The organism is Deinococcus aquiradiocola, from assembly GCF_014646915.1.
GTDB lineage: Bacteria > Deinococcota > Deinococci > Deinococcales > Deinococcaceae > Deinococcus > Deinococcus aquiradiocola.
The window spans coordinates 1-55001 of record NZ_BMOE01000015.1; the positions used below are offsets into that span (position 1 = coordinate 1).

A 55001-nucleotide genomic window follows, 5' to 3' on the forward strand; every position below is an offset into this window, starting at 1 on the left:
ACGACTTCGACGAGGTCGGCTTTGGCTTCGTCGGCGCCGGCGACGTCCGCGAAGCTGACCTTCACCTGCCCTTCCGAGTGCACTGTCGCCTTGCTCCGCCCGAACTGGGCGGCGCCGCCGCCCTGCTGCGCGCCGCGCATGCTGCGCCACAGGACGGCCAGGATGAGGCCCGCCAGGATGAGGGGCAGCACGGAGTTCAGCCAGTCGAAGGTGCTGCCACTCCCGATGACGCGCACGGGAACGCCCGCCGCGCGCAGGGACGTGAGCGTCTGCGCGTCGGGCGGGAGGACCACGAAGCGGTGCTGGCCGTCCTGCAGGGTGACGTTGGCGCTCCCGTCGCCCTGCAGGGTGAGGCCCGTGACCTTCCCGGCCTTGACGTCCTCGAAGAAGGTGCTGGCAGCGTACGTGCCGGGCGCGAGCGTGCCCTGCTGCTGCTGCGCCTGGGCCTGCGCGGTCTTGGCGGGCGTGGGCTGCAGGCTCGCGCCGGACGCTCCGCCCAGGGTGAGGGTCAGACCGAGCAGCAGGCCGGGAAGTCGTCGGCGATGCGGAGCTGAGACGGGCGCTGGACGCATGGGTCATGCTACCTCCCGTCGTGCCGGACTGTGGCGCCGGGCGTACCATTTCACGCCCGCGTGCCGGGGGAACGGGGGCACTCATGGGTGCGGGATGGGAGGCGGCGCAAGACGGCAGGGAGCGCGGTTCAGGTTTGCGTCAGATGCCTGAGGCTATTGTGTGGGCATGCGTACTGCACTCCTGATCGGAAGTCTCGCCCTCGGGCTGAGCGCCTGCACCGTCTCCGTGCGCCCCAACCTGGCGCTCAGCTCCTCCGGGTCGAACCTGATCACGGCCCTGCAGCCGGACCGTGGCGAGGGCGCCACCTACGCGGTCGGCAGCACCATCCGCTTCCAGCTGACCACGCGGACCGCCGGGTACGTGACGCTCGTGAGCCTCGACCCGAACGGGAACAGCAACGTCATCGTGCGCAGCGCGTACGTGAACGCCGGGACGACGGTGTTCCCGCGCGCTCAGGACGGTGCGGGCAGCTTCAGTGTCGCGCCGCCGCGCGGGCTGCAGCGCGTGCGTGCCCTGTTCACGCGCGCTCAGCCGGGCACGGACCTGTACTTCCAGGGCAGTTACGACCAGAACCGCTGGAACGACGCGACGAGCGCGTACGTGCAGGGCTACTCGCCCGCCGACCGTGACGTGCAGGAGACCTTCTTCTACATTCGCTGACCGCGACATGGGAAGGCCGGGCCGCCCTCCTGCTGGGCGGCCCGGCCTTCCCATGTCGCCGCGCGCCCGTGTAGAGCACTGCGACGGGACCGACCTTCTCCGGGCGGACGGGACGGTATTCTGGACGCATGAGCAAACCCGCTGCCCCCAAGTTACCCACCCTGGTCGCGCAGGCCAGAGGTGGCCGGGTCGTGCGGACCGCGTTCGTCGACGCCGAAACCCTCGACCGTCGTCAGCTGCAGGACGACGAGGTCCGCCACCACATCGCCGGAGGGTACCCGGACGCGCGCCGCGTCGTCCTGACCCTCTACCCCGCGCACATCCCGGACGTGGACGCGGGCGTCACCGTGTTCCGCGTGCTGCCGCAGACGGCCGGGTGGGACGCGCAGGACTTCGCCGTGGCCCTGCGGTCCCTGAACCTGCCGGAAGAGACGCTCGGCGAGGTGCGCGAGGAGCGCGGCGCGTTCCTGATCGCCGCGACCGGCAGGGCCGTCAAGGCGCTCGCGGACGTGACGACCCTCGCGGGCCGCGAGGTGGACGTTGAGGAGATCGGCGCGGCCGCCGGGAAGGGCAGCAAGACGCGCGAGGTGGTCGTGCCGAGCATGCGGGCCGACGTGGTGGGCGCCAAGGGCTTCGGCGTGAGCCGCGCGTACTTCCAGCAGGGTGTCGAGGCGGGCAAGGTGCGCCTCAACGGTCAGCCCGCACGGGCGAGCAGCGACATCCGGGAGGGGGACAGCCTGTCCGCCGAGGGCCTGGGCCGCATCGATTTCAAACGCGTCCTGAACGAGACGCGGCGCGGGAACTTCAAGGTGGAACTCGAGGTGCACCGGTGAGCGCCCGCCCGGACCGCGAGTGACGGTCACGTCCGCCGCGCCCGGCATCGACCTGACCGCCCGCCACCCGGAACTCGATCCGGGCAGCCTGATGTCGGCCCTCACGCCCGGACGCCGCTTCCGAGACGTGAGGTTCGGCAGTTACCTCCCGAACCCCGAGTACCCGCCACAGGCGGAAGCGCAGGTGACGCTGCGGGACTTCGTGGAGGGCCTGCAGGTCGCGCCGGACGCGCCGAGCGGCCTGAAGCGCCTCTTCGGACGGCGTGCCGTGCCTGCCGAGGGCCGGGGCGTGTACCTCGACGGGGGCTTCGGGGTCGGCAAGACGCACCTGCTCGCCTCCGCGTACCATGCGGCGAGTGGGCGCGGCCTGAGCGCGGCGTTCATGAGCTTCCAGGACCTGATGTACCTGATCGGCGCGCTCGGCATGCCGCGCGCGCTGGACGCCATGCGCGGCGTGAACCTGCTGTGCGTGGACGAGTTCGAGCTGGACGACCCCGGCAACACGCACATGGCGAACACCTTCCTGGGCGAGCTGATGCCGGGCGGCCTGAACGTCATCGCGACGTCCAACACCGAACCCGGACGGCTCGGCGAGGGGCGCTTCAATGCCCGCGATTTCGAACGGCAGATTCAGGCCATCGCGGGACGATTCCGGAACCTGCGCCTGGACGGCCCCGACTACCGGCAGCGTGGCAGCACGCCCGAGCAGAACCTCACGGACGCCGAGTACGGCGCGTGGCGTGCCCGTCAGGAGGCGGGGACGCTCGCGGAACTGCCGTACCCGGCGCTGCAGGGCGTGCTGCTCAGCGTGCACCCTGCCCGCTTCGGGCAGCTGCTGGAGGGCGTGGAGGCGGTGGGGCTGCGTGGCCTGACGCCCATGCCGAGCCAGAACGACGCGCTGCGCTTCGTGCATTTCGTGGACAAGGTGTATGACCTGGGCGGGCACGCGGCCTTCACGGGCGCGCCGCTGGAGTCGCTGTTCGACGAGACGTACCGGCACGGGGCCTTCGCGAAGAAGTACGCGCGCTGCCTGTCGCGCCTGTCGGAACTGCTGCGCGAGGCCCGCGCCGCGTAGGCAGGTCAGGCCGGAACGAACGCAGGGGCGCCGCGGCCGGATGACCGCTGGCGCCCCTGTGTGTTCCCGGCGTGTCCTACGGCAGGTCGGCCGGTTCCGCGTGGACGCGCACCCGCTGGCGTTGCCGCAGGCCCGCCACGGCGAAGTTCAGTTCCACGTCCACCGGCACGCGCAGCACGGCGGCCGCTTCCAGCGCGACCGTCTGCGCGAGCAGTTCGTTGTCCCGGACGACGCTGTGCGCCACGAAGCCCGGCAGGTACGCGTCCAGCGCGAACAGTTCCAGGAACCACGCTCCGGCGGTGTACGTGATGCTCAGGGTGCTGCCGGGGCCGGGGTTGTGGCTGTACGGGCAGAGTTCCGGCACGTCCAGCAGGTGTTCCTGCCACGTCCGCAGCTGCGGGTACGGGTTCGCGATGACCTTCAGGGCAGGCCGGGCCGCGCCGTGGCCGGGGTGGGCGGCGGGGTCAGTCATGCACGGCGGTCGGGACGATGCGGTCGTGGCCGCGCATCCGGAAGGCCAGCAGGGCCGCGATGAGGTACTTGACGACGATGTCCGCGAAGATGATCTGGAAGATCATGTTCCAGCTCATGTCGCCCAGGAACGCGAGGAGCGTGAATACCACGCTGTCGAGCGGCACGCTGACGGCGTTGCTGCTCAGCACGCGCACCCACCACGAGCGGTGCAGGAGCCGCTGGTACACGCCGGTGTCCGCGAGTTCCCCCACCAGGACCGCCAGGAACGACGCGCCGATGAAGCGCCACGGCGTGCCGGTGAAGTACGCGGCGAGGGTATTTACCAGCAGCGCGAGCGCGATGGCGACGTACACGGCGCGCAGGCCGTGGCGGTGGATGCGGTCGCGGAGCGTGAACACGGCCGCGAAGAAGATCGTGCCGACGCTCAGCTGCCCGTACAGCGGCAGCGCGATGAAGCGGTTGAGGGTCAGGTTGGCGAGCAGGATGCTCAGGACGTACAGGGCGGTCAAGACGTAGCGGGCCGTGTCGTGGGACGCGGCAGTCCGGACCGGCTGAGGGCCGGTGGGTGCGTTCATGGTGCCTCCAGCGCCGCGACAGGACAGGTCACGGGCGATCGAGGTTCCAGGGTAGCATTCCCGGCCCCGTCCCGTCAGTGTGACGCCGCTCTTCCCGGCGGGGGTCAGCGGCCCCAGCGGAGGATGCCGCGCCCCTGCTGCTGCGTGCTGGCGCGGGCGGCCATCTGCTCCTGGTACGTGCGGATGGCGGTCATGAGCCAGTCGGGCGCGTCTCCCCCGGCGGCGAGTTCGTCGAGGCTGATCCAGTTCATGGCCTGAATGATGCCCGCCTGCGGGTTGGGGACGCCGGAGTTGTACGTCGTGCCGAAGATGAGGTTCAGGACGACGCCGCCGTCCGTGAGGCGCAGGGTGTGGCTCCCCACCAGCACGAGTTCCCCGACGGACAGGCCCATCTGGGAGAGGAGTTTGCGGCGCAGGTGCAGTTCGGCGACGCCGCCGCCCACCTCGCCGACCAGCGCGGCGCCCGGCAGGCCGTAGGGGCCGCTCGGCAGCGTGGACGTCGCCTGCCGGACCACCAGGTAGGTGCCGTGATGCTGGACCAGCGCGTAGAAGCCGATGTGGTAGGGCGTGGACATGCTCGGCCCATGGTAACGCAGGGGGCGGGTGTGAGATATCCGTTTTTCTACACCCCCCCCAGCAGGGCGAAGCGCACCGGCGGGCGGGCGGCCCGGCCCGGTGGTCGCCGGACAGCCCGGCGGGTCAGGGGCGGGCGCTGCGGTCGATGGGCGGCGTGCCGAGCGGGGCGGCGTTCAGGGTGCGCGCGAGGTCCAGAAAGGACCGGTCGTGCGCGGGGCTGCTCCACGAGGGGCTCTGCACCAGCAGGACCGCTTCCACGTCACGGGCGGGCGGCAGGTCGGGGCGGCGCTCCAGCCGGACGCGGTCGTGCAGGGGGGCGGGCAGGGCGGCATGCACCTCGGCGCGCGTGCGGTCCAGGTCGTGCCCTTCCGTGACGAGCAGCCCCTCGTGCCATTCGGGGTAGCGGGCCGTGTACGTCCCGATCAGGTCGGCGTGCAGCGCGAGGCCCGCCCAGTTGCCGGGCCGCCAGCGGGCGGGGTCGCCACTGCTGCTGTACAGGTCGTGGTGACTGTCGACGTTCAGGACGTCGCGGCCCGGGTACAGGTGCAGCCACTCGCGCGCCTGCGCGTGACTGAGCGTCACGAAGGCCGGGACGCCCGCGTACGCGCGCAGGGCCTCCCAGCCGGGGTACAGCGGGTAGTCGTCCTGCAGCGCGTCCCAGCCCGCACCGGGACCGCCGCGCCGCTCGGCGCGCTCCTGCCAGCGGCGAACGCGGTCGTGCTCACGGTCCGGCGTGCCCCAGATGGGCGCGTCGAACACGTACTCCGCGCAGCCGCTCCACGCGTCCCAGTCGACGGACAGCAGCATTCAGCGCGGGTACAGGTCACGGAAGGACGCTCCGGCGGGGTTCGCGAGGGCGCGGAGCTTCGCGTACGGCACGGTGACGACCTCGGCGCAGACGAGCGCGACGTGCGGCAGGAAGTTCGGCCACACGGCCAGCCCGGCCCGCGTGAGGTACAGCTCGTACGGGAGGGGGTCGCCCGCGCGGCCCTCGGCGGACGCGAGCAGGTCGCGGCAGTCGGCGGTGTCCCCGCCGGAGGGGTACGCGGCGAGGTACAGCGCCTGGAGTTTCGGGGCGTTCAGGGCGGGCCAGACCGCGCCGGGCTGCGCGGCGAGCGCGACGGGCCTGCCGGTGCGGGCGGAGAGCGTCACGCCGCTCGTGTAGGCGTCCGGGTGCGCGCCGCCACAGAAGTACTGCGCGTCCTCGTGCAGCGACACCAGCGACGCGCTCTGCCACGACAGCGTCCCGCTGCCCGTGAAGTCCGTGCCGTTCTGCAGGTTCGTGCCGTACCCGCCGCGGCAGTCGAAGGCCGACGTGACGAGCTTCAGCTGCAGGTCCTGCAGCGCGGCGTTCAGCGCGGCACTTCCGCCCTGGACGCGCGGGTACGTGACGCCCGTCAGGGGTTCCTTCAGGCCGCCCGTCACCTTCTGCCACGGCCGGTCGAGTTTCAGGAAGGTGTACGGGTCGCCGGAACGGAGGTTCAGCAGGCCCGGCGAGGACGGCAGCGCGAGCGGCACGCGCGCCGCGTCCACGCGGTTCAGGGTGACGGGCAGGCGCGTGCGGCCGTCCGGGCTGCGCCACTGCCCACGCAGGCCCGTGCCGTCCGCCGAGAGGTCCAGACAGCCGCGCGCCACCTGCCCGTCCCCGGTGAACACGGCCTCCACCGCCGCCAGCGCGTACACGGCCGTGCGGTTGGTGGGGCGTCCGCGCGTGAGGGCGATGTCCAGCCCATACCGGTCGTAACTGTAGCGGTCCGGGTGCTCGCTCAGCTGCTCTCCCCCGCCGCGCGTGAGTTCCAGCGTGACGCGCTGCGTGCCGAGCGTGCCGCGGTACACGCCGACCGTCACGCCCTGCGGGAGGGCCGTGGCTTCCACCGCGCCGCACTGCGCGTACAGGGCGCGCCGGGCCGCGGCGTCCGCGTCACCGTCCGGGCCAGTGGTCTGGGCTTGGGCGGACAGCAGGGCGGTGAGGCCCAGCAGGGCCAGCAGGGAGGGAAGGCGCATACCCCGAGTGTAGATCAGGGAAACGGGAGCGGGCAGGTGAGGCCTGCGCCGTCACCCGCCCGCTCCGTCCCGGCAGGTCATACGGTTTTGATCCGGTTCCAGGGATGCCGGAAACAGCACCGACATCCCTTCTTGGGCAGAACGGACGCCCTACAGGACGCCTGCCCGCTTCTTGGGCAAAACAGCGCCCATGACTGGGACAGCTCCGCAGGAGAGGACGCCTGCCCGCTTCCACCTCCTCAAAACCGTACTTGTTGGTGCTTGCTTCGCTCGGCTGAACTTCCAAAGTTCAGCTCAAAACCGTATCAGTGGTGGCTGAAGTGCCCGAGCTGCGGGACGCGCGTCTGCCAGGGGTCGAGCGCGACGACCTCGCCGAACAGGTCGTACTCGTCGCTGTCCTCGATGATGGCCTGCACGCGGTCCCCGATCTTGACCTTCCCGGCGAAGTCCGCGGCGTACAGGTACACCTGCCCGTCGATGCCGGGGGCATCACCGGCGGTCCGGCCGATGAGGCGCGTGCCGGGCACGGTGTCGTCCTCGTCGTCGTTGTACTCGTCGATGATGACCTGCACGGTGCGGCCCACCTTGCGGGCGAGGCGTTCGGTGCTGATGCGCTGCGCGACCTCCATGAAGCGCGCGAGGCGTTCCTGCTTCACGTCCTCCGGCACGGCGCCGTCCAGGGCGTTCGCGTCCGCTTCGGGCACGTCGCTGTACGTGAAAGCACCCACGCGGTCGAGCTGCGCGGCCTCCAGGAAGTCCAGCAGTTCCTGGAATTCGGTTTCGGTCTCGCCGGGGAAGCCGACGATGAAGGTGCTGCGGATGGTGAGGTCCGGGCAGATCTCGCGCCAGCGGCGGATGGTGTCGAGCTGCTTGCCCGCGCCGGGGCGACGCATGAGCTTCAGGATGCGCGGCGACGCGTGCTGCAGCGGCACGTCCAGGTACGGGAGGATCTTGCCGTCCCGCATGAGTTCCACGACCCGGTCGACGTGCGGGTACGGGTACACGTAGTGCATGCGGACCCACACGCCCAGCTCGCCGAGTTCACGGGCGAGGTCGGTGAGGTGCGCGGCCACCTGGCGCTCCTGGAATTCGGAGTCGCGGTGCCGGATGTCCACGCCGTACGCGGAGGTGTCCTGCGAGATCACCATGAGTTCGCGCGTGCCGCCCGCCACGAGCCGGAACGCCTCGTACAGGACGCTGCCCGCATCGCGGGACACCTGCAGGCCGCGCAGTTTCGGGATGATGCAGAAGGCGCAGCGGTGGTTGCAGCCTTCCGCGATCTTCAGGTACGCGTAGTGGCGGGGCGTGAGCTTGACCTGCGCGGTGTCGCCCAGGCCGGGAATGAGGGCCGTGAAGGGGTTCTCGTCGCGCGGGAGCAGTTCGTGCACGGCGGCCATCACGTCGTCCACGGCTTCGCTGCCGGTGATGGCGGCGACCTTGGGGTGGCGGGCGCGGATCGTTTCGGGCCGCTCGCCGAGGCAGCCGGTCACGATGACGCGGCCCGTCGCGTCGAGCGCCTCTCCGATGGCGCTGAGGGATTCCTCCACGGCGGGCGTGATGAAGCCGCAGGTGTTCACGATGACGGTGTCGGCGTCCTCGTAGCTGTCGGCCACCTGGTAGCCCTCGGCGCGCAGCTGGGTGAGGATGCGTTCGCTGTCCACCAGGGCCTTGGGGCAGCCCAGGCTGATGAATCCGACCTTCTTGATGTCCGCGCCCGCATGTTCCTGCGGCGTCAGTTGCTGTGTCATGCCGTTCTCCCTGTGGTGTTGCTGGGCGTCGCCGCGAGTTCGGGGGCCGCCCTCAGCACGCGCCGCTCAGGTGCCCTGAGCAGTGTCGCGTCTCAACCGCGCATGTTAGCGCGTGAAGGCGTGATGAAGGGTGGCCCGGCAACAAAGTGAAGGGGCAGGAAGTTCGTGCGGATGCCCGGCGCTTCGTGCTCGTCCCACCCGGATTGAACGTGTGCAGGGTTCGACCGGGATCAGGATCAGTTGCGGTGGTCGCGCGGCGCGGCGTGGCAGCCGATCTCGTGCGGGCCAGGCAGCAAGCCGCGCGCCGCGAGTTCCTGCAGCACGTCCCGGCAGTAGGCACGCAGCACGTCCGGGTCGGCGTCTTCGACGGTCGTGGCGTCAAGGGCATACAGGCGGGCCTGCCGGGCCAGCCAGACGTCCAGGGCCGCGTCGCTCGTCATGCTGTCCAGTCTGCCACACCCCGGCCGGGCGCGGTCCGGTCCGGCACAACGAAACAGGGCAGCCGGAGCTGCCCTGCGGGAGTAATGGGTGTGGCGTTCAGTCGTCGGCGGCGGCGGCGTGCGACACGTCGCGCTCGTCGGCGGCCTTGAAGGCCTTGATGCCGCGCACGATGGCGATCGTCACGAAGTACGCCACGAGCGGCCCGACGAAGGTCATGATCCAGAAGGGCGCGACGGGCCACTGGAAGTCGTTCTTGTACCCGGCGACGCTCCAGACGATCAGCAGCGTGAAGAAGGCGATGCCGCCAGCGAGACGCTTGGGGTGGTCGGTGGGGTTCTCGCTGTAGTACAGGTTGTCCTTGCTCTTGTCGAAGACCGGGACGGCCAGCATGACGAGCAGGGTGAGGGTGGCGATCACGATACCGCCGATGAATTCCGGCCCGATCTCACCGCCGAACAGCGTGAACTTGGCGCTGGCGGGGATCATTTCGAGCACGCCGAAGATCCACAGCAGGTACCAGTCGGGCTTGATGTTCGCGACGGGGTTGTCGGACGCCGGGCCGAACACTTCGACCGGGTGCACGGGGATGAACGCGGCGAACAGGATCACGATGCCGGCCATCAGGAAGGCGAGCATGAGCGCGATGGGGGTCTGCTGGGTGCTGAGCGGCACGCCGACGATCTTCTTGTAGGCGATGCGCTTGGCGTACTGCGGCTGCGTGTGCTTCTGCTTGATCATGATCAGCATGTGCGCGCCGGTCAGGCCGAGCAGGATGGCGGGCAGCAGCATGATGTGGTAGCCGTACACGCGGGGGATCATGTAGGCGTTGTCGAGCGCGAACTTGCCGCCGAAGGCCGCCTGCGCGAGCCAGTCGCCGACCCAGGGGACGCTCTGCACGATGCCGACGACCACGCCGAGCGTCGTCTTGGCGAAGTTGTCGTAGGGGAGGCTGTAGCCGGTCACGGCGGTGATGATCGTGAAGACCAGCAGCAGCATGCCGATCCACCAGTTGATCTCGCGGGGCTTCTTGAAGCTGCCCGTGAAGTAGATGCGCATCATGTGCAGGATGCTGGCGGCGACCATCAGGTTCGCGGACCAGTGGTGGATGCGGCGCAGCATGTCGCCGAACGGCATCCAGTTGATGCGCAGGATGCTGCTGTACGCGGCGGGCACCATCTGGGTCTTGTCGAGGAAGCTGGGGACCATGCGGGTGCTCGGCTCGTACGACAGCGCCAGGAACACGCCGGTGAGGAGCAGCACGATCAGCGAGAACAGCGTGATCTCACCCAGGAAGTAGGTGTGATGCACCGGGAAGGCCTTGCGCAGGAACTTGTCGTTCAGGCGCGAGATGTTCAGACGTTCGTCGAGCCACTGGTTCATGCTTTCTCAAGCTCCTTCTTCTGCGTCTCGAACTCGGCTTCGGTGATGTCGTACGGCAGGGACTGGAAGAAGTCCTGCACGACGACCTGCCCACCGACGACCTTGATCGGCAACTGGGGGAGGCCCGCCGGGGGCGGACCGTCGGCCACTCGGCCACCTTGCGTCATGTCGTACACACCGCCGTGGCAGGGGCAGACGGCCGCTTCCTTCAGGCCCTTGGAGGGGTAGGCCTTCACTTCGACGGCGCAGCCGAGGTGCATGCACTGGCGGGAGTACACCACGATGCCCTGGTCGGTGCCCTTGATGTCGGTGGGCGCCTTGAGCTGCGCTTCGGGGAACTTGGCGATGATGAGCTGGTTGCGCGCGATGCCGCTCTTGACGACGTCGGTGCCGTTGACCTTGCCTTTCGGGAAGGCGAACACGACCTGCCCTTCCTTGATGTCGGCGAGCGCGACGGGCGCGTTGTTTTTGGCGGGGTCGGCGTACACGAGCACGTCGCCCTTGGCGGGCAGCGTCTTCTCGGGCGTGAGGGTGTTGGCGGGCTTGACGCCGCCGACGATGCTGAGCAGGCTCAGGCCGCCGATGCCGACGGTGGTGCCCATGGCCGCGTTGATGAACTTGCGGCGGGTCATTTCGGGGTCCTGACGTACGTACTTGGTCACAGCGGTCCTCCCTTGCTGTCTGGGGTGCGTTCGGGTGTGGCGGGCCACCTTGCCCGCCACGGGTGGGGGTTTACCAGGGGAATTCGCCGCTGGCGTCCTCGACGACGACCTCGCCGTCCATGAAGTACTTCTTGTAGAGGCCGAGCACGAGCGCGATCAGCAGCACGACCATCGCGGCGTAGAAGCCTTCGGCGGTGACCTGCGGGGCGACGGGCGTGGCGGCGTTCATGCCGGCGATGCTGGTGAGGATCTCGCGGACGAACAGCACGCTGAAGAGGATCACGCCGGCCATCGCAGCGATCATCGCGGTGATGGTCATGGGGGTGCTGCGGACCTTGTGGATGCCGGGGCGCAGTTCGGCGCCTTCCGCCCAGTGGCTGTACAGGCCGATGATGCCGTACGTGAGGAGCAGCATCACGAAGGTCACGAGGAAGATCTCGGGCAGCTTGATCTCTTCGGGCACGAAGCGCGATCGTACGCGGATGACTTCGGGGCTGACCTTGCCGGCGCCCTCGGCGAGCGTGGCGGGCGTGACGAGGTCCTCGCTCTTGTTGCCCCAGCTGTTCAGGACGTAGTTGGCGACGGCGTACACCTCGTTGTCCTTGAGCTTGCCGCCGTTCTCGATCCCGAAGGCGGGCATGGGCGCCTTGCCTTTCAGGATGCGGGTCACGACGAGCGCGTGGTCGCCGGTGATGGCGGTGTTGGCCGCGAGTTTGGGGCCCACGCCGCCCTGACCGGCCGCGCCGTGGCAGCCCGCGCAGTTCGCTTCGTAGATCGCCTTGCCGCTGGTGGGCCACTCCTTGGCGATCACGGCACTCAGGGCCGGATCGACCGCGACCGGCTCCGGCGCGGTCTCGGTGTTGAACATGAAGAGCAAGATGATCCACATGAAGGCGGCCACCACGATGGCCACCGCTGGCATGACTGCGTCGTTTCGTTCCACGTTTCCCCTCTCGTTTGGCCTGCTGCCCCCGGGTCTGGCCCGTTGGGCAGGTGCGCGCCTCACCCGAATGCTGACTTGAACCGAAGGCGGCGACGGGCGAAGCGTGCAGCCCTTCTGATGCGTTCAGCGTACCATGCCCCGGCGGCGTGCCAGAATCCTGCCACACCTGCCCGCAGGCGTTTTACCCGCCCGGTAACCACCCGGACATTCGGACGAGCCGGAAGGCGCAGCTCTGGCCAGTCTGATTCGTCACGTCACACTGTAATCCCGTGTGCCGGGCGGCGTCAGTAAGAATGTCCCCCGAACGGCCCTCCGAGGGCGTGCAGCAGCGGCCAGATTGTAGCGGCGAGCAAGGTCACGTCCCGGTTGTCCGGATGTTCGCGCGGGTCGCTGCCGTCCACGCTCAGCACCGCCACGCTGAGCGGCCTGGGCAGCAGCAGCAGGCCCGCGTCGTGGTGCACGCCCGTCAGTTCGCCGCTCTTGGACAGCACCCGGTACAGCGGCTCGCCGTCCACGCCGCGCGGCACGTGGCGCGCCAGGATGTCCCGGAACTGCTGGCGGCCCAGGATGTCCAGCGCGAGGCGGGTGTGCGCGTCGTCCAGCAGTTCGTGCCGGTACAGGCGCGTCAGGAGCGCCGCAGTGTCGCGGGCGGTGGTGGTGTTGCGTTCCCCGCGCCGCTGCGCGTCGTTGCGCAGCTCCGGCGGAAGCTGCAGGCGGCCCACCAGCCGCGTGTCCGGCAGGGTCTGTGCCAGCCACGCCTGCACCCGCTCCAGGCCCAGCCGGGAGATGACGAGGTTCGTGGCGGTGTTGTCGCTCACGATCACCATCAGGGTCAGCAGGTCCTCCCAGGTGGGCGTCAGGCCCGGCGAGAGTTCGTGCAGCACGCCGCTGCCCGGCACGCGGTCCTCGGCGCGCAGCGGCACGCGCTCCGCGAGCGGCACCTCGCCCTCCTGCGCGGCCAGCAGGCCCCGCACGAGCAGCGCGACCTTCACGATGCTGGCGGCAGGCAGCGCCTCGTCCGGACGTTCGGCGTGCAGCGTCTCCCCCGTCCGGGCGTCCTGTACCACCACTGCCACGCGGCCCGCGAAGCCCTGAGAGGTCAGGGCGCGCTGCACCCCGCCCATCATTCCAGGTCCGGGAGGAGGCCCGCCAGGCCCGCGAAGGGGTGCGGGGCCGCGACCGGCCTCAGGGTGCAGAACGGGACGGCGCCCTCCGGCTCCACGCGGTGCGGGCAGGTCGGGCACTCCGGGAACGCCTGATCGGTGTACGCGAGGTCCGCTTCCCCGGACGCGAGGTCCCAGGTGCGCTCGCAGCCCGCGCGGTACGTCTGGACGCCGGGCGCCGGGCGGGCCTTACGACTGCTCAAGGTTCGCGATGCCTTCGCGCAGGGCGTACAGGGCCGCCTGCGTGCGGTTGTTGAGCTGGAGCTTGTTGAAGATCTCGGACAGGCGGTTGCGGACCGTCTTCTCGGAGATGTCGAGCCGCATGGCGATGTCCTGGTTCGAGAAACCCTGCGCGAGCAGCTTCAGGATGGTCGTCTCGCGTTCGTTCAGGTCGGCGTGCTTCTCGCTGGGCAGCACCTCGCGCTTGTCGCGGAAGTCGTCGAGGACGTTCTGCGCCATTTCCGGGTCGAGGAGCGCCTCGCCGCCCGCGACGCGCCCGATGGCGTCGAGGAGCGTGGCGGCGTCCGCGTCCTTCAGGATGTACCCGCGCGCTCCGGCCTTCACGGCCTCGAACACGTAACGGTCCTGGCGGTACATGGTGATCATGATGACCTTGGCCTGCGGGTCGATCTCCAGGATGCTCTGCGTGGCCTTCACGCCGTCGAGTTCCGGCATCTGGATGTCCATCAGGATCACGTCGGGGTGGGTGTCGGCCGCGTACCGGATCGCTTCGCGGCCGTTGGCGGCCTCGCCGATCACGCGCATCCCTTCCGATTCCAGCAGGCTTCGTAGGCCCTGCCGGAACAGGGCGTGGTCGTCGGCGAGCAGCACACGAATCATGCGGGCAGTGTAGTGCCTGCGCGGGGCGGCGAGTGTCCGTCAGGTTGCCGTCCGGCGGGCGGGCGCATGCAAGGGTCGTGTCAGACCGGGCCTGTTAGACTTTCCTCATGAACATTACCGTCTTCGACGCGCTGCTCGTGAGCCTGTGGGCGGCCGTGACCGCACTGGGCGCCCGGCGCGGCCTGGGCGGAGCCGTGTGGGGCGTGCTGGGGGTCGCCGCGTGCTTCCTCGTGAACCTGCTCGCCCCGAACGGCCTCGTGGGCCTCGTCGCGGCCCTGCTGCTGGGCGTGGGGGCCGTGCTGGCCGCCCGCCGACTCATCCGCGAACCGCTCACCGAGACCTGGCACCTGCTGGCGGGCGGGCTGGGCGGCTTCGCTCTGGGCGCGGTGCTGGTCGGCACGCTCGCCCTGAACTTCCCCATCCAGACGGTCGGGGACGTGCGCCGCTACCCGAGCGACACGCTGCCCGGCCCGGTCTACTACCCGCTGTACAACTCGTACATCCGTCAGTCGCTGAACACGCTGTGGGGCCCGAACGGCAACACGGCGCTGCGGGTGCTGCTCATCCCAGACCAGCAGCACCTGCCTGCCCCCGCCGCCCGCCGCCGCTGACGGACGCGAGGCAGCACACGGGGAGGGCCGCCCGCAGTGAGCGGCCCTCCTCTCCTCATTCCTTCCAGCCGACCCTGGTGTGCGTGCCGTCGCAGTACGGCTTGTTGCTGCTCTGCCCGCAGCGGCAGAGGGTGGCGCGCACGTCCTGCACCTCTCCGGCGGGCGTCACGATCCGCAGGTCGCCGCGAATGCCGAGCGGCCCGTCCGGGTACGGCGTGATGCGGGTCGGCACGTCCGGCTGTTCCGGGGCGGCGCCGTCCAGCAGGACGTGCAGCGCGCCGCTCGGGCAGCGGTGCACCACGGCCTGCACCTCAAGGGCGGGCGCGTGCTGCGGCTGAATCCACGGGCGGGCCGACACGTCGAACACCTGCGGGAGGCCCTGCACGCACACGCGCGCGTGAATGCAGCGGGCCGCGTCGTAACTCACGATCACGCCGGGCGCGGTGTACGCGCGGCCGTAGAGCATCGCCTGATCGGACACCGAACCTGGGGGTGTCGTGCCGCCGGGAGTGTGGGTCATGCCGCAGCATACTCCGCCCCGTCCCGGCCGGGCGGCGGGTCAGCGGTGGTACGGCTCGCCGCGGCTGATGGTGCCCGCCCGGTACAGCGCCTCGACGAGCACCACCATCGCCAGGTCGTGCGGGAGCGTCAGGCTGCCCAGCGACCAGAGGGTGTGCGCGGCGGCGCGCAGTTCGTCGGTGTGCCCGTCCGGCCCACCGATCGCGAAGGCGAGTTCGCCGGTGCCGCCCAAGCCCTGCGCGTCAATGAAGGCGCTGAGCGCCTCGCTCGTCCACTGCCGTCCGCGCGGGTCGAGCGCGATGAGGGGCGCGCGGCCCGCCGCCTTCAGGATCGCCTGGCTTTCCTTCGCGGGCGTACTGCCCGGCACGCGCGTCACCTGCAGCTTGTGGTAGTGGCGCAGGCGGAGGGCGTACTCGTCCCAGCCGGTGCGGGCGTACGCCAGCCTCGGCTCGCCGACGGTGATCAGGTGAAGCCGCATACCGGCCAGCATAGAGCACGCCCGCCCGTGCCGGACGGCCACGTCCCGCGCTGCAGCGTGCGTGCCCGCGCTCGGGCTACACTGTGCCGATGTTCCGGGAACGTGCGGGCGTGGGCAAGGTATGAATTACGCGGCCAGTCTGGCGGTGGTGGTGATCCTGACGTTCTTCTTCCCGCTGGCGGTGAAGGTGGGGCTGTGGTACGACGTGCCCAGGTCGCTGGTGAACACGACGCTCGGCACGCTCGTGATGTTCGTGACGGCCACCCTGGTGATCCGCAGTCAGGTGGGACGGCACCGGCGCGCGGCCGAGCAGCTGGACCTGGCGCGCGCGCAGGTGGGCGCGGACCCCCAGAATCCGCGCGCGTACTTCCTGGGCGGCGAGCACCTCGCGACGCTGCTGCTGCGGCTGGGGCGGCGCCGGGAGGCGGCCGAGGTGATCGACCGGTACGCGAGGCTGGGCGGCGCGCGCGAATCGGAAATCGTGTCGCTGCGCGAACAGCTGCTGCAGGCAGAGCGCAGACAGAAAAGGGGCGGGTAGAATAAGGTATGCGGGCCTACAGGGGAATCATTGAGGACGGCGTGGTGGTGTTGCAGGACGGTGCCCGGCTCCCGGAGGGAACGGTGGTGACCGTCACGGTCGGGGAGGCCGAACTGCTGCGTGCCACCATCAGCAGCGCCTTCCGGGGCCAGCGGAAGGTCCGGGTGCGGCTCAAGCCGACGACGGGTCTGGTGGCGGAACGCCCGCAGCCGGAGCCCGTCTAGGTGCGCGCGGACCGAATCGGCTCCCGGCGGGAGCGCGCGTGACACTGGACGCCTCACCCATTCACGTGTGGCTGGTGCCGACACCGGTCGGGAACCTGGGCGACATCACGCTGCGCGCCATCGAGGTGCTGCGCGGCGCGGACGCCGTCGCGTGCGAGGACACGCGACGCAGCGGGCAGCTGCTCACGCACCTGGGCATCTCGCGGCCACTGGTGCGGCTGGACGCGCACACCATGAAGCGCGCGCCGGGCGTGCTGGAGCAGTACCCCAGGCTGGCGTACGTGTCCGACGCGGGCACGCCCGGCATCTCGGACCCCGGCGCGGAACTGCTGGCACTGGCGCTGGAACTGGGCGGGAAGGCGGAGGTGCTGCCGGGCCCGACGGCGTTCGTCCCGGCGCTGGTGCTGTCCGGCCTGGACGGCGGGCGCTTCACCTTCGAGGGCTTCCTGCCGCGCGGTGGGCGGGAGCGGCGCGAGCGGCTGCAGGCGGTCGCGGGGCGCCCCGAGACGACCCTCATCTACGAGAGTCCCCACCGGCTGCACGCCACGCTGGAGGAACTGGCGGAACTGTGCGGCCCGGAGCGGCGGGCGAGCGTCACGCGGGAACTCAGCAAACGGTTCGAGGAGACGGTGCGCGGCACCCTGCCTAGTCTGGCCGCGCGCTTCGCGGACGGCGTGAAGGGCGAGATCGTGATCGCGCTGCAGGGCGCTCCGGCGCAGGTGCAGGACCCCGCGGACGCGGGCCACGCGGAGGTCGCGGCGGCCCTGGCGGCAGGGGGCGGCAGCGTGCGCGACATCCGGGAGTTGTTACAGGGAAGGGGTTTGCGTAAGAATGACGCTTATGAGCTGGCCCTGCGAGCCGTCCAGGATCACGCCGCCCCCCACGGGGACGGCGCGTGACCCGCGCTGGCACGACACGGTCCAGCGGGGAGCCGCATGACCCACACCGATTCTCAGCCTGACCAGACCGCGAACCCCGAACCCGTCGCCGACCTCTCCACGCTGCCCGGCCCGGATGGAAGCACTCCCACCAACACGGCCGGACTGAAACGCATCGCGGTCCTCACGAGCGGCGGCGACGCGCCCGGCATGAACGCCGCGATCCGCGCCGTGGTGCGCGCCGCGACCTTCCACGGCATCGAGGTCGTCGGCGTGAGACGCGGCTTCCAGGGACTGCACGAAGGCGACATGCGCCTCCTGGGACCCCGCGACGTCGCCAACATCATCCAGCGGGGCGGCACCATCCTGCTCACCGCCCGCTCGCACACGTGGCGCTCCCCGGAAGGCCGCACGCTCGGCGCGAACCACCTCAAGGCGTGGGGCGTGCAGGGCCTCATCGTGATCGGCGGGGACGGCAGCTTCCACGGCGCGCACTACCTGCAGCAGGAGCACGGCATCCCCGTGGTCGGCGTGCCCGGCACCATCGACAACGACCTGTACGGCACGGACCACACCATCGGGTACTTCACGGCCGTCGAGACGGCCCTGGACGCCGTGGACAAACTGCGCGACACGGCCGCCAGCCACGAACGCATCTTCGTGGTGGAAGTCATGGGACGGCACGCGGGCCACATCGCGCTCGACGTGGCCGTCGCGGGCGGCGCCGAGGAAGTGTTCCTGCCGGAAGACGAGAAGCCCGACGAGCACATCGCGGAAGTCGTGCGCCTGAGCGCCTCCAAAGGCAAGGCCAGCAGCATCCTGATCGTCGCGGAAGGCTACCCGGGCGGCGGGGCGGCCGTCACCGCCGCCATCGAAGCGCAGACGGGCCTCGACACGCGGCTCACCATCCTGGGGCACATCCAGCGCGGCGGGAGCCCCGTCAGCAGCGACCGCGTGCTCGCGTCACGGCTCGGCGAGGCCGCCGTGCTGGCCCTGATGGACGGCAAGAGCGACGTGATGGTCGGGCGCGGCAACGGCGGCATGACCTTCACGCCGCTCGCCGACACCTGGGAGAAACGCAAGGACGTGAGCCGCGACCTGTACCGCTGCGCCAGGACGCTCAGCATCTGAACCGAACGATCTGACCGGAGGGCGTGTCTCGCCTCTCCCCTGCCGTGCCGCCCGCGAGAACGTCCGGGCGGCACGCGTCGTGTCGCCGTGCGGCGCGGCCTGCCGCCGGGAGCGGGGCAGGCGAACTGTTCTACACTCGTCTCATGCTCGTTGACCGCATACAGTTGGAGGCGCGTGAGGCGCAGACGCTGGCCCCGTACGCCACGCTCAGCCGCGCCAGCCGGGGCCGCCTGCACCCGGAGCCGGAGTCGGCCACCCGGACCGCCTTTCAGAAGGACCGCGACCGGGTGCTGCACACGGCGGCCTTCCGGCGGCTGGAGTACAAGACGCAGGTGTTCCTGAACTCGCAGGGCGACCATTACCGCACGCGGCTCACGCACACGCTGGAGGTCGCGCAGGTGGCGCGTTCCGTGGCGCTCGCGCTGGGCCTGAACGAGACGCTGTCCGAGACGATCGCGCTCGCGCACGACCTGGGCCACCCGCCGTTCGGGCACGCGGGCGAAGCGATCCTGAACGGCCTGATGGACGGTCACGGCGGCTTCGACCACAACGGGCACACGCTGAGGATCGTGACGCAGCTGGAGGACCGCTACCCGGAATTCCCGGGCCTGAACCTCACGCGGGAGACGCTGGACGGCCTCGCGAAGCACAGTCAGCTGGCGTCGGGGCAGCACAGCCTCGAAGCGCAGCTGGTGAACGTCGCGGACGGCCTGGCGTACAGCGCGCACGACCTCGACGACGGGCTGCGCAGCGGCCTGATCGGGCCGCACGACCTGCGCGGCCTGCCGCTGTGGGAGCACCTGCTCGCGCGACTGAACCTGAACGAGACGGCCCTGACCGAGAAGGACCGCCGGACCCTGCAGCGGGAACTGCTCGGCTGGCTGATCTCGGACCTCGTGGCGGCCAGTCACGCGCGCATCGTGGCGGCGGGCGTGGCGTCGCTGGCGGACGTGGCGGCTCAGCCGTCCAGCCTGATGGGGTTCAGTGACGCGATGAGCAGCGGCCTGAAGGAACTCGGGCAGTTCCTGCGCAGCCGCCTGTACCACCACCCGGTCGTGCTGCGGCAGGTGTCGCAGGCGGAGCACTGCCTGCACGGGCTGTGGCGCGCGTACCTGAAGCGTCCCGGCATGCTCCCGCCGGGCGCGCAGGCGCGGCTCGCGCAGGACGGTCTGGAGCGCACGGTGTGCGATCACCTGGCGGGCATGACGGACCGGTACGCGCTGGAGGAGTTCCGCAGCCTGCACGGCATGGCCTGATCCGGTCCTCGGCTGAACACCCGGAGTTCAGTTCGGCACCGGATCAGTGGCGGGTGCAGTTCAGTGGCGGGCGCAGTTCAGTGGCGGGCGCGGCGCAGGCGGGCGGGCAGGGCGGCGAGCGCCTGCGCGTCGTCGGCGGGCGCGAACACGTCGAGGTAAGGGAGGGCGGCGGCCATGCCGCGCGCGACCGGCAGGTAGCCGGGAATCCCGGCGAGCGGGTTGAGCCACACGAGGCGGCCGCTCTGCCGGGCGAGTTCGCGTACGGCGCGTGTGAGGACCTGCGGTTCGCCGGTGTCGAGGCCGTCGCTGAGGATGAGGGTAATGGTGTCGGGCGTGAGGTGCGCGCGTTCGTCCCGCGTGAGTTTCAGGAGGTTGTCGCCGATGCGGGTGCCGCCGCCCCAGCCTTCGCCGAGGTCGGGGAGGCGCACGGTCCAGAGGGTGCCGCGCGTGAGCGAGTGCCGCAGGGTGGGCGTGAGGCGCGTCAGGCCGGTCGAGAAGCTGTACACCTCGACGCGGCGTGTGCGGAGCATCAGGGCGGCCGCGTAGCGCAGGAGCAGCGTGGCGTGCGGGGCCATGCTGCGGCTGCCGTCCAGCACGATCAGGAAACGGGGGCTTCGGCGCGGGTGCCCCTGGTAGCGGGGGTGGGCGGGGTCGCCGCCGGTGCGGAGCGAGGCGCGCAGCGTGCGCCGGAAGTCGAAGCGCGTGCCGGTGGGGCGGGGCGTCCAGCGGCGACTGCGGCCGAGCTGCACCTCGCGCACGAGGGCGGTCGCGGCGGCGAGCAGGTCGTCGAGGTTGCCCGCGTGGCCCTCGTCCGCGTCCTGCCGCGCGGCGTGCGGGCTGAGCTGGCTGCGCAGCTGCCGTCCGGCGTCCTGGTCGTCCTGGCTGTCGGCGCTGCCGGGCTGCTGGCGGCGCACGGGGGTCTGCTCTCCGCTGCCGTCGCCGTCCCGGGGGTCCGCGTCCTGGCCGCGTTCCTCGGGGGGGCCGGGCGGCTGCGTGCCGGGTTTCTGCACGCCGAGCGGTTGCAGGTCGGCGTCGCCCGCGCCGCGCCGCAGGAAGTGGTCGCGGAAGGCCTCGTCGAAGATGGGGGCCTCGTGGCGGTGAGCGGTGAGCAGGGCGCGCAGGGCGTCCTGCATCTGGACGGGGTCGAGGGTGTCGAGGAGCGTCATGGCGCGCAGGGCGTCGGCGGTCTCGCCCGGCCCGACCTTCAGGCCGAGGGCGCGCAGGGTCCGCACGAACTCGCTCATGCTGGCGCTCAGGTCAGGCACGCGCCTCCCGCCGGGCTGCCGTCACACGCTTCCTTCCCGTTCCGTCCGGACTGAGCCCGCACACCCCGCGGGATTCGACCGGAATCCGGATCAGTGGGCGGGGGCGCGTCCGGGGCGCAGCAGGGCATACAGGCTCACGAGCGCCCACACGCCTTCCAGCAGGATGAAGCCGTAGTTCACCTCGCGCACCGCGACGTAGGCGAGCAGGCCGCTGCCCACGGCGTTCAGGGCGGAGTACGCGCGGCTGCCGCTCTTCATGCGGCCCGCCTGGTTGGCGATGTACGCGGCGAGCACCTGCACGGCGCCCAGCACGGAGAGGATCTGCAGGGGTTCCATGCGGGGTATTCCAGCAGACGGTCGGCGCGGCGCGGTGAGCGGGGTGTAGGGGGGCGCTTACACTCGCACGGCGCATCACATGCCCCGCATGGCGGCCCCCACGAGCGCCTGCACGTTCAGGCTCACGAGCTGCTGGTCCTCGCGGAGCTTCAGGACGCAGCCGAGCGTGTCGCGCACCACGTCGGGCGTGAGGGCGTCCTGGTGCAGCACGGTGAGCGCCTCGGCCCAGTCGAGCGTTTCGGCCACGCCGGGCGCCTTTGAGAGCGGCAGGGCGCGCAGGTACTGCACGGCGGCGCCCACCTGCCGGGCGAGGTCCTCGCGAATGTGCGGGAGGCGCGCGCGGATGATGTCCAGTTCGTCCTCTGGGCTGGGGTAGTCCACCCACAGGTACAGGCAGCGGCGGCGCAGGGCGTCGCTGAGTTCGCGCGCGCGGTTGCTCGTCAGGATGACGTGGGGGCGCGTGACGGCCTGCACCGTGCCGAGTTCGGGGATCGTGATCTGCCACTCGGCGAGCAGTTCGAGCAGGAACGCTTCGAAGGCGTCGTCGGCGCGGTCCACCTCGTCGATCAGGAGGACGGGGGCCGCGTCCTGCATGATGGCGTCCAGCAGGGGGCGGCGCAGCAGGAAGTCCGGGCCGTACAGGTCGGCCTCGTGCGCGTGGCCCTGCGTCTCCCCGAGGCGCAGGCGCAGCAGCTGGCGGGGGTAGTTCCACTCGTACAGGGCGCTCTGCGCGTCGAGGCCCTCGTAGCACTGCAGGCGGATGAGGCGCGTACCGAGCGCCAGGGCGAGCGTCTTGGCGGCCTCGGTCTTGCCGACGCCGGCCGGTCCTTCCAGCAGCAGGGGGCGGCCGAGCGCCGTGACCAGCGTGAGGGCGGTGGCCAGGGGCCCGGACGCGACGTAGCCGCGCGTGCGGAAGGCCCCCTGCAGGTCCGGCAGGGGCAGCTGTGGAGTCATGTGCGGGCAGTGTACCGGGTGAGCGGTTGGAAAAACGTGGGTCGGGGCCACGCTCGGCTCCCGACCCGTTCCGTGCGCGCCGGTTCCGGCGCAGGCGTTCAGCTGAGCTTGTAGCCCTTGACCGCGAAGCGCACGGCGGTGCGTTCCTCGTTCTCGATGTCGAGCTTCACGAAGGCGGGCTGGACATGCATGTCCAGGTTCTCCGGAATGATGTACCCGCGCGCGATGGCGATGGCCTTCACGGCCTGGTTGACGGCGGCTGGCCCGATGGCCTGCACCTCCACCTCGCCCTGCGACCTGAGCAGCGCCGCGATGGCCCCCGCCACCGCGTTCGGCCGCGACTTCCCCGATACCTTCAAGGTTTCCAAGCCTTCCCCCCCAGTTGTGTCCTTCCCGATGTCGATTCAGCGGCGTAGTGCTGCAGCATGATGCTGGGCGGCCCTTCCGGCCACGTCGCCTGCCCCTGCGGGCGGGATTCGTGGTCAGCCTCTGTCCGCTTCCCCAAACGGCAGAGGTTACCTGCCAGCATAAAGGGGGCCTGTCCGGAGGTCAAATGTCCCGCCCGGCAGCTCCCCTGGGGGCCGTGCAGGAGCGGGCCGGACCGACCTGCGGCGCGCCCCTGAGCGCGTGTCTGGACAGGGCCGCGCCCACGGGCCGCCGGAGTCCCACACTGATGGATATTTTCGCAATGGTGTACACCACACACCAATACCGTCCGGCCCACCGGGATAATGACGCGGACGGGAGAAGCGCACAGGCACCGCAGTCCCCGGCCCCGGCGTCGCCTCCCGGTTCGTACGCACCGCCCCACACGCGCGGGTCAGCACCTCCAGGCGCACGCCACGTTCAGATCCGCACGACCGGCCCCGCCGCACCGCGAACGGGTCGGCGCTCCCCACCTCCCAGGAGACTGCCATGACGAACCCCCAACCCCGCACGACCCCACCCACCCTGCGCGGCCAGCTGCGCGAGGACGGTCAGCACGACAGCCTCTACCGTCAGGCGGAACGCGCGCGGCTCGAACCGCGCTTTCCCGGCAGCTTCGACAGCGTCGGGCACGACGCCTGCGGCATCCTCTGCAAGATCCGCAAGACCGGGGAGGCCACGCACGGCAACGTCGTCCGCGCGCTGGAAGAACTGGCGCACATGGCGCACCGCAGCGGCGAGGTGCGCGGCGAGGGCGACGGGGCAGGCATCCAGACGGACATCCCCCGCCGCCTCTGGAAGACGTGGTACGACGAGGCACACCTGCCGAGCGCCACGGTGGACGCACCGGAATTCTTCGTGGCGCACCTGTTCGTGCCGCAGGGCCTGAACGTCCGCGAGATTCAGGACGCGCTGCGGGTCCTCGCGCCACGCTACGGCGTGCAGGTGCAGCTGGAACGCGTGGGGCAGGTGTACAGCAGCGCGCTCGGGCCGGTCGCGCGCCTCACCGAGCCGCAGTTCGTGCAGCTGAGCGGCACGGTGCAGGGCGACACGTCCGGCGACCGTAACCGGCAGCTGTTCCGGCTGGGTCTCGCGCTCGAAGCGCAGCAGCCGGTGCACGTCGTGAGCCTCAGCACGCACAGCGTCGTGTACAAGGTGCGCGGCAGCGCCGAACTCCTCCCCCGCTACTACCCGGACCTGTCGCACCCGGAGTTCGTGTCGGTCTGCACCATCGGGCACAACCGCTACAGCACCAACACCCTCAGCACCTTCGAGCAGGTGCAGCCGTTCACGCTGCTCGCCCACAACGGCGAGATCAACACCATCGACCGCCTCCGCAAGGAAGGCGACCAGCTGGGCCTGCCGCTCACGGGCGGCAGCGACAGCCAGGACCTGAACCGCGTGCTGGCCGGGCACATCCACGTGCAGGGCCTCAGCCTGCTCGAAGCGATCGAGAGCGTGTTCCCGCCGGTCCTGAGCGAAGTCAAGAGCTTCAGCACCAGCCTGCAGAGCGCGTACATCGGCCTGCGGGCCGGGGGCGGGCCGCTCGCGCAGGGTCCGGCCGCCATCATCTCCCGCGATCAGGACGAGTGCGTGTTCTCGGTGGACGCGATGGGCCTGCGGCCCCTGTGGTTCGGCGAGACGGAAAAGGAGTACTTCTGGTCGTCGGAGCGCGGCGTGATCCCGCTCGGCAGCATGGTCGCGGACCCGGCCCCCTTCGCGCCCGGCGAGAAGATGGTCGCGGAACTCGGGGCGGGCACGGTGCGCCTGCACGCCAACGAGCAGGTGCAGCGACTCGTGCTGGAGCGCGTCCACCAGAAGGGCTACAACTTCGACGGCGCGCACGCCCGCGTGCAGGGACCGCACCTGGAACCGCTCGACAGCGACCTCCCGCAGTTCAGCAAGGCCGCCAGAGCGGCGTTCGGCTGGGACCGCTGGGACGAGGAGTACGTCAAGGCCGTCGCGGACCGTGGCGCGGAACCCATCGCGTCGCTCGGCTTCGACGGGCAGATGCCCGCCCTGAAGGCCGACAAGCCGAACCTCGCGGAGTTCTTCCGTGAGACGGTCGCCGTCGTCACGAACCCCGCCATCGACCGGGAACGCGAGATCGAGCACTTCTCGACCCGCGCGCTGCTCGGGCGCCGCCCCCTGCCGGGCAGCAGCGACGGCAACAGCGTGGACCTGCTGACGCCCGTGCTGGCCGTCACGCGCGCCGTGGCCGAACGGCACGGCACCCTGACCGTCGCGGGCCTGAAGGCCGCGCTGAAGGTCCAGACGCTGCCCGTGAACCTGCGGCAGCGCGAGAACATCACGGACGCCCTCACGCGCCTGAAGGTGTCGGCAGTGGAAGCGGTTCAGAACGGTGCGGAAGTCCTGCTGCTCGACGACACCGCCCTGTACGCCGATGGCGACGCCGCTCTCGACATCGTCCTCGCCGTCGGCGCGCTCGAAGGGCACCTGACCGCCACGCGGAACGACGCGGGCGTCAGCCTGCGCCGCCTGACGAGCGTGGTCGTCCGCAGCGCCCAGGTCCGCAACCTGCACGACCTGATGCTGCTCGTCGGACTGGGCGCCGAAGCGGTCGAACCGGCCGCCGCGTACGCCCTGTACCCCAGCCCCGAAGCCGAGAGCAACCTCGTGGCGGGCCTCACCAAAGGCGTCGAGAAGGTCATGAGCACCATGGGCATCCACGAACTGCGCGGCTACGGCCAGATCTTCGCGGCGCTCGGCCTGTCCCGCGACCTGCTCGCCGAACTCGGCGTGCGCGGCTTCTGGGGCGGCGAGGTGAGCGGCCAGCAACGGGGCTACAGCCTCAAGGCGCTCGGCGCGACCCTCCGCCGCCGCCTCGAGAAGTACCAGGCGAACAGCGAGATCATGGACCGCGACCAGCGCTTCAACCCGCGCGTCTTCAAGGCCGCCTTCAGCCTCGCGAACGGCGAGATCGACGCGAGCGACTACCAGGCCCGCATCCGCGCCCTGGAGACCGAGATGCCGCTCGCCGCGCGACAACTGCTGGAATTCCGCACGCCCGGCGACGCCGAGAACATCGACCCGGACAGCGTGGACCTCGCCATCGGCGGGCACAGCCTCCCCTTCGTGATCTCCGCCATGAGCTTCGGCTCGCAGGGCGAGACGGCCTTCCGCAGCTACGTGGAAGCCGCCAAGAAGCTGAACATGATGGCCATGAACGGCGAGGGCGGCGAGATCCCCAGCATGATCGGCCAGTACAACCACTGGCGCGGCCAGCAGGTCGCGTCCGGCCGGTTCGGGGTGAGCAGCACCATGCTGAACAGCTGCCACGTCATCGAGATCAAGGTCGGGCAGGGCGCCAAGCCCGGAGAGGGCGGCCACCTGCCCGGCAAGAAAGTCACCGACAAGGTCGCCGAGGCGCGGCACGCGGTGCGCGGCATCGACCTGATCAGCCCCAGCAACAACCACGACGTGTACTCCATCGAGGACCTCGCGCAGCTCGTCGAGGAACTCAAGACCATCAACCCGAACGCCAAGATCTCCGTCAAGGTGCCCGTCGTGCCCGGCATCGGCACCATCGCCATGGGCGTCGCCAAGGCCGGCGCGCACATCATCACCCTGTCCGGCTTCGAGGGCGGCACCGGCGCGGCCCGCAGCCACGCCCTCAAGTACGCCGGGATGCCCGTCGAGTTCGGCGTGAAACGCGCGCACCGCGCCCTGACGCAGGCGGGCCTGCGCGACAAGGTGGAACTGTGGGCCGACGGCGGCCTGAAAACCGCGCTCGACGTGGCCCGCATGGTCGCGCTCGGCGCGGACCGCGTGGGCTTCGGGACGCTCAGCATGGTCGCCATCGGCTGCACCATCTGCCGCGGCTGCCAGCTCGACACCTGCCACGTCGGCATCGCCACGCAGGTCGAAACGCAGGAACAGGCGACCGCGCACGGCATGAAACGCTTCGTGCCGCGCGAACTGCCCAACGAAGTGCAGCGACTCCACACCTTCTACAGCGCCGTCGCCAGCACCCTGCGCGAGATCGTGGCGGGCCTCGGCCTGAGCAGCCTCTCGGACCTGCGCGGCCGCAGCGACCTCCTCACCGCGCAGACGAGCGCCCTCGACCTGACCGAACTGCTCGAACGCGTCGAGGAACCCGAAGCGTGGAAGGCCATCGGAAGCCGCGTCATCCACAAACCCCTCAACTACATGACGCGCATGGTGAGCGAATGGGTCAGTGACGCCATCGCCGACGAGGGCGAGGACGACGTCGTGTACCGCGACGGTCCCGTCGCCAGCGCCGAACGCGCCCTCGGCACGCACCTCGTCGGCACGCTCGCCCGCGAACGCCGCATGAGCCAGGGCCGCCGCGTGCAGCTGCACTTCGAAGCCGGCTCCATCCCCGGCAACGGCCTGGGCGCCTTCAACAACGCGCCCGTCGACATCCAGGTGGACGGCGGCGCGCAGGACGGCGTCGGCAAGAGTGCCCTGGGCGGCCGCATCGTGATCCTCAAGGGCCGCAACCACCAGGGGAACCGCGTGGACGGCTCGGTCGGCAAGAGCTTCGCGTACGGCGCGATCGGCGGCCGCTTCCTGATCCAGGGCAGCGCCGACAGCCGCTTCTGCGTGCGCCTCAGCGGCGCGGACGTCGTGCTGGGCGGCGACCTCCGCACCCCCGTCGACGACACGCTGGGTGCGCTCGCCACGCGCGCCAACGCCAAAGGCTACGCCTTCGAGTACATGACCGCCGGACGCGCCGTGGTGGTCGGCGACCCCGGCCCGTGGATCTGCTCCGGCATGTCCGGCGGCGTCGTGTACGTCCGCCACGAACCCGCCCACGGCCTCGACGACGCCGCCCTGCACCGCCGCCTCGCCAAGGGCGCCAGCGTCAAGATCCTCCCGCTCGGCGCGCAGGGCGTCTCGGACCTCCGCGAACTGCTCGGCGACTACCATGACGTCCTCCTGCGCAGCGAACAGCCCGTCCCCGCCCGCCGCATCGCGGAACTGCTCGTCGACCCCGCCGCGCACTTCCGCATGATCCTGCCCGCCGCGCAGACCGTCGACCAGAGCGTCGCCACCGAGTAATACGGTCCGCAGCTGAACTCTTGGAGGTCAGCCGGGCGGAAAGCGCATCAGTACCGCGGCACACTCACCCTGCAGGCCCCCGGTCCCACGTGGCCGGGGGCTTCGCCGTGCGTCCGGCGGCGCGCGGCGCCCTGTCCGGTCGGGACCGGTGTGGGCGCGTGCTAACGTACCTGCTGATGAGTGTGCGCACGGCATGAGGAAGGAAGGGAACGCGCAGCCGATGTTCCGCGTGGCGGTGATCGCCGGGGTGGGGTTGATCGGCGGGTCGCTGGCGCTGGGGTTGCGGCAGCGTGGGCTGGCGGAGCACGTGATCGGGTACGACGCGTCCCCGGAGGCGCTGCAGGAGGCGCTGGCGCTCGGCGTGATCGACGAGGCGCGCGCGAGCAGCGGCGAGTGGCTGCGCGGCGCGGACCTCGTGGTGCTGGCCGCGCCCGTCAAGGCGCTCCCGGCACTGGCGCGCGAGCTGGCGCCGTTCCTGGGTGCCAAGGCGACCGTGACGGACGTGGGCAGCGTGAAGGCCAGCATCGCCCGCGAGATGGAGGAGCTGGGCGTGCGGCAGTTCGTGCCGGGGCATCCCATGGCGGGCAGCGAGCGGGGCGGGGTGGGGAACGCCTCGGCGGCGCTGCTGGAGAATGCCGTGTGGGTGCTCACGCCGACCGAGACGACGCCCCTGACGGCATTGAGCCGCGTGCGACGCATGGTGGAGCAGCTGGGGGCGGCGCCTGTCGTGATGCCGCCGGACGCGCACGACAATCTCGTCGCGACGATCAGTCACCTGCCGTACCTCGCGTCGCTCGCGCTGACGCACATGGTCGCGCGGGACGAGCGGCTGTCACTGCTCGCGGCGGGCGGGTTCCGTGACCTGACGCGCGTGGCGAGCGGCGACCCGCGCATGAGCCGCGACATGGTGGTCGAGAACCGGGGCGCGCTGCGGGACGCGACCCGGCGGTTCATCCGGCAGCTGGAGCATCTCGCGGAGACGCTGGACCAGCCGGACGAGCTGCTGGCCGCCGCCACCGAGGGCAAACGCACGCGTGACAGCCTGCCGGTCGTGAAGCGCAGCCTGCTGCCCCCGAAGTTCGATCTGGTGGTGGCCACGCCGGACCGCCCGAACCAGCTGGGCATCATCACGAACGCGCTGGGCCTGGCGGGCGTGAACATCAAGGACATCGAGGTGCTGAGCGTGCGCGAGCAGGGCGGCGCGCTGCGGCTGGGCCTGGAGACGCCGGACGACGTGACGCGCGCCGGGGAGCTGCTGCGCGAACTGGGGTACGAGACGAGAGGACGCGGATGAACGAGGAAACGGCCTCTCCCCCGCCCGGCACGGCGCTGAACGTGATCCTGGGGGCCGGGGAGCAGCGCTGATACGGTTTTGATCCGATTCCAGGGATGCCGGAAACAGCACCGACATCCCTTCCATCTCCTCAAAACCGTACCTGTTGGCACTCGCTCTGCTCGGCTGAACTCTACAAGTTCAGCTCAAAACCGTATGGGAGGGCTGGACGGCCACGCAGCGCGAGGACCTGAACCTGCTGGACCCGGATTCGTTCCGGACGTGGTTCGGGCCGCGCCGCGCGGACGCGTTCCTGTGCGAGCACGTGTGGGAGCACCTGACGGAGGAGGAGGGCGAGCGGGCCGCGCGGCTGTGCTTCGCGTACCTGAAGCCGGGCGGGTTCCTGCGGTGCGCCGTGCCGGACGCGAACTTCCCGGACCCCGAGTACCAGCGGACGGTGCAGGTGGGCGGCCCCGGCCCGCCGGACCACCCGGCGGCGGACCACAGGGTCGTGTATGACGTGCACCGCTTCGTGCGGCTGTTCGAGCGGGCGGGCTTCGAGGTGGAGGTGCTGGAGCACTGCGACGACGCGGGGCACTTCCACGCGCGCGAGTGGGACGTGGCGAGCGGTCCCGTGTACCGGTCGTTGCGGCTCGATCACCGCAACCGGGGTGGGCGCCTGGGGTTCGTGTCGCTGATCGTGGATGCCCGCAGGCCGGGACGCGCCGACCTTTAAGGGGCGGGCAAGGTCCGCCGAGTCCGGCGGGCAGGCCTGGAGCCTAAGCTCGGGGCATGAAGATCGGAATTCTTGGGGCGGGACACATCGGCAAGGCACTCGCGCGGCTGCTCTCGGAGGCGGGACACGAGGTGGGCATCAGCAACTCGCGCGGGCCGGACACGCTGCGCGACCTGACGCACGCGCTGGGGCACGGCGTGAAGGCCTTCACCAGCGAGGACGCCGCGCGCTTCGGTGAGCTGGTCATCGAGACGATCCCGTTCGGGCGGTTCATGGACATCCCGGCCGTGCAGCTGGAAGGCAAGATCGTGATCGACACGGCCAACTACTACCCGGAACGGGACGGGCAGATCGACCTGGGCGGCCTGTCGGAGAGCGCGTTCATCGCGCGGCACCTGCCGAAGGCGCGGGTCGTGAAGGCCTTCAACACCATTCACTTCGAGCACCTGGAGTCGCAGGGCGACACCGGCAAACCGCTGGACGAGCGGCGCGCGATCTTCATCGCGGGCGACGATCAGGACGCCAAGGACGTGGTGACGCGCCTGATCGAGGAGATCGGGTTCGCGGCCGTGGATACGGGCAGCCTGGAGGACAGCAAGGTGCAGCAGCCGGGCACCCCCATCTACGGGCCGGACCTGACGGCCGTGCAGGCCCGCGAGGCACTGAACAAGTAAAGGGCGCAGATAGAGCGGGACGACCCATTCGGCGGTCGTCCCGCTCTTCCCGTTCCCCCGTCCTTTCAGGGCAGGTGCGGGAGGAGCGTGACGGTGGCCGTGACGGTCAAGAGCGCGCCGAGCGTGGTGAGCAGCACGACGCCCGCGACGGTGTCGGCGTCCCCACCGTACTCGCGGGCGAGCAGCAGGGCGTTCACGGCGGTCGGCATGCTGGCCGACAGCACGAGCACCGCGAGCGGCTGGCCGCGCAGGCCGAGCAGCACGCTGATGCCGAGCGCCGCGAGCGGTCCCACAAGCAGCCGCACGCCGCTCGCGAACAGCATGGGCGGCGTGACCCTGATGCGGCCCGCCGCGCCCAGCTGCAGGCCCAGCGACAGCAGCACGAGCGGCAGGGTCGCCTGACTCATGAGGTGCACGCCGCGCGCCACGCCCAGCGGGACGGGCACGCCGCTCACGCGCCACAGCAGGGCCGCCAGGGCCGCCCACAGCACCGGCAGGCGCAGGACGGCGTTCACGCTGCCGCGCCACCCCCCGCCGGAACTGTAGATGGCGGGCCCGAGGACGTACGTGCCGATCACGCCCACCAGGAACACCACCAGCGCCCGCTCCAGGCCCGCCTGACCGAACGCGAACAGCGCGATGGGCAGGCCGAGGTTACCGCTGTTCCAGATGGTGCTGCTCGCCATGACGCTGCGGCGCGTGGCGGGACTCCAGCGTCCGGCGACCGCGCCGCTCACGGTGACCGTGACGGCCCACGTGAGCAGGAACGCCGCGCCGAGCGTGACGGCCTCGCGCGCGGCCACGTGCGCGTTCAGGATGGTGTCGAAGGCCAGGGCGGGCGTCAGGGCGTACAGGCTCAGGCGCGCGACGGTGTTCTGGTCGAGCGTCAGACGACGCCCCAGCACGAACCCCACCAGCGCCACGAGCGCCACCGGGACGATCACGTCGAGCAGGGCGGACAGCAGCGGCGGCACACGGCAGTCTAGAGTGCCACTCCCGGAGCGGGCCGCCACCTGTCCACCCCTCCCGGCGCAGCGGGGTCAGAGTTTCAGTTCGTCGTCCGGTTTCGCGAACCGGTCCTTCAGGAACCGCTGGTGCGACAGCAGGTGCTGCCCGCCCGCCTGCGCCGCGTCCCGCATGATGTCACTCACGCCGCCCAGCAGCAGGTCCAGCTGCTCCCCCAGCAGGTCACGGCCGGTCTTGCCGTCCTGCAGCGGCGCGACGTTCGCGAGGGACGCGGGCAGCTTCAGGTACGCCCGCACCGCCTCCGGCGCGTAATCCCCACGGATCTGCCGCAGCATGAAGCCCCACTCCCCGCCGTCCTGCTCGTGCTCCGCGAGGTACGCGAGCGCCTCCTGCGTCCGGAAGTGCAGCGCACCCAGCCGCGCGCGCGCGTCGGCAGGCAGGCGCGCGTCCTGCGACCACCCCAGCAGGTCCTCCGGCACGCGCTCCGCGACCGGCGTGGCCGCCGCCGCGCGGGCCGCCGTGAACGGCTCCTCCACCCGCACGCCCAGCCGGTCCGCGCGCCGCTCCAGGCGCTCCAGCCGCCTGCGCCTGCGGCGCTCCACGCGCTCCGGCAGCTGCGGCAGGCTCACGCCCAGAAACACGTCCGCCCGGCCCGGTTCCGGCAACGCCGCCGGGGACGGAACCCCCCCCAGCTCGCCTGCCAGAGCAGGCCGCGCGTCCGGCAGGCGGAACAGTTCGCCCGTGAACACCACCTTCATCAGCCACATCATGCCGAGCACGACCAGCGGCACCATCACCCACTCCGCCCCCAGCATCATGAAGGCCACCAGCGACACCAGCGCGAACACCACCGTGCCGCGCTCCTGCCGCCACGCCCGGAACGACAGGGACGCCAGCAGCGCCAGCGTCATCGCGGCTGCAGGATGCACCAGCCACCCCGCGCCCAGCACCGTCAACAGCAGCAGCGCACCCACCGCGAGACGCACGCGCGGCGACTGCCGACGCTGCCGCGAGAACACACTCGACGCCAGGAACGCCAGCACCACCCCGCCCAGCGGGTGCACCACCCACGCGAACGGACCCAGCACGTGCAACAGGCCGAACAACCCGAACACTTCCAACACCGTACGCTCCTCAGGAGCCCGCCGGAAGAGTCGTGCGGGCCAGTACCGACCCCCAGTCTACCGCCACCACCATGAGTCGAATATTGACAGTTGTCAGATGCTCAGCCACGCCCGCGCGATCTGGGCAGACGCCACAGATGACACAGGTGCCACGAAAATCGCGTGCTAGCGTTCCTTCATGTCCCCGGAGCCCTCCGTGCGCCTGCGCTGACCCTGGCCTGCCCGACCTGACCACCCGTTCCGGGGCGGTCGTCTTTGCAGTCACAGGAGGGTTCACCATGCACTGGAGCGAAACGTTCTACGCCCGGCAGACCGACGTGCCGGGCATCGGCACCGCAGCCATCCACCCGTCCCACCGTGCCCTCGCCGCCCGCGTGACCGCTCACCTCGGCGGGCCACGCCACCTGCTGGAACTCGGCAGCGGCGGCGGTCAGTTCGCCGTGTGCGCCGCACGGGAGGGCCACACCGTGACCGCCGTGGAGCGCGTACCGCTCCTCGTGCAGCACAGCCGCTCACTGGCACGGAAGCACGCAGTCCAGGTCCGCGTGCACAGGGCCGACTTCTACACGGTTCGCCTCCCGGCAGCGTCCCATGACGCCGTGTGCTACTGGGACGGCTTCGGCATCGGCACGGACGACGATCAGCGCCGACTGCTGCGCCGCATCGCCGCATGGCTCACCCCGGCGGGCCGCGCGTACATCGACGTGTACACGCCCTGGTACTGGGCGCACGCTGCCGGGAACGCGCCGCACCTGCCGGGCTTCGCTCGCAGCTACGGCTTCGACCCGGACGGCTGCCGCATGCTCGACACCTACACGCCCACCGACGGCACCGAACCGTTCACGCAGTCGCTCCGCTGCTACAGTCCCGCCGACCTGCGCCTGCTGCTGACTGGCACGCCGCTGCACCTGACGGAACTGTGGCCCGGCGGTCATTACGACGCGCAGGCGGGCGTGTGGACGCCGGAAGTCCCACTGGAGCAGGCCATGAGCTACACGGCGGTCCTCGCGCCGGAGTGACGGAACCCCTCAGGGGCAGGTGTCGTCAGAGCGAAACTGCATGGCGGAACGAAACTCCCCCGCCACCGGGTCGCCCCGCGTCTTGGAACACAGGATCCTGCCTGTCGGGTTCATGGTCATGGTTGTCAGTGTCCCAGCGAAGGCCGAATAAATCTCCATGCCGCCCTTCTCGACTGGCAGTTGCCCCCACTTGGTGCCGAAAGGGTACGACAGGGCATGGGCGGCGTTGCCGTGCAGACTGGATGCCCAGCGCGCGACGTCCTTCCTGGTGTACAGCGCTTTGCCGCACCACACAAGTTGCGCCTTTCCGCCGCGCAGCACGTAGGCCCGCCCGATGCCGTAGCCGTAGGTGTACAGCCGGTCACTGCGGCCTGCCGGAAACGCCACGATGTCGGTGCGGGCGTCCACTGCCGCGCCGCAAGACACCCCCGGCTCGCTGCCCGTCGCTGACGCCAGCGTCGCCTGTCGGGCGCGGAAGAGCGCGTCGACCTTGCCTTCGGCGACTGCACAGACAGAGGTCGAGACCAGGACAGCCGTGGCCAGCAGCGGAAGGCGCATGTCCCAGCCTACACAGCCCACGTGACGCTCCGCTGAAGCCATGAGAAGGGCCGCCCAGTTTCCCGGGCGGCCCTTCGTTGTTCCTGTCCTTACTTGCGCATGTTGGGTTCGAGGATCTTCTTGCGCAGGCGGATGCTCTTGGGGGTGATCTCGACGAGTTCGTCGTCGCCGATGTACTCCAGGGCGTCTTCGAGGGTGAGTTTGCGGATGGGGGTGAGGCTCAGGGCGTCGTCGGCGCCGCTGGAGCGGACGTTCGTGAGCTTCTTGTTCTTGCAGACGTTGACGTCCATGTCCTTCTCGCGGGCGTTCTCGCCGACGATCATGCCGACGTACACTTCGGTGGCGGGCACGATGAAGAAGCTGCCGCGGTCCTGCAGTTTCCAGATGCTGTACGCGAAGGCGTTGCCGGCTTCCATGGCGACGAGGGAGCCGTTCTGGCGGGTCTTGAGGTCACCGGCCCACGGGGCGTACCCGTCGAAGATGTGGCTCATGATGCCTTCGCCCTGCGTCATGCTGAGGAACTGGGTGCGGAAGCCGAAGAGGGCGCGGCTGGGGACCTTGAATTCCACGCGGACGCGGGTGCCCTGGGGTTCCATGTTGACGAGCTGGCCCTTGCGGCTGGTGATGGCGCCGATGACGGTGCTGCTGTGGTTTTCGGGCACGTCGACCACGAGGTGCTCGATGGGTTCCATCTTCTCGCCGTCGATTTCGCGGGTGATGACCTGGGGGCTGCCGACCTGCAGTTCGTAGCCTTCGCGGCGCATGGTTTCGAGGAGGATGGAGAGGTGCAGTTCGCCGCGTCCGGACACCACGAACTCGTCGGGTCGGAGTTCTTCGACCTTCAGGGAGACGTTCGTCATGACTTCCTTCTTGAGGCGGTCGTTGAGGTGGCGGCTCGTGACGTACTTGCCTTCACGGCCCGCGAAGGGGCTGGTGTTGGGCTGGAAGGTCATGCTGACGGTGGGTTCGTCGACGGTGATGATGGGCAGCGCTTCGGGGTCGGCGAGGTCGGCGATGGTCTCGCCGATCTGCGCGTCCTCGATGCCCGCGAGGGCCACGATGTCGCCCGCGCCCACTTCGTCGGCCTCGGTGCGGGCGAGGCCCATGTGCGTGAACGGCTGGATCACGCGGGTCTTGGACATGGTGCCGTCCTTGTGGATGAGCTGCACGAACTCGCCCTTCTTGACGGTGCCGCGCTTGACGCGGCCGAGCACGATGCGGCCGAGGTACTCGCTGTAGTCGAGGTTCGTCACGAGCATCTGGAAGGGCGCGTCGCGGTCCACGCTGGGCTGCGGGATGGTTTCGAGGACCATCTCGAACAGTTCGTGCATGTCTTCCTGGGGGGCTTCGAGGTCCTTGTAGGCCTTGCCGTCACGGGCCACGGCGTACAGGATCGGGAAGTCGAGCTGGTCTTCGCTGGCGCCGAGTTCGGCCATCAGGTCGAAGGTCAGGTTGACGACGTCCTCGATGCGGGCGTCCTGGCGGTCGATCTTGTTGATGACGACGATGATCTTCAGGCCGAGTTCGATGGCCTTGCGGAGCACGAAGCGCGTCTGGGGCATGGGGCCTTCGGCGGCGTCCACGAGGACGAGCGCGCCGTCGACCATGCCGAGCACGCGTTCGACTTCGCCGCCGAAGTCGGCGTGGCCGGGGGTGTCGACGATGTTGATCTTGATGCCTTTGTACTCGACGGCGGTGTTCTTCGCCAGGATGGTGATGCCGCGCTCTTTTTCGAGGTCGTTGCTGTCCATGGCGCGCTCGGCGATCTCTTCACCGTGCTTGAGTTTGAGGGTCTGCTTCAGCAGGCCGTCCACGAGCGTGGTCTTGCCGTGGTCGACGTGTGCGATAATCGCGATGTTCCGGTATTCCATGTCTGTACTCTCCTTGGCGGGCGAGGCGTTTCCCGGCTGGCGTGTCCGGCGCGTTCAGCGGTGTGGCCAGCGGGGCTGGCGTGCGGCTGAGCGAACCGGGGGTGTGCGGGAAACGTCGGCCACAAAAAGGCCCGCCGAAGGTCAAGCGGGCTTCACAAACATGAATTGTAGCGCACCTTGTGCCGATGTGGTCAGGCGCAGGTCACGCTTGCGGGCGCGCGCGCGTGAGGGTGCGGCTGGTGCGGGGGTTATTCCTCGCTGCTGTCGGTTTCCTTGCCGCCGCGTCCGTCGTGGCTGCCGGTGTCGTCGCGGGTGAGGTCGCCGCTGATGACGCCGGGGATGCCCGCGCCGACGCCGGTGACGCTGCCCGCGCCGGACTGCACGGCGGCAGGGACGAGGACGGGGCCGGTGTCGGCCGCGCCGCCCTGCCGGTCCTCGCTCTGGACGGGGGAGTTGACGCGGTTTCCGGTTTCGGCCTCGATCTCCTCGACGCTCCTGCCGACGATACGGTCATCGTTCGTGTTCATGCGTCCATGATCGCGGGTGAGCGCTCAGGCAGGTGAAGGGAGGGGGGGCGGGCTCTTCAGGGAGTGCTGGGCTGACCTTTATGTTCGTGTCGTCCCAGACTGTATCCTGCCAGCAAGGAGCCGCCATGAACGACCGGATTTTCGAAGCCCTGACCACAGCGGGTCTGAACTCCAGCCCGCTGAGCATTCTGGAGCACACCACCGCCCGTCCCGCCACCCTGTTCGCGCTGTACGACGAGGAACTCACGTATCTGGAGGGGGGGCGCAGCAGTCGCGTGCCGCTGCGTGACGTGACGCGTATCCACAGTGACCGCGAGGGGGTGCTGCGGGTGGAGACGTCGGACCGGACGGCCGTGACGGCGTCGCTGCTCGGGTACGATCCGGCGCGGGTGCAGGCGTTCTTCCAGCAGGTGAGGGACGTGACGGCGCGCGCCAAGGAACTGCCGGTGGTGCCGCTCACGCCGAAGCCCGCTCCGGCGGTGGCGATGCCGGGCGTGAGCGCGTACACGCCTGCGCCCACCCCGCCCGTCCCGGCTCCCGTCCCGGTGGCGGCGCCGGTCACGCCCGCCCCGACCCCGCAGGCTCCGGTGTCGCTGCCGTCCCTTGACCCGGTGTCGGAAGAGGCCGCCGCGCCCGCCGTCCCCCAGCCTGCCGCGCCGACCTTCACGCCTGCCCCTGCCCCCGCACCGGTGGAGGCGCCTCCCGTGCGTCCGGAGCCTATCCGGGAGGCGGCGCGGCCGGAGCCGGTCGTGATCTCCAGCATGCCGCCCGTCAGTGATCTGCCTGCCTTCCAGGAGCGCGCCCGCAAGACGGTCCGCATCGGCGGGGACGCGGTGAGCGTGCTGGACGCCCCGCAGGACGCCCGCGACACGGTGCCGGGCGCGCACGTGCACACGCAGGGACCGCTCGTGCCGTCTGCCGCCGCGCCCGCGTACACCGCGCAGGACCCGGAACTGCAGCGCCGCGCGGACGGCGTGCAGGGCTTCGCGCGGACGGTGGCGCTGCTGGCCGTGGTGCTGGGCCTCGCGGCGCTGGCGCTGGCGTTCTTCCAGTGGCGTGGCGGCGCGTCCCTGAGCGCCATCTGGACGCTCCTGACGGGCGGCGTGGGCACGGTGGCGCTGCTGGCCTTCGCCGAGGCGCTGAGGCTCCTGTCGGCGCTCGCCCGGCGGTCATGACCCCGCTGGGGGCCGAGCAGGCGCGCGCGCTGGTGACGGAAGCGGTCCGCATTCCGTCGGTGTCGGGCAGCGAGGGCGCCGTGAGCGCCTTCCTGAGCGACTGGATGAACGCGCACGGCTTCCGCGCGCACGTGGACGCGTCGGGCAGCGCGGTCGGCGAGCGCGGCTCGGGTCCCGTCACGGTGGTGCTGCTCGGGCACATCGACACCGTGCCGGGCGACATTCCCGTCCGCGTCGACGGGAACGAGGTGCTGCACGGGCGCGGCAGCGTGGACGCCAAGGGGAGCTTCTGCACCTTCGTGGCGGCCGTGGCGGGCCTGGACGCCGACACGCTCGCCCTGGCGCGCTTCGTGTGCGTGGGCGCCACCGAGGAGGAAGTGCCGAGCAGCCGTGGCGCGCACCACGCCGTCACGCAGTACCGGCCGGACGCCGTGCTGATCGGCGAGCCGAGCGGCTGGGAGGGACTCACGCTCGGCTACAAGGGCCGCCTGGTGCTGCATGCCGCCGTCCGGAAGGACAACTTCCACACGGCGGGCGAGGGCACCAGTGCAGGCGACGACCTTACCGAAGCGTGGTTCCGGGTGCGCGCGTGGGCGCAGGAGCGCAGCGGGGCGGGCATTTTCGGGGCGGTGCAGGCGACCGTGCAGGGCATCGAGAGCGGCACGGACGGCCTCATGCAGACGGCGCGCGGCGTGTTCGGCCTGCGCCTCCCGCCGGAGGTGCCGCCGCAGCTCGCGCAGCAGGAGCTGATGGCGCGGCTGGACGGCCTGTGCGAGGTGGACTTCCGGGGAGCGGAGGTCGCGGTGCGTCACCCGAAGGACAGCGTGCTGGCGCGCGCGCTGCGCCTCGCCATCCGGGACGCGGGCGGCACGCCCGTCTACAAGCTCAAGACCGGCACGAGCGACATGAACGTCGTCGCGCCGCACTGGGACGCGCCCACCCTGGCGTACGGTCCGGGCGACAGCCGCCTGGACCACACGCCCGAGGAGTGCCTCCCGCTGCAGGAGTACGACCGGGCCGTGGCGGTGCTGCGCGACGCGCTCGGCCGGGTGGCGCGCAGCCTGCGCCCCCGCTGAACCGGTCGGGCCGCCCGGCACGTGGACCGGAGCAGGGGACCGCGCCCCGACCCGGTCAAACGGGGCCTTGCTAGACTGACCGCATGAACCCTGGCAGAAAACCCGAATACGACCTCCTCGACCTGGAAGCGGCGATCCGCGAGCACCAGACCACCACTGCGGTCCTCGTGGCGGTCGGCGTGCTGATCGGCGTGGCGGCCGCCGCCTGGGTGATGAGCCGCCCGCCGCGCGACAAGGTCGGCGCGGAGGACCCGGAAGCTCCCCTGTTCATCTGAATGCTGGGGAACGCGCGGCCGGAATGCGTGTCGGCCGCGCGCGGCACACGGGTCCTTCACCCGCTCCGGAAGCGCGCTGAGCTATGCTGCTGCTGGCACATGGAAGGCAATCTCACATCTGAACCCGTTCACGCGGCCTTCACCTCCCGGGGTGACGCCGCGTGTCTCTGTACCGCTCCCGCCTGCCTCCGGTGCGGTGTGGCCCGCCGCTCTCCCCTGCCCGTACAGACCTCGCGTCCCTGGATGTGTCTATGATCCTGCTGAAATCCGTCAGTCTCGAATACCCCGTCACCCGCACGCTGGCGCTCGACGACGTGTCGCTGCACATCCAGAAGGGCGAGTTCGTCTACCTGGTGGGGCACAGCGGCGCGGGCAAGAGCAGCTTCATGAACCTCGTCATCAAGCGCACGCTGCCGACGCGCGGCACGGTGCAGGTGAGCGGCGAACCGCTCAGCGCGTACCGGGGTCGCCGTACGGCCGTGCTGCGCCGCCGCATCGGGATGGTGTTTCAGGACAACCTGCTGCTGCCGCACCTGAACGCCTACGACAATGTTGCCTTCGCGCTGCGCGTGACGGGCGTCCCGCAGCGCGAGTGGCCCGCGCGTGTCACGGCGGCCCTGCGGACGGTGGGCATGGAGCACAAGAAGTACGCGCTGCCGCTGCAGCTGTCGCAGGGCGAGCAGCAGCGCGTCGCGATCGCGCGGGCGGTGGTGGGCGACCCGCCGCTGCTGCTGGCGGACGAACCGACCGGGAACCTCGACCCGGAGAACAGCCGCGAGGTCCTGAAGGTGCTGCAGAACGTGAACCTGCGCGGCACGACGGTCCTCGTGGCGACGCACGCGCGCGACCTCGTGGAGAGCTTCCGGCACCGCACGCTCACGCTGCGGCGCGGGCGGCTCGTGCGTGACGACCCTTACGGCGGCTACGCGCTGTGACGTACCACTTCCGTCAGGCGCTGCTCGCCATGCGCGGCAACCTGACCGCGACGCTCGCCACGCTCGGCACCATGACGCTCACGCTGCTGATGCTGGGCTTCGTGGTGCTGCTCACGCAGAACGTCGGCCGGACCCTGTCGCAGCTGGAGTCGCAGGTGGAGGTCGCGGCGTTCCTGCGGGACGGTGCGGACACGCAGGGCCTGCTGACGCAGGTGCGCGCCCTGCCGCAGGTGCGCGAGGCGCGGCTCGTGACGCGCGCCGAGGTGCTGGACGAGATGACGCGCGACTACCCGTACGCGCGGGACGCGGCGGAACTGACCGGCAATCCCTTCCCGGACACGCTGCGCATGAAGGTGGCGCGCGTGCAGGACTCCACGACCGTCGCGGCGAGCGTGTCTCGCCTGAGTGGTGTGCAGGACGTGGAGTACGGGGCCGGGTACGTGGACCAGACGGTCCGCACGCTGAGCGCCATCCGGGGCGCGGGGTACGTGCTGGTGGGCCTGCTGCTGTTCGGGACGCTGCTGAACATCCTGAACGCGGTGCGCGTCGCGATCTACTCGCGCCGCAACGAGATCAGCGTCATGCGGCTGCTGGGCGCCACGCGCGGCTTCATCCGCATGCCGCACCTGATCGAGGGCGTGCTGCTGGGCCTGCTGGCGGGCGTCATCTCGGTCGCGGTGCTGGCACCCGCGTACTTCCAGCTGGCGGGCCGCGTGCAGACGCTCGTGCCGGTCCTGCCGATCATCACGGAGAGCCGCACCATCTGGCCGATCCTGGCGGGCATGCCGGTGCTGGGCGTGCTGGTGGGCCTGATCGGGAGTTTCTTCGCGACGGGCCGCTACCTGCGGGAGCTGGAGTGACCCCCCGGCCGGGGCGGGCACGGCAGGCCGCGTGGCTGCTCACGCTGACGCTGCTGACGGTCGCCGCGACCCCGCCGGGCGCCGCGCAGTCCGACCCGTCGCGCGACCCGCGCTTCACGGCGACGCTGCCGACCACGTCCGAACGCCTGCAGCAGCTGCAGGAACAGCTGGCGGCGCAGCAGCAGCTGTCCGCGCAGCAGAAGGCTCAGCTGGAGGGCCTGCGGGCGCGCGTCACGGCGCTCGGCGGGCAGCAGAAGACGGTGCTGGGCCGCATCGACGCGCTGAACGCGAACATCGCGCGGCTGGAGACGGCGCGGCGCGCGCTGGACCTGCAGATTCAGGGCGTGCAGGAGAGCATCCGGGACCTGAACCTGCAGATCACCGGCACGCAGGCCCGCGTGACGCGCCTGCAGCAGGACGTGCGCGAACTGCTGGTGTCGCTGTACCGGGAGCGCAGCGGGCGTTACCTGCAGCTGCTGTCGCAGGCGCAGACGCTGTCGGACCTGCTGATCCAGGCGAAGTACGCGAACATCAGCGGGCAGAACAACGTGCGGGTCGTGCAGGCCCTCAAGACCGAGACGGCCCGCCTGCAGACGCAGAAGGACGCGCAGACGGCGCAGAAGAAGCAGCTGGACACCCTCCAGGCGCGGCAGATCGCGCAGCTGCAGCAGCTGCAGGCGCAGCGGCAGGAGGCGACGACGCTCGTCGCGCAGCTGAAGAAGGACCAGGCGGGGCAGCAGGCGCTGGCGGTCCAGACGCAGGCGCAGCAGGCCCTGACGGCCAGCAGCATCCAGAACGTGATCGGCGGCATCCTGCAGGAGCGCGCGAACATCGAGGCGGAACGGCAGCGGCGCATCCGGGCGGAGCAGGCGCGGCGCGAGGCGGAACTCGCGCGCATCCGGGCGCAGCAGGAGGCCGCGCGGCGCGAGCAGGAACGCCTCGCGCAGCTGCGGCTCGCGCAGGAACGGCAGGCGCGCGCCCAGCAGGCCCAGGCACAGGCGCAGGCGCAGGCCCGGCAGGTGCGGGCCGCGCAGGCCGCCCGGCAGGCGCAGCTGGCGCGGGAGCAGCAGGCGCTGCAGCAGCAGCAGCAGACGGTGCAGGCGCAGCAGGACCAGTCTCAGCAGCAGCTCGCGCCGCTGCCTGCCGCCGTGGGCGAGATCGGCTTCCCGCTGCCGGGTGGGCGGGTCACGGCGGCCTTCAACACCTCCGGCCCGTGGACGATCCTCAGCGCGCAGAGCGGCGCGCAGGCCGTGTCGGTGGCGGAGGGCAACGTCATCACGGCCGCGAACTACGCGAACCTGGGGTGGGTGGTGATCGTGGATCACGGGTCGCTCAGCTCGTCGTACTTCGGGCTGGCGCAGCCGCTCGTGCGGGTCGGGGACCGGGTGGGGCGCGGTCAGCCGGTCGGCGTGATCGGCGGGAGCCCGCAGTTCGGGCCGGACAGCATGGCGCTCGTCCTGACGCAGATCAGCACCCGGCAGAGCGTCCGCCCGCCCTTCTGAACGCTGTTCCCCCGGCGGGACTTGCCGGGGCGCGCGGGATTCTGCTACACTCCTTCGGTGCGCTCCGGCTGGCTGCTGGCGGGTGCATGAGTGCGAGGCCCACGCCCGCACGACCCGCCACCTTGCGGGAGCTGAACCCTCAAATTCTGAAAGGTCGTATACATCATGGTCAAGATTCGCCTGTCCCGTTTCGGTTCCGCCCATAACCCCCACTACCGCATCGTGGTTGCCGATGTCCGCCGTCCCCGCGACGGTGGCTACATCGAGAACCTGGGTCACTATGACCCCCGCAAGACCAGCGAGAACTTCCTGAACGTGAACGCCGAGCGTGCCGCGTACTGGATCGCTCAGGGCGCCCAGCCCACCCAGACCGCCCGCCGGCTCCTGAAGAGCCAGGGCGTCAAGGTCAAGTAAGGTTCGAGGTTCAGCACCGCGAAGGAGGCTCCGGCCTCCTTTTTTTGTGCCGTTCAGGCGGGCGGGGACAGCAGCGCCGCCAGCGTGCCGTCCAGCGGCGTCCAGCCGTGCAGGGCCACGTGCGGGGCGGGGGCCGGGGCCGCGCGCCGGGCGGGGTTGAACCACGCGGCCCGCAACCCCGCCGAGACGGCGCCCGCCACGTCGTTGCGCCAGTTGTCGCCCACCATCACGGCCTCCCCCGCCTGCACGTCCAGCGCCGCGCACGCGCGCAGGTAGCTGTCCGGGTGCGGTTTGGGCGGCGCGTCACTGGTGGTGACGCTGGCGTGCAGGTGCGGCGTGAGGCCGCAGGCGTCCAGCTTGGCGCGCTGCACGCCCCCAGGGTAGTTCGTGAGCACGCCGACCCGCACCCCGGCCGCCCGCAGGGCCTGCACCACGTCCAGCGCGCCCGGCAGGGGCCTGTAGTGCGCGCGGCTGGCGGCGTGGTACGTGCGGGCCGCCTCCGCCCCGTCCGGGTCCGGCACGCCCACCCCGGACAGCAGCTGCGCGAGCCGCCGTTCCCGGCACGCCTCCACGCTCAGCCGCCCGGCGTGCACCTCGCCCTCCAGTGCCGCCAGCAGTGCCGCGTGCCGCGCGAACAGCGCGTCGTCCGGCAGGGCCGCGAGCGCCGGGTGCCGTGCCGCCAGGGCACGCAGCCCGGCCAGCGTGCAGCCCGCGTCGTCGAAGAGGGTGTCGTCGAGGTCGAAGATCACGGCACGCACGGGCAGCATGCCCCGATGATACGGACTCCGGGACCCGCCCACACCGCGCCGACCCAGACCGTACCCACCCAGACTGCTCCCGCCCCGGCCACGGCGGCCCCCACCCTGCCCGCCGGAACGATGCCGGGCAGGACCATGACCAGACCCGGCATGCCCATGATGAAGCTCGCCGTGAACATCGCCCCCGAAACGCAGATCGCGGCCGTGCCGGGCGTCGGACCGAAACTCGCGGCCGCCGTCGTGCATGCCCGCCCCTTCAGGAACTCCGCCGACCTCATCCGGCGCGTCAAGGGCATCGGCCCGAAGAACTACGTCAAGCTCGGCCTGGACAGGGTCTTCACGTCCTGAGCGGCCATTGAGCGCCCCTTCAGGCTCGGCGGACCAGCCCGCGGGCCGGAGTACAGTCGGGGCATGATTCTGGTCACGGCAGCGACAGGCAACGTGGGGCGCGAACTCGTGCCGCAACTCCTCCAGGCGGGCCAACAGGTCCGGGCAGGCACGCGCCACCCGGACGCAGCGTCCTTCCCGCAGGGGACGGACGTGGTCCGCCTCGACTTCGGCGACCCCGGCAGCGTCCGCGCGGCCGTGCAGGGCGTGCGGGCCGTGTACCTGATCGTGCCGGAAACGGTGGACACGGACGCCCTCACCGGCAGTCTGAAGGCCATGCGGGACGCGGGCGTGGGCCGCGTGGTGCTGCAGTCCGGGTTCGGCGCACAGGACGGCGGCAACCCGCTCGGGGACGCGGAGGACGCCGTGCGCGCCAGCGGCCTCGCGTGGACGATCCTGCGTCCCAACTGGTTCATGCAGAACTACAACCAGATGTTCCGGAAGGGCGTCCGCGACCGGGACGAGTTCGCGGAACCCACCGGAACGCACCGCACGAGTTTCATCGACGCGCGCGACATCGCGGCCGCCGCGACCGCCACGCTCACGCAGGCGGGCCACGAGGGGCACGCGTACGACCTGACCGGCCCGGAATCCCTGGACCGCGCGGCCGTCGCGGAGGCGCTGAGTGCCGCGCTCGGCCGCCACATCACGTACAGCGCGGTGGACGACGACGGCTTCGTGGCGTTCATGACCGGCACCGGCGAGAGCGACGAGGAGGAAGCGCGCGGCATCGCCAGCATCTACGCGCCCATCCGCGCGGACCGCACGGCGGACGTCACGCCGGACCTGAAGCGCCTCACGGGCCGCGCCGGATTCACGGTCCACGAGTTCGCGCAGCACTACCGGCACGACTGGGAACGGTAACGGCTGCACCGCGACACCGTCACCCCACCACACACGGCAGAGGGGCGCAGCCATCACAGCTGCGCCCCTCTCCTCCACTGACAGCCGATCAGTCGGCGGCGGTCGCCTGTTCGACCTCGGCGGGGTACACCTCGATCACGCCTGCGGCGCCCATGCCGCCGCCGATGCACATGGTGACGAGGCCCTTCCCGCCGCCGCGCCGCCCGAGTTCGTAGATGAGGGTCGTGGCGAGCTTCGCGCCGGAGCAGCCGAGCGGGTGCCCGAGCGCGATCGCGCCGCCGTTCACGTTGGTCTTCTCCTCGTCGAGGCCCAGCGTGCGGATCACCGCGAGGCTCTGCGCGGCGAACGCCTCGTTCAGTTCGATCAGGTCGATGTCCCCGAGGGTCAGGCCCGTCTGTTCCAGCACCTTCGGGATGGCCTTGACGGGCCCGATGCCCATCAGTTCCGGGTCCACGCCCGCCACCGCGAAGCCCAGGAATTTCGCGAGCGGTTTCAGGCCCAGCTCGCGGGCCTTGTCGGCGCTCATGACGACCACGGCGGCCGCCCCGTCGGAGAAGGGGCTGCTGTTCGCGGCGCTGACGCTGCCGCCCATCTTGAAGGCCGGGCGGACCTTCGCCATGTCGGCGAGGTTCGCGTCACGGCGGATCAGTTCGTCCTTCTCGAACGGCACGACGGTGCTCGTGACCCTGGTGCCCTTGACCTTGTCCACGCGGACCGGCACGGCGATCACCTCGGCGTCGAACTTCCCGGCGTCCTGCGCGGCCGCGGCCCGCTGGTGGCTGCGGAGCGCGAAGGCGTCCTGGTCCTCGCGGCTGATGCCGTACTTGGCGGCGACGTTCTCGGCCGTCATGCCCATGCCGATGTACGCGCCGGGCCGGGCGTCCACGAGTTCCTTGTTGGGGCTGGGGTTGTGGCCGCTCATGGGGACCATGCTCATGCTCTCCACGCCGCCCGCCAGCATCACCTCGGCCTGACCGGAGATGACGGCCGCGGCCGCCATCGCGATGGTCTGCAGGCCGCTGGAGCAGAAACGGTTGACGGTCACGCCGCCGACCGTGTCGGGCATCCCGGCGCGCAGCGCGGCGAGACGCGCGATGTTCAGGCCCTGCTCGGCCTCGGGGATGGCGCAGCCGAGGTACACGTCCTCCACGAGGGCCGCGTCGATCCCGGCGCGCTTCACGGCTTCGTTCATGACGAGGGCCGCGAGGTCGTCGGGGCGGGTGTTGGTGAGGGTTCCCTTGCCGCCGCGCCCCACCGGGGTACGGACAGCGCTGACAATGACCGCTTCAGGCATGATGGTTCTCCTCCGGCCGCTGCGGGCCGGTCGTATGGGTGGCTTGTGGGGTGTCCAGCACGCGCTGGACGAAGGTTTTCACGGCCGCCTCGTAGCGGGCCGGGTCCTGATTCCAGGCGCGTTCGTGCTGTGCGCCCTCGAACCGGTGGTACTCGACGATGTCTGGCCGGGCGTGCACGAAGCTCTCCACCTGCGCGACCGGGACGGTCTTGTCGATGGAGCCGTGCACGACGAGCATCGGGGTGCGGAAGGTGTCGCGGACGCTGAGGTGATCGACCGCGTCGAAGTCCTGCTTGCTCTTCACGACGGTCAGCCATGCCACGACGCGCGACAGCACAAAGGGGATCGGCACGCGGTACCGCAGCGCGTGGTGCGTGATCAGGGCGCGCCATTCGAGCGGCGGGGAGTCGAGCAGCAGGGCCGTGACGCGGTCCGCGAGGCGGCTGTAGCGCAGGAACGCGAGCGAGATGCCCGCCCCGAGGCTGAAGCCGAACAGCAGGATGCGCCGCGCGCCGTGCTCCACCGCGAACTGCACGGCGGCCTCCAGGTCCTGCCATTCCTCGGCGGACAGGCGGTGCTTGCGTTCCGGGGTGGGCGGCGCGCCCTCGGCGTTGCGGTACGTGATGACGAGCGCGGTCAGGCCGAGCCCGCCGCTCAGGCCGCCCGTCTGCGGTCCGACCAGGGTCGGCAGGATCCTGAGCGCGTCCTGCCGCAGGCCGCCGTACCCGTGCGTCACGATCACCCAGTCGGTCCCGGCCGCCTGCGCGAGCGTGGGCGTACCGCCCTGCGCCGCTCCCGCCCGGACGGGGTGGGCGGGCGTGACGGGCGGCACGAGCCACGCGGGCATGGGGCCGTGATCGCCGGGAATGCTGAGCTCCAGGTGCGGCATGCCGCGCTGGGCGGGCGTGCCGCGCCCGATGGTGCTGGCCCGCACCCGCTGCCCCAGCCGCAGCGGGGCGTCCGTCTCGCGCAGTTCCCGGACCGTTCCGGCAGAGTTGCCGCGCAGCAGCGGCCCGAGCTGCGCGTACCGCGTGCCGCCCGGCGTCTGCCACTCCAGGATCAGCGAGCCGGGACGGCGCGTGCTGGGCGTGCTGGTGAGCGTGACGTGCGTGTGCCCGTGGCCCTCCTCCAGCGCGAGGACGCGCGTCGGGTACGCTTTGCGGCGCACGGGACGCACGTGCACGAGCCGGTCGGCGAAGTACCAGCCGACGCCCAGCATGGCCCCCACCCCCAGGGCCGCGCCGATCAGGACGCGTCCCCAGAGCGGGAGGGCAGGATTGTGAGTGTTCTTGGACATGAGGCTCACTCTGGCATAAGGGGATGAGGGGGATGGGGACGGGGAGCGGCGGGGACTTCCGGTCCGGGCGGTGGGGTGGGGGGCGCGGTTCGCGGTCCGGCTCCGCGCCTTCCCTGTTCAGTTCCGCAGGGGTTTGCCGGTCTTGAGCATGTGCGCGATGCGGTCCTGCGTGCCCTTCTTGCCGAGCAGCGTCAGGAAGGCTTCGCGTTCCAGGTCGAGGAGGTGCTGTTCGCTGACCCTGGCGTTGCGGTTGTTGCCGACGCCGCCGGACAGCACGCGGGCGAGTTCGTTGCTGACGGTGAGGTCGTGGTCGGTGATGTACTTGCCTTCGTGCATGCCGTACAGGGCGCTCTTGATGGCGCCGATGGCGGCGTCGCCCATCACGGGGATGTCCTGGCGGGGGGTGGGCTGGGTGTAGTCCGGCGCGAGTTCCAGCACCTTGCGTTTCGCTTCGGTGATGATGTGGTTGCGGTTCATGGCGATGGTGTCCGAGGAGCGCAGGAAGCCGAGCTTGCGGGCTTCGAGGGCGCTGGTGGAGACCTTGGCGGTGCCGATGGTCTCGAAGGCGCGCTGCACGGCGGGCAGCAGGAGGGCGCCGCTCTGCTGCGTGGGCAGTAGGGCGTCGGTGAAGCGCAGCAGGAGTTCCTTGGTGCCGCCGCCGCCGGGGATGAGGCCCACGCCGACCTCGACGAGCCCGGTGTACAGTTCGGCGCTGGCGACGACGTGGTCGGCGTGCATGAGCATCTCGCAGCCGCCGCCGAGCGCGAGGCCGAAGGGCGCGGCGACGACGGGGTGCGGGCTGAAGCGCAGGCTGGTGGTGGCCTTCTGGAATTCGCGGATGGCGGCGTCGAGTTCGTCCCACTCCTCGTCCTGCGCCTGGCTGAGCACGAGGGGGAGGTTGGCGCCCGCGGAGTAGTTGTCGCCCTGGTTGCCGACCACGAAGCCGGCGTAGCCCATGCTGGTCACGGCCTTGTGCGCGTCCTCGATGATGCGCAGCTGGTCTTCGCCGAGGGCGTTCATCTTGACGTGCCATTCGGCGAGGAGCACGCCGTCGCCCAGGTCGACGAGGCTCGCGCCGGGGCGTTTCTTGACGACGCGGGTGGCGTCCTTCTTGAGGTCCGTCAGGATGAGGTAGGGGGCGGCGTAGGGGGCAGGGTCGCCGGCGGGCGTGACGATCTCGTCGCCGCTGTAGAAGGTCTGGCGGCCGCTGTCCTTCATGGCCTGCAGGAGGGGCGGGAGGGTGCGGCCTTCCGCTTCGAGGTTCGCGATGACGGTCTGCACGCCGAGGGTGTCCATCGTCTCGAAGGGGCCCTGTTCCCAGCCGAAGCCCCACTTGAGGGCGTTGTCGATGTCCTGGAGGCGGTTACTGACATTGCCGGCCATCTTGGCGGCGTACCAGAAGCCGTCGTTCATGACGCCGCGCAGGAAGTCGCCTTCCCTGCCTTCCAGGGTGTAGAGCGCCGCCACGCGCCTGGCGAGCGGCTGGCCCTTGACGGCTTCGACGGCGTCGACCTTGACTTTGCCCTGGTCCTCGTACTCGAAGGTGTCGAGGTTGAGGTTGAGGATCTTGGTTTTGCCTTTCTCGTCCTTGGTCTTCTTGTAGAAGCCGCTGCCGGTCTTGTCGCCGAGCCACTTCCTGTCTTCGACCAGCGTGCGGAACGGCTGGGTGAGGGTGAAGTCCTCGTCGTCCGGGGTGGCGGCGGCGAGGTCGTTGGCGACGTGGTAGATGATGTCGAGGCCGGAGAGGTCGGCGGTGCGGAAGGTGGCGGAGGACGCGCGGCCCAGGACGGGGCCGGTGAGCTGGTCGGCCTGGGCGGGCGTGAGGCCGTACTTCTGGATGTAGTGCATGGCGCGCACGATGCCGTACACGCCGATGCGGTTGGCGACGAAGCCGGGCACGTCGTTGGCGACGACGACGCCCTTGCCGAGCACGGTGCTGGCGAAGTCGCTGAAGGTGCGGATGACGTCCTCGCTGGTGCTGGGGGTGGGGATCACTTCGAGGAGGTGCAGGTAGCGGGGCGGGTTGAAGAAGTGCGCGCCGACGAAGCGGGACTGGAAGTCGGCGCTGCGGCCTTCGATCTGCAGGTGCATGGGGATGCCGCTGCTGTTGCTGCTGATGATGGCGGTCTTCTTGGCGACCTTCTCGACTTTCTCCCAGAGGTCGCGTTTGGCGGGGAGTTTCTCGATGATCGCTTCGAGGATCCAGTCGGCGTCCTTGAGTTTACCGAGGTCGTCTTCGAGGTTGCCCACCTGGATGAGGGCGGCGCGGGCGGGGTCCATGAAGGCGGCGGGGCGGGCTTTGAGGGCGCGCTGGACGCCTGTCCTGGCGGCGGCGTTGCGGTCGGGATTGTCGGGCAGGACGATGTCGAGGAGCGTGACGGGGATGCCCGCGTTGGCGAGTTGCGCGGCGATGGCGGCACCCATCACGCCCGCGCCGATGACGGCAGCTTTCTGTATCTTCATGGAGCCTCCAGTGGTGACCGTATTCTAACTCAGTATTTTGGACTCAGTATAAGTTTAGGCGTGCGGGCAGGCCAGCGCAAGAGGTTCCGGCCCGGCCGCACCACGCCGTCCAGAACCCCCGCACCTGCCACCACCCCACACGCGCGCCGGAAACAGCATCCGTGCCGCGCCCCTGTGACCGGCATCAGGCGCCCGGCGTCAGGCGAGCAGATTCTTCACGAAGAACACCACCGCCAGCCCCAGCAGCGCCACCAGGGCCGCCACGCTCAGCCTGCGGTCGCGGCGCCACGCGGCCACCGCCACCCACACGGCCGCCAGCACCGGCACCAGCATCACCCACCCGACCGCCCACACCGCCAGCGCCGGGAACAGCACGGCCGCGCCGAGCGCCACCACCGCCACCCAGAAGCCCGCCGGGAACAGCCACGCGGGCAGGCCAGCCGTCTCCCCCGTCTGCGGGGCGGGCGTGAACGGAATGTTCTTCCGTTCGCCCGTCACGCGGTCCCCCCGGCCACCCAGTACTTGTACAGCAGCTGCAGCGCCGTGAAGATCAGCAGCAGGCTGAAGAACAGCTTGAGGTTCTGCGCGCTGATCCGCGCCGCGAGGACCGTGCCGCCACGCGCGCCGACCAGCACGCCGAGCGCGACGGCGGCCGCCACGCGGTAGTCCAGCTGGCCGCTCGCGCTGTACACGAGCGCGTTCGCGACCGCCGTGAGCCCCATGATGAAGGTACTGGTCGCAATGGCCTGCCGGATGGGAATGCCGCCCAGCAGGTTCATGACCGGCACCTGCACCGTCCCGCCCCCGATACCGAGCAGGCCGCTCATGACGCCCGAGAAGGTCATGGCGGGCGGCACGAGCCGGCTCGGTTCGCGCTCCACCTCCACGCGCTTCAGGCCGCGCAGCAGGTTGTACGCGCTGTACAGCAGCAGCACTGCGAAGACCGTCGCGACGACCCGGGCGGGCAGGCGCAGGCCCAGCCAGCTGCCCAGCACGCCGCCCAGAATGGTGTACGGCGACAGCAGGTACCCGGTCCGGGCGCGGATCAGGCCCTGCCGCAGGTACCCGGCCGTTCCGGCCAGCCCGACGGCCAGCACCCCGATCTGCGACACGGCGACCGCCTGTGTGATGCTGATCTTGTGCCCGAAGTAAGGGAGGACGAATTCCAGGGCGGGCACCACCACCACACCGCCGCCCAGGCCGAGAATGGCGCCCAGCACGCCGGCCAGGAGCCCGATCGCGAGCACTGCGAGTATCACCCGGTCACGCTAGCACGCCGCCCCGCCCGGCGTTCCGGCCGGGCGGGGCGCGCTCAGGGCTGCCGGACGGCCGTGCCCAGGCGGCCCTGCAGGGCCGCGAGCGCCGCCTGCAGCTGCCGGTCCTCGCCGCGCACGGTGAGCGCCTCGAGGTCCGGCGTGACCGGCAGGTCCGGCTGCAGGTGGTCCGGCAGGGGGTTCCCGCCCAGGTCGTAGGCGCGCAGGCTGGTGACGCTCATCACGCCGTGGTCCGGCAGCGGGTAGAAGTACACGCCGCTGTTCATGACGCCCCGGCTCGGTTCGCCCACCAGCAGCGCGCCCGCCTGATGCGCGAAGTACCCGAACACCTCCGCGCACGACGCGGTGCTGGCGTCGATCAGGACGGCGGCCGGGCCGTGCCACAGGCCCCGCAGGTCCCCGCCGGGCCGGTCGAGCAGGTGCCGGACGCTGCTGCCCGGCATCGCCTGACCGTCGTACGCGGCGTACTCGGTGCTGGTGACGGGGGCCGTGTCGGCAGGGCGGCCCGGCTGCGGCGTGCGCGCCTGGTAGTACGCGGGCCGGAAGACGCTGGCGGCCTGCACGCACTGGTCGAGGCGGCCGCCGCCGTTGGCGCGCAGGTCCACCACCAGGGCGGCCGCGCCGCCCGCCTGCGCCTGCGCGAGCGCGCGGCGGAACAGGTCGGCGCTGTCGCCCGGCAGGAACGTCGGGTACTGGATGACGGCCACGCGGCCGCCCGGCACGTCGCGCCAGCCCAGGACCGGCACGTCCCGCGCCTTGAGGGGCGCGGTGGGGACGTTCAGGTCGCGGGGCGGCTGGCCGGGCTGCTGCACGCGCAGCGTGACGGGGTTCCCCTGACGTTCCAGGCGCACGAAGGCGATGGGATCGGCGCTGTCGCCCGCCGTGACGCTGCCGTTCACCTGCGTGACGAGGTCGAAGCGGTGCAGGCCGGCCGTGTCGGCGGGACTGCCGGGAAGGACGCCCACCACCAGCAGGCCGAGCGGGGTGCGCGTGACGCGCAGGCCGGTACGGGGCACGGTCAGGTCCTCCTGCACCTCGCGCAGGCGTTCGGCGCCCTCGGCGTCACGGATGCCGGTGTGCTCGTCGTGCAGCTGCGCGAGCATGTCCTTGACGACCGCGCGGCCCTCACTGTAGTCGCAGGTGTCGCCGAGCGGCGCGCAGCGCGCGTCGAGGACGGTCCGGTACTGCTGCACCAGGGCGGGCCGGTCGGTGGTGGACCAGCCGTAGTATTCGCCCAGGAGCAGGCTGCTGGCCTTCTGGAAGAGGTCGGTGGCGGGGCTCGCGAGGGCGGGCCCGCTGAGGGTCAGGCCAGCCAGCAGCCCGCGCAGCAGCGGCGCGGCGAATCTGAGGGGGGGCACACGAGAAGTTTAGCGTTCCTTGAGGCTTTGCCGGATGAGCGGCGGGCCGCCCCACATGAGGCGCGGCCCGCGCTCAGGTCAGAGCGGGCCTTCCTGCACGACGATCTTTTCCAGCATCGCCACCAGCCTCGGGTCGAGCGCCTTGCCGGACTGCGCCTGCACGCGCTTCACGTCCCCCAGGCGCACGTAGGCGTTCGCGACTGCCACGAGCCGCGCGTACAGCGGGATGTCCTCGCCGGTCAGGCGGTCCGGTTCGCCCTGCCCGTCCCAGCGTTCGTGGTGGTGCCGCACGCCGCGCTCCGCCTCGCTGAGCGCCGTGACGCCCTGCAGCAGGTTCGCGCCGACCAGCGCGTGCCCGCTCTCGCCCTGGATCTTGCCGACGTCGTGCAGCGTCGCGGCGTACCACACCTCGTCCAGCTCGCGGCCCGCCAGTCCGATGCCGCGCCCCAGGCGCACGGCCACGTCCGCCACGGACCGCGCGTGCCCCAGCGAGTCGAAGTCGCGGCTCTCCATCGCCTCGATCACGGTGGCCGTGATGTGCTTGGCCGCCTGCCGCCACTCGTCCCGCCCGTCGATCAGGCCCATCAGCGGACCGACGGCCGCCGCGAAGCGCCCCACCGCCTCCTGCTGTCCGGGCGCGATGGCGCCGCCCTCCGGCCGGTCGAGCAGCAGCGCGCCCAGGTGCCGCCCACGGTCCACGATCGGCACCACCAGCGACAGGCCCACGCCGCGCATCCCGGCCTGATCGAGCAGCTCCGTCACGTCCGGGCCGTTCGCGTCGTACAGTTCGCGCGCGCCGCCCTCCAGCAGCCGCATGCGGCCCGCCGACCACGGCCCGCTCAGGGTCACGCCCATCAGGTCGCGCGGGTAGCCGAGCACGGCCCCCACGCGGTCCTGACCGCGCCGCAGGATGCCCAGGCCGTGCACGCGCCCCCCGACCAGCGAGGCCGTGTACGCCAGCGCACCGTCCAGCACGCTCTCCTGGGTGGGTCTGGCAAGCAGTTCGGCCAGCACGCGGCTGACGTCGCTCTCACTGGTGGACGCAGCGGGAGCGGGTGCGGGAGGGGCGGCCGGAACTGGTTTACGCTTGAACACGTTACCGTCAGTATAGAGCGCCGGGCCGCGCCGCACTGTCTCGTCTGCGTCAGCCGGAACCTTCATGTCGGCGGGCGCAGGCCACCCGCCGTCACGGTGGGCGGGCAGCCCGGAGGGTATGCTGGGCCTCCGATGACTTCCTCCCCTCCAGACCAGCGGCTCACGCGGGCCGTCGCGCGCGCGTACGAACGGTACGCCGAGCAGGCGGGCGCGTGGACGCGGCGCTTCACGGCGCAGGGCGGCACCGTCCACTGCCGCAGCGGCTGCGTGCACTGCTGCGACTTCCCCGTCCGCGTGAGCCTCGCCGAGGCGCTCCTCACGGCCTCCCAGCTGAACGGCACGCAGCTGGACGCCATGCGGGCCCGCGCGGCCCAGGTGATCCGCAACGCGCGCACGGCCGGCAGCTGGGACGAATACTTCCAGCGGCACCGCCGCGAGATCGGGTACTGCCCGCTGCTGGACCAGACGACAGGCGCGTGCACCGCGTACGACGTGCGCCCCACCCGCTGCCGCGACACCTTCAGCGCCCTGAGCGCCCACTACTGCCGCGTGGGAACGCTGGAGCACCTGAACCGCCAGGAGCGGGCCGAGTACACCCGCGAGGTGCGCGCGAACCCCGCCACGGACGGCCTGAGTCACTACATCGCGCCGCTGGAGGACATGAGCGAACCGGTCTGGACGACCGCCACGCGCGAGATGCGGCAGGCGTGGGGCATGGAGGTGTGGGGAGACTTCTGGGTGCTGACGACCCTCACGCAGGACGGGCCGTTCATGGACGCCGTGCGGGCCGGGCAGGCGGCACGCGCCACGAAGCGTGCCCGGACGCTTGGCCTGTGGAACGCCGAGATCGTCGAGATCGGCTGACGGCCCGGCGCGGGCAGGCGGCGGCCATCAGCCGGGACGCGGGGCGGGGACGGGCAGCTTCAGGGCTTCGGCCTCCTCCAGCGGCTGCCCGAACAGGTAGCCCTGACCGAGCCGGAAGCCCAGGCGCCGAAGGGCCTCGCACTGCTCGGGCGTCTCGATGCCTTCGGCCACCACGGCGAGGTTCAGGTCGCGGGCCATGGCGAGCATGGCGCGCAGCACCGCCTCGCTGCGCGGGTCGTGCAGGCTGGTCTTCAGGAAGAACCGGTCGAGCTTGACCTTCTGGATGGGCAGACTGCACAGCACCGCGAGGCTGGAGTGCCCCGTCCCGAAATCGTCGAGCGTGATCCAGACGCCGTGCGCGTGCAGCTGCGCGAGGCGCTCCGTGGCACCCGCGAGGTCGCGCAGCACCGCCGTCTCCGTGACCTCCAGCTCCAGCTGGGACGGCTGCACCCCGGAGCGCTGCAGGGCGTTCAGCACGGTCGTCACGAGGTCGTCGTCTCCCAGCTGCGCGGCGCTTACGTTGACGGCCACGCGCAGGCCCGGCTGGCGGCGCGCGAACTCCAGGGCGGCGTCCAGCACCCACGTTCCGAGGGCGTGAATGCGGCCGTTCTCCTCCGCCAGCGGAATGAAGGCGAACGGCGCGACCTCGCCCAGCTCCGGGCTGTTCCAGCGCAGCAGCGCCTCCACGTTCGCGACGACGGGCGACACGCCGGGCCGCGCCTCGTCCAGCGCCACGATCACCTGATACACGAG

58 protein-coding genes and 1 pseudogene (1 of these 59 running past the window's edge) are annotated in these 55001 nt (G+C 70.9%); 25 read left to right on the forward strand and 34 right to left on the reverse strand.

The window, feature by feature from the left end; translation table 11 throughout:
* Positions 1-572 (reverse strand): annotated as a pseudogene (locus tag IEY33_RS16155) (ATP-dependent zinc metalloprotease FtsH); the annotation flags it as partial.
* Positions 573-738: 166 nt separating this feature from the next.
* Here IEY33_RS16155 and IEY33_RS16160 point away from each other — a divergent pair.
* From IEY33_RS16160 to zapE, 3 genes are all read left to right on the forward strand, one after another.
* Positions 739-1233, forward strand: coding sequence for a DUF4384 domain-containing protein (locus IEY33_RS16160; protein ID WP_188964327.1), 495 nt, complete (start codon positions 739-741; stop codon positions 1231-1233).
* Between the two features lie 128 nt (positions 1234-1361).
* The gene (locus IEY33_RS16165) at positions 1362-2066 is read left to right on the forward strand and encodes a S4 domain-containing protein (protein WP_188964328.1); all 705 of its coding nucleotides are present in this window, start codon (positions 1362-1364) and stop codon (positions 2064-2066) included.
* A 91-nt stretch (positions 2067-2157) separates the two neighbouring features.
* Positions 2158-3141: a cell division protein ZapE gene (gene zapE / locus IEY33_RS16170; RefSeq protein WP_188964384.1), complete on the forward strand. Its 984-nt coding sequence runs from the start codon at positions 2158-2160 to the stop codon at positions 3139-3141.
* Between the two features lie 76 nt (positions 3142-3217).
* On the opposite strand, the gene IEY33_RS16175 is transcribed toward zapE, so the two are convergent.
* From IEY33_RS16175 to IEY33_RS16220, 10 genes are all read right to left on the reverse strand, one after another.
* A complete protein-coding gene (locus IEY33_RS16175; protein ID WP_188964329.1) occupies positions 3218-3613 on the reverse strand; it encodes a hypothetical protein in 396 nt (131 codons plus the stop codon).
* On the reverse strand, positions 3606-4190 hold the full coding sequence (locus IEY33_RS16180; protein WP_188964330.1) for a VUT family protein: 585 nt from the start codon (positions 4188-4190) through the stop codon (positions 3606-3608). Before IEY33_RS16180 ends, IEY33_RS16175 begins: the two co-directional genes overlap by 8 nt.
* A 104-nt stretch (positions 4191-4294) precedes the next feature.
* Positions 4295-4765, reverse strand: coding sequence for a hypothetical protein (locus IEY33_RS16185; RefSeq protein ID WP_188964331.1), 471 nt, complete (start codon positions 4763-4765; stop codon positions 4295-4297).
* Positions 4766-4889: 124 nt separating this feature from the next.
* On the reverse strand, positions 4890-5573 hold the full coding sequence (locus IEY33_RS16190) for an arginase (RefSeq protein WP_188964332.1): 684 nt from the start codon (positions 5571-5573) through the stop codon (positions 4890-4892).
* Positions 5574-6770 (reverse strand): hypothetical protein, encoded by a 1197-nt coding sequence (locus IEY33_RS16195; RefSeq protein WP_188964333.1) that lies wholly within the window; start codon positions 6768-6770, stop codon positions 5574-5576.
* Between the two features lie 305 nt (positions 6771-7075).
* Positions 7076-8518, reverse strand: a complete 1443-nt coding sequence (gene rimO, locus IEY33_RS16200) for a 30S ribosomal protein S12 methylthiotransferase RimO (RefSeq protein WP_188964334.1) — start codon at positions 8516-8518, stop codon at positions 7076-7078.
* 236 nt (positions 8519-8754) lie between these two features.
* Positions 8755-8958, reverse strand: a complete 204-nt coding sequence (locus tag IEY33_RS16205; RefSeq protein WP_188964335.1) for a hypothetical protein — start codon at positions 8956-8958, stop codon at positions 8755-8757.
* A gap of 97 nt (positions 8959-9055) precedes the next feature.
* Positions 9056-10339, reverse strand: a complete 1284-nt coding sequence (locus IEY33_RS16210; RefSeq protein ID WP_188964336.1) for a cytochrome b — start codon at positions 10337-10339, stop codon at positions 9056-9058.
* Positions 10336-11001: a QcrA and Rieske domain-containing protein gene (locus IEY33_RS16215; protein WP_188964337.1), complete on the reverse strand. Its 666-nt coding sequence runs from the start codon at positions 10999-11001 to the stop codon at positions 10336-10338. Before IEY33_RS16215 ends, IEY33_RS16210 begins: the two co-directional genes overlap by 4 nt.
* 70 nt (positions 11002-11071) lie before the next feature.
* A complete protein-coding gene (locus IEY33_RS16220; protein ID WP_373288123.1) occupies positions 11072-11869 on the reverse strand; it encodes a c-type cytochrome in 798 nt (265 codons plus the stop codon).
* Here IEY33_RS16220 and IEY33_RS19110 point away from each other — a divergent pair.
* Positions 11868-12023, forward strand: a complete 156-nt coding sequence (locus IEY33_RS19110) for a hypothetical protein (RefSeq protein WP_194517279.1) — start codon at positions 11868-11870, stop codon at positions 12021-12023. The two genes, IEY33_RS16220 and IEY33_RS19110, sit on opposite strands and share 2 nt — an antisense overlap.
* 205 nt (positions 12024-12228) lie before the next feature.
* On the opposite strand, the gene IEY33_RS16225 is transcribed toward IEY33_RS19110, so the two are convergent.
* Genes IEY33_RS16225 through IEY33_RS16235 form a run of 3 tightly spaced genes read right to left on the reverse strand, consistent with a single transcriptional unit; the run spans position 12229 to position 13947 of the window.
* Positions 12229-13068: a serine hydrolase gene (locus IEY33_RS16225; protein WP_188964385.1), complete on the reverse strand. Its 840-nt coding sequence runs from the start codon at positions 13066-13068 to the stop codon at positions 12229-12231.
* Positions 13068-13310 carry a hypothetical protein gene (locus IEY33_RS16230; protein ID WP_188964339.1) on the reverse strand — a complete coding sequence of 81 codons (243 nt, stop codon included), beginning with the start codon at positions 13308-13310 and terminating at the stop codon, positions 13068-13070. Before IEY33_RS16230 ends, IEY33_RS16225 begins: the two co-directional genes overlap by 1 nt.
* Positions 13297-13947, reverse strand: coding sequence for a response regulator transcription factor (locus IEY33_RS16235; RefSeq protein ID WP_188964340.1), 651 nt, complete (start codon positions 13945-13947; stop codon positions 13297-13299). Before IEY33_RS16235 ends, IEY33_RS16230 begins: the two co-directional genes overlap by 14 nt.
* A gap of 107 nt (positions 13948-14054) precedes the next feature.
* Here IEY33_RS16235 and IEY33_RS16240 point away from each other — a divergent pair, with 107 nt between their 5' ends.
* Entirely contained in the window at positions 14055-14558 is a 504-nt protein-coding gene (locus IEY33_RS16240) for a hypothetical protein (RefSeq protein ID WP_188964341.1), read from the forward strand.
* 55 nt (positions 14559-14613) lie between these two features.
* Here IEY33_RS16240 and IEY33_RS16245 read toward each other — a convergent pair whose 3' ends face one another.
* Together IEY33_RS16245 and IEY33_RS16250 are read right to left on the reverse strand one after the other, a co-directional pair.
* Complete coding sequence (locus IEY33_RS16245; protein WP_229671088.1) at positions 14614-15078, reverse strand: (4Fe-4S)-binding protein; 465 nt, start codon at positions 15076-15078, stop codon at positions 14614-14616.
* 39 nt (positions 15079-15117) lie between these two features.
* Positions 15118-15555 carry a 23S rRNA (pseudouridine(1915)-N(3))-methyltransferase RlmH gene (locus IEY33_RS16250; protein ID WP_188964342.1) on the reverse strand — a complete coding sequence of 146 codons (438 nt, stop codon included), beginning with the start codon at positions 15553-15555 and terminating at the stop codon, positions 15118-15120.
* A gap of 121 nt (positions 15556-15676) precedes the next feature.
* On the opposite strand from IEY33_RS16250, the gene IEY33_RS16255 reads away from it, so the two are divergent.
* The 5 genes from IEY33_RS16255 to IEY33_RS16275 all read left to right on the forward strand — a co-directional run bounded on the left by IEY33_RS16255 (position 15677) and on the right by IEY33_RS16275 (position 19582).
* A complete protein-coding gene (locus tag IEY33_RS16255; RefSeq protein ID WP_188964343.1) occupies positions 15677-16093 on the forward strand; it encodes a hypothetical protein in 417 nt (138 codons plus the stop codon).
* An 8-nt stretch (positions 16094-16101) separates the two neighbouring features.
* Positions 16102-16317, forward strand: coding sequence for a hypothetical protein (locus IEY33_RS16260; protein WP_188964344.1), 216 nt, complete (start codon positions 16102-16104; stop codon positions 16315-16317).
* A 38-nt stretch (positions 16318-16355) separates the two neighbouring features.
* Positions 16356-17216: a 16S rRNA (cytidine(1402)-2'-O)-methyltransferase gene (gene rsmI, locus IEY33_RS16265; protein ID WP_188964345.1), complete on the forward strand. Its 861-nt coding sequence runs from the start codon at positions 16356-16358 to the stop codon at positions 17214-17216.
* Positions 17217-17360: 144 nt separating this feature from the next.
* Complete coding sequence (gene pfkA, locus IEY33_RS16270) at positions 17361-18326, forward strand: 6-phosphofructokinase (RefSeq protein ID WP_373288129.1); 966 nt, start codon at positions 17361-17363, stop codon at positions 18324-18326.
* 143 nt (positions 18327-18469) lie between these two features.
* Positions 18470-19582, forward strand: a complete 1113-nt coding sequence (locus IEY33_RS16275; protein WP_188964347.1) for a deoxyguanosinetriphosphate triphosphohydrolase — start codon at positions 18470-18472, stop codon at positions 19580-19582.
* A 77-nt stretch (positions 19583-19659) separates the two neighbouring features.
* Here IEY33_RS16275 and IEY33_RS16280 read toward each other — a convergent pair whose 3' ends face one another.
* From IEY33_RS16280 to IEY33_RS16295, 4 genes are all read right to left on the reverse strand, one after another.
* Positions 19660-20847 carry a vWA domain-containing protein gene (locus IEY33_RS16280; RefSeq protein ID WP_229671089.1) on the reverse strand — a complete coding sequence of 396 codons (1188 nt, stop codon included), beginning with the start codon at positions 20845-20847 and terminating at the stop codon, positions 19660-19662.
* Between the two features lie 90 nt (positions 20848-20937).
* Complete coding sequence (locus IEY33_RS16285) at positions 20938-21183, reverse strand: CBU_0592 family membrane protein (protein ID WP_188964348.1); 246 nt, start codon at positions 21181-21183, stop codon at positions 20938-20940.
* Positions 21184-21258: 75 nt separating this feature from the next.
* Positions 21259-22137, reverse strand: a complete 879-nt coding sequence (locus IEY33_RS16290; protein ID WP_188964349.1) for an AAA family ATPase — start codon at positions 22135-22137, stop codon at positions 21259-21261.
* A gap of 98 nt (positions 22138-22235) precedes the next feature.
* Complete coding sequence (locus IEY33_RS16295; RefSeq protein ID WP_188964350.1) at positions 22236-22505, reverse strand: stage V sporulation protein S; 270 nt, start codon at positions 22503-22505, stop codon at positions 22236-22238.
* A 547-nt stretch (positions 22506-23052) separates the two neighbouring features.
* On the opposite strand from IEY33_RS16295, the gene IEY33_RS16300 reads away from it, so the two are divergent.
* The 4 genes from IEY33_RS16300 (at position 23053) to IEY33_RS16315 (ending at position 30292) form a co-directional block, all read left to right on the forward strand.
* Entirely contained in the window at positions 23053-27609 is a 4557-nt protein-coding gene (locus IEY33_RS16300) for a glutamate synthase-related protein (protein ID WP_188964351.1), read from the forward strand.
* 193 nt (positions 27610-27802) lie between these two features.
* On the forward strand, positions 27803-28903 hold the full coding sequence (locus tag IEY33_RS16305; protein WP_188964352.1) for a prephenate dehydrogenase: 1101 nt from the start codon (positions 27803-27805) through the stop codon (positions 28901-28903).
* Positions 28904-29141: 238 nt separating this feature from the next.
* A complete protein-coding gene (locus tag IEY33_RS16310) occupies positions 29142-29618 on the forward strand; it encodes a methyltransferase domain-containing protein (protein WP_373288130.1) in 477 nt (158 codons plus the stop codon).
* A gap of 56 nt (positions 29619-29674) precedes the next feature.
* Entirely contained in the window at positions 29675-30292 is a 618-nt protein-coding gene (locus tag IEY33_RS16315) for an NADPH-dependent F420 reductase (RefSeq protein ID WP_188964353.1), read from the forward strand.
* A gap of 65 nt (positions 30293-30357) precedes the next feature.
* Here IEY33_RS16315 and IEY33_RS16320 read toward each other — a convergent pair whose 3' ends face one another.
* On the reverse strand, positions 30358-31266 hold the full coding sequence (locus tag IEY33_RS16320; RefSeq protein ID WP_229671091.1) for an AEC family transporter: 909 nt from the start codon (positions 31264-31266) through the stop codon (positions 30358-30360).
* Between the two features lie 66 nt (positions 31267-31332).
* Positions 31333-32382: a hypothetical protein gene (locus tag IEY33_RS16325; protein ID WP_188964354.1), complete on the reverse strand. Its 1050-nt coding sequence runs from the start codon at positions 32380-32382 to the stop codon at positions 31333-31335.
* A 278-nt stretch (positions 32383-32660) separates the two neighbouring features.
* On the opposite strand from IEY33_RS16325, the gene IEY33_RS16330 reads away from it, so the two are divergent.
* On the forward strand, positions 32661-33401 hold the full coding sequence (locus tag IEY33_RS16330; RefSeq protein WP_188964355.1) for a class I SAM-dependent methyltransferase: 741 nt from the start codon (positions 32661-32663) through the stop codon (positions 33399-33401).
* Between the two features lie 9 nt (positions 33402-33410).
* Here IEY33_RS16330 and IEY33_RS16335 read toward each other — a convergent pair whose 3' ends face one another.
* From IEY33_RS16335 to IEY33_RS16345, 3 genes are all read right to left on the reverse strand, one after another.
* Positions 33411-33959 carry a hypothetical protein gene (locus IEY33_RS16335; RefSeq protein ID WP_188964356.1) on the reverse strand — a complete coding sequence of 183 codons (549 nt, stop codon included), beginning with the start codon at positions 33957-33959 and terminating at the stop codon, positions 33411-33413.
* 89 nt (positions 33960-34048) lie between these two features.
* Positions 34049-35830, reverse strand: coding sequence for a translational GTPase TypA (gene typA / locus IEY33_RS16340; RefSeq protein ID WP_188964357.1), 1782 nt, complete (start codon positions 35828-35830; stop codon positions 34049-34051).
* Between the two features lie 248 nt (positions 35831-36078).
* A complete protein-coding gene (locus tag IEY33_RS16345) occupies positions 36079-36357 on the reverse strand; it encodes a hypothetical protein (RefSeq protein WP_188964358.1) in 279 nt (92 codons plus the stop codon).
* Between the two features lie 125 nt (positions 36358-36482).
* Here IEY33_RS16345 and IEY33_RS16350 point away from each other — a divergent pair, with 125 nt between their 5' ends.
* From IEY33_RS16350 to rpsP, 7 genes are all read left to right on the forward strand, one after another.
* The gene (locus IEY33_RS16350) at positions 36483-37532 is read left to right on the forward strand and encodes a hypothetical protein (protein WP_188964359.1); all 1050 of its coding nucleotides are present in this window, start codon (positions 36483-36485) and stop codon (positions 37530-37532) included.
* On the forward strand, positions 37529-38608 hold the full coding sequence (locus tag IEY33_RS16355; RefSeq protein WP_188964360.1) for a [LysW]-lysine hydrolase: 1080 nt from the start codon (positions 37529-37531) through the stop codon (positions 38606-38608). Before IEY33_RS16350 ends, IEY33_RS16355 begins: the two co-directional genes overlap by 4 nt.
* An 83-nt stretch (positions 38609-38691) precedes the next feature.
* Positions 38692-38883 (forward strand): hypothetical protein, encoded by a 192-nt coding sequence (locus IEY33_RS16360; protein WP_188964361.1) that lies wholly within the window; start codon positions 38692-38694, stop codon positions 38881-38883.
* Positions 38884-39134: 251 nt separating this feature from the next.
* A complete protein-coding gene (gene ftsE, locus IEY33_RS16365) occupies positions 39135-39818 on the forward strand; it encodes a cell division ATP-binding protein FtsE (RefSeq protein WP_188964362.1) in 684 nt (227 codons plus the stop codon).
* On the forward strand, positions 39815-40678 hold the full coding sequence (locus tag IEY33_RS16370; RefSeq protein ID WP_229671092.1) for a cell division protein FtsX: 864 nt from the start codon (positions 39815-39817) through the stop codon (positions 40676-40678). Before ftsE ends, IEY33_RS16370 begins: the two co-directional genes overlap by 4 nt.
* Positions 40675-42180: a murein hydrolase activator EnvC family protein gene (locus tag IEY33_RS16375; RefSeq protein WP_229671093.1), complete on the forward strand. Its 1506-nt coding sequence runs from the start codon at positions 40675-40677 to the stop codon at positions 42178-42180. Before IEY33_RS16370 ends, IEY33_RS16375 begins: the two co-directional genes overlap by 4 nt.
* Positions 42181-42345: 165 nt before the next feature.
* Positions 42346-42594, forward strand: a complete 249-nt coding sequence (rpsP, locus tag IEY33_RS16380) for a 30S ribosomal protein S16 (RefSeq protein ID WP_188964363.1) — start codon at positions 42346-42348, stop codon at positions 42592-42594.
* A gap of 53 nt (positions 42595-42647) precedes the next feature.
* Here rpsP and IEY33_RS16385 read toward each other — a convergent pair whose 3' ends face one another.
* The gene (locus tag IEY33_RS16385; protein WP_188964364.1) at positions 42648-43361 is read right to left on the reverse strand and encodes an HAD family hydrolase; all 714 of its coding nucleotides are present in this window, start codon (positions 43359-43361) and stop codon (positions 42648-42650) included.
* 6 nt (positions 43362-43367) lie between these two features.
* On the opposite strand from IEY33_RS16385, the gene IEY33_RS16390 reads away from it, so the two are divergent.
* A complete protein-coding gene (locus IEY33_RS16390; protein WP_229671094.1) occupies positions 43368-43700 on the forward strand; it encodes a ComEA family DNA-binding protein in 333 nt (110 codons plus the stop codon).
* 63 nt (positions 43701-43763) lie between these two features.
* On the forward strand, positions 43764-44603 hold the full coding sequence (locus IEY33_RS16395; RefSeq protein ID WP_188964365.1) for an NAD(P)H-binding protein: 840 nt from the start codon (positions 43764-43766) through the stop codon (positions 44601-44603).
* 88 nt (positions 44604-44691) lie between these two features.
* Here the strand turns inward: IEY33_RS16395 and IEY33_RS16400 are convergent, their stop codons facing one another.
* From IEY33_RS16400 to IEY33_RS16430, 7 genes are all read right to left on the reverse strand, one after another.
* A complete protein-coding gene (locus IEY33_RS16400) occupies positions 44692-45897 on the reverse strand; it encodes a thiolase family protein (RefSeq protein ID WP_188964366.1) in 1206 nt (401 codons plus the stop codon).
* On the reverse strand, positions 45890-47194 hold the full coding sequence (locus IEY33_RS16405; protein WP_188964367.1) for an alpha/beta hydrolase: 1305 nt from the start codon (positions 47192-47194) through the stop codon (positions 45890-45892). Before IEY33_RS16405 ends, IEY33_RS16400 begins: the two co-directional genes overlap by 8 nt.
* A 117-nt stretch (positions 47195-47311) precedes the next feature.
* Complete coding sequence (locus tag IEY33_RS16410; protein ID WP_188964368.1) at positions 47312-49657, reverse strand: 3-hydroxyacyl-CoA dehydrogenase/enoyl-CoA hydratase family protein; 2346 nt, start codon at positions 49655-49657, stop codon at positions 47312-47314.
* 198 nt (positions 49658-49855) lie between these two features.
* The gene (locus IEY33_RS16415) at positions 49856-50155 is read right to left on the reverse strand and encodes a hypothetical protein (RefSeq protein WP_188964369.1); all 300 of its coding nucleotides are present in this window, start codon (positions 50153-50155) and stop codon (positions 49856-49858) included.
* Positions 50152-50916, reverse strand: a complete 765-nt coding sequence (locus tag IEY33_RS16420) for a sulfite exporter TauE/SafE family protein (RefSeq protein WP_188964370.1) — start codon at positions 50914-50916, stop codon at positions 50152-50154. Before IEY33_RS16420 ends, IEY33_RS16415 begins: the two co-directional genes overlap by 4 nt.
* Positions 50917-50969: 53 nt before the next feature.
* Positions 50970-52289 (reverse strand): S41 family peptidase, encoded by a 1320-nt coding sequence (locus IEY33_RS16425; RefSeq protein ID WP_229671095.1) that lies wholly within the window; start codon positions 52287-52289, stop codon positions 50970-50972.
* 78 nt (positions 52290-52367) lie between these two features.
* Positions 52368-53384 carry an HD-GYP domain-containing protein gene (locus IEY33_RS16430; RefSeq protein WP_229671096.1) on the reverse strand — a complete coding sequence of 339 codons (1017 nt, stop codon included), beginning with the start codon at positions 53382-53384 and terminating at the stop codon, positions 52368-52370.
* 132 nt (positions 53385-53516) lie between these two features.
* On the opposite strand from IEY33_RS16430, the gene IEY33_RS16435 reads away from it, so the two are divergent.
* Positions 53517-54248, forward strand: coding sequence for a YkgJ family cysteine cluster protein (locus IEY33_RS16435; RefSeq protein ID WP_188964372.1), 732 nt, complete (start codon positions 53517-53519; stop codon positions 54246-54248).
* Positions 54249-54275: 27 nt separating this feature from the next.
* Here the strand turns inward: IEY33_RS16435 and IEY33_RS16440 are convergent, their stop codons facing one another.
* Positions 54276-55001 carry the end of a putative bifunctional diguanylate cyclase/phosphodiesterase gene (locus tag IEY33_RS16440; protein ID WP_188964373.1) on the reverse strand. It continues 1686 nt past the right edge of the window, so the window shows 726 of its 2412 coding nt (coding positions 1687-2412); the start codon falls outside the window, past its right edge; it ends in the stop codon at positions 54276-54278.

Bases quoted from the DNA above. Each gene is read 5' to 3' on its own strand.
- IEY33_RS16395 (WP_188964365.1), top strand. From the start codon at position 43,764: ATGATTCTGGTCACGGCAGCGACAGGCAACGTGGGGCGCGAACTCGTG.
- IEY33_RS16405 (WP_188964367.1), bottom strand. From the start codon at position 47,194: ATGTCCAAGAACACTCACAATCCTGCCCTCCCGCTCTGGGGACGCGTC.
- IEY33_RS16205 (WP_188964335.1), bottom strand. From the start codon at position 8,958: ATGACGAGCGACGCGGCCCTGGACGTCTGGCTGGCCCGGCAGGCCCGC.
- IEY33_RS16190 (WP_188964332.1), bottom strand. From the start codon at position 5,573: ATGCTGCTGTCCGTCGACTGGGACGCGTGGAGCGGCTGCGCGGAGTAC.
- IEY33_RS16305 (WP_188964352.1), top strand. From the start codon at position 27,803: ATGAGGAAGGAAGGGAACGCGCAGCCGATGTTCCGCGTGGCGGTGATC.
- IEY33_RS16240 (WP_188964341.1), top strand. From the start codon at position 14,055: ATGAACATTACCGTCTTCGACGCGCTGCTCGTGAGCCTGTGGGCGGCC.
- IEY33_RS16285 (WP_188964348.1), bottom strand. From the start codon at position 21,183: ATGGAACCCCTGCAGATCCTCTCCGTGCTGGGCGCCGTGCAGGTGCTC.
- IEY33_RS16350 (WP_188964359.1), top strand. From the start codon at position 36,483: ATGAACGACCGGATTTTCGAAGCCCTGACCACAGCGGGTCTGAACTCC.
- IEY33_RS16345 (WP_188964358.1), bottom strand. From the start codon at position 36,357: ATGAACACGAACGATGACCGTATCGTCGGCAGGAGCGTCGAGGAGATC.
- IEY33_RS16435 (WP_188964372.1), top strand. From the start codon at position 53,517: ATGACTTCCTCCCCTCCAGACCAGCGGCTCACGCGGGCCGTCGCGCGC.
- IEY33_RS16275 (WP_188964347.1), top strand. From the start codon at position 18,470: ATGCTCGTTGACCGCATACAGTTGGAGGCGCGTGAGGCGCAGACGCTG.
- IEY33_RS16335 (WP_188964356.1), bottom strand. From the start codon at position 33,959: ATGCGCCTTCCGCTGCTGGCCACGGCTGTCCTGGTCTCGACCTCTGTC.
- IEY33_RS16400 (WP_188964366.1), bottom strand. From the start codon at position 45,897: ATGCCTGAAGCGGTCATTGTCAGCGCTGTCCGTACCCCGGTGGGGCGC.
- IEY33_RS16245 (WP_229671088.1), bottom strand. From the start codon at position 15,078: ATGACCCACACTCCCGGCGGCACGACACCCCCAGGTTCGGTGTCCGAT.
- IEY33_RS16290 (WP_188964349.1), bottom strand. From the start codon at position 22,137: ATGACTCCACAGCTGCCCCTGCCGGACCTGCAGGGGGCCTTCCGCACG.
- IEY33_RS19110 (WP_194517279.1), top strand. From the start codon at position 11,868: ATGAAGAGCAAGATGATCCACATGAAGGCGGCCACCACGATGGCCACC.
- IEY33_RS16195 (WP_188964333.1), bottom strand. From the start codon at position 6,770: ATGCGCCTTCCCTCCCTGCTGGCCCTGCTGGGCCTCACCGCCCTGCTG.
- IEY33_RS16185 (WP_188964331.1), bottom strand. From the start codon at position 4,765: ATGTCCACGCCCTACCACATCGGCTTCTACGCGCTGGTCCAGCATCAC.
- IEY33_RS16250 (WP_188964342.1), bottom strand. From the start codon at position 15,555: ATGCGGCTTCACCTGATCACCGTCGGCGAGCCGAGGCTGGCGTACGCC.
- IEY33_RS16260 (WP_188964344.1), top strand. From the start codon at position 16,102: ATGCGGGCCTACAGGGGAATCATTGAGGACGGCGTGGTGGTGTTGCAG.
- IEY33_RS16330 (WP_188964355.1), top strand. From the start codon at position 32,661: ATGCACTGGAGCGAAACGTTCTACGCCCGGCAGACCGACGTGCCGGGC.
- IEY33_RS16360 (WP_188964361.1), top strand. From the start codon at position 38,692: ATGAACCCTGGCAGAAAACCCGAATACGACCTCCTCGACCTGGAAGCG.
- IEY33_RS16225 (WP_188964385.1), bottom strand. From the start codon at position 13,068: ATGGGCGGGGTGCAGCGCGCCCTGACCTCTCAGGGCTTCGCGGGCCGC.
- IEY33_RS16300 (WP_188964351.1), top strand. From the start codon at position 23,053: ATGACGAACCCCCAACCCCGCACGACCCCACCCACCCTGCGCGGCCAG.
- IEY33_RS16165 (WP_188964328.1), top strand. From the start codon at position 1,362: ATGAGCAAACCCGCTGCCCCCAAGTTACCCACCCTGGTCGCGCAGGCC.
- IEY33_RS16315 (WP_188964353.1), top strand. From the start codon at position 29,675: ATGAAGATCGGAATTCTTGGGGCGGGACACATCGGCAAGGCACTCGCG.
- IEY33_RS16390 (WP_229671094.1), top strand. From the start codon at position 43,368: ATGATACGGACTCCGGGACCCGCCCACACCGCGCCGACCCAGACCGTA.
- rpsP (WP_188964363.1), top strand. From the start codon at position 42,346: ATGGTCAAGATTCGCCTGTCCCGTTTCGGTTCCGCCCATAACCCCCAC.
- IEY33_RS16180 (WP_188964330.1), bottom strand. From the start codon at position 4,190: ATGAACGCACCCACCGGCCCTCAGCCGGTCCGGACTGCCGCGTCCCAC.
- IEY33_RS16255 (WP_188964343.1), top strand. From the start codon at position 15,677: ATGAATTACGCGGCCAGTCTGGCGGTGGTGGTGATCCTGACGTTCTTC.
- IEY33_RS16355 (WP_188964360.1), top strand. From the start codon at position 37,529: ATGACCCCGCTGGGGGCCGAGCAGGCGCGCGCGCTGGTGACGGAAGCG.
- IEY33_RS16410 (WP_188964368.1), bottom strand. From the start codon at position 49,657: ATGAAGATACAGAAAGCTGCCGTCATCGGCGCGGGCGTGATGGGTGCC.
- ftsE (WP_188964362.1), top strand. From the start codon at position 39,135: ATGATCCTGCTGAAATCCGTCAGTCTCGAATACCCCGTCACCCGCACG.
- rimO (WP_188964334.1), bottom strand. From the start codon at position 8,518: ATGACACAGCAACTGACGCCGCAGGAACATGCGGGCGCGGACATCAAG.
- IEY33_RS16175 (WP_188964329.1), bottom strand. From the start codon at position 3,613: ATGACTGACCCCGCCGCCCACCCCGGCCACGGCGCGGCCCGGCCTGCC.
- IEY33_RS16160 (WP_188964327.1), top strand. From the start codon at position 739: ATGCGTACTGCACTCCTGATCGGAAGTCTCGCCCTCGGGCTGAGCGCC.
- IEY33_RS16220 (WP_373288123.1), bottom strand. From the start codon at position 11,869: ATGTTCAACACCGAGACCGCGCCGGAGCCGGTCGCGGTCGATCCGGCC.
- zapE (WP_188964384.1), top strand. From the start codon at position 2,158: ATGTCGGCCCTCACGCCCGGACGCCGCTTCCGAGACGTGAGGTTCGGC.
- IEY33_RS16235 (WP_188964340.1), bottom strand. From the start codon at position 13,947: ATGATTCGTGTGCTGCTCGCCGACGACCACGCCCTGTTCCGGCAGGGC.
- IEY33_RS16385 (WP_188964364.1), bottom strand. From the start codon at position 43,361: ATGCTGCCCGTGCGTGCCGTGATCTTCGACCTCGACGACACCCTCTTC.
- typA (WP_188964357.1), bottom strand. From the start codon at position 35,830: ATGGAATACCGGAACATCGCGATTATCGCACACGTCGACCACGGCAAG.
- IEY33_RS16210 (WP_188964336.1), bottom strand. From the start codon at position 10,339: ATGAACCAGTGGCTCGACGAACGTCTGAACATCTCGCGCCTGAACGAC.